This window comes from Microbacterium sp. C23T (assembly GCF_053345975.1).
On record NZ_JBKFBD010000005.1, the window covers coordinates 1 to 56,739 of the forward strand.

Below are 56,739 nucleotides of genomic sequence, written 5' to 3' on the forward strand. Positions count from 1 at the left end.
GGGCCAGCCGCGGGCGGGCCCGCGCCGCGACGGCTCGGAGATGCCCGCGGCGTCGGCCGCGAGAGGGGAGGCCGCGTCCGCACCCGAATGCGACGCGACTGGGGCGGGCGGCGCGGAAGCCATCGGCGCACCCGCCCGGGAGGGCCGGCCGGCCTGAGCCGTCCGGACGATGAAGTACACGGCCGTGCCGATGAGCGCGAGGGCGAGGATCACTCCGATGCCGCCGAACGGCGAGCCGAGGTCCCAGATGCCCGAGCCGTCCCACGCCCACGGCGCGAATCCGGTGAGCGCCCACAGCGGCCACATCAGGATGTTGCGCAGCCACGGCACGACGGGGACGAACCCGACGACGGCCAGGATGAAGACGCCGGTCATCGCGGCGTCGTAGCGGCCCTGGAAGAGCTCGCGCAGGTGGATGCGCCCGCTCCTGTCGGGAAGCAGCGCCCACGCGATCGCGTAGACCAGCAGCGCCGGGAATCCGAAGAGCGCCACCACGACGAAGATGCCGCGCACGATGATCGGGTCGATCCGCAGCCGCGCCGCGAGGCCGCCGCACACTCCGCCGAGCCAGCCGTCAGCCCGCACGATGCCGAGGCCCTCCACCCACGAGAAGAACCGGTCCGTGCCGGTCGGCAGCCCCGGAGGGGCGGTCGGCGGCGGTCCCGGATCGGTGGGGGGAGCGGTGGTCGTGTCGGTCATGGTTCCACCCTGGCGGCCGCCGCGAGAGGCTCGCTATGGGGTGATCCCCTGACGCGTCCCTGATCTCCGCTCGGGATCGTGGCTCGGGGGTCGGGCACGATGATTGGATTGTCGGCATGCCCCCCCCCCCGCCGCCGCCGCCCGCGGCGGGCGGGGCCCCCCCGCCGACCCCGCCGGAGCGGCCGCCGCTGCGTCGTCCGCGGGACTGCGCCGTCTCCGGGGTCTCGGCGGGACTCGCCCGCCACCTGGGCTGGCCGCTGTGGGTCGTGCGCGCCGCGTTCGTCGTGCTGACCGTCGTGTGGGGCGCGGGCGCGCTGCTCTACGCGTGGCTGTGGGTGTTCGTGCCGTGGGACGACCCGCGGACCGATGCTGCCACCCCGGCCGCGTCCGCGCACGACGTGCCGACGCGTCGAGTGCCCGTGGCCTGGCTGCTCACCGGCGCCGCGATCGCTGTCGCGCTGGTGACGATGGCTGCGATCGCCCTGTTCGGGGCGAACGGCATCGTAGGGACGTCGCTGCCCGGATGGGTAGGAGGTGTGGTCCTCGCGACGGCGCTCGCGGTCGCGGCCGGCGCCTGGGCGACGCTCGTCGACCGGCGCGACCCCGCGCGCGGCCCGCGGCACGAGAACGTCGTGCGCATCGTGGTGACGGTGGCCCTGATCCTCCTGCTGCTCACGCAGCTCTCGGCGCTGCGGCAGACCGGCGTCGCAGGGTTCGTGATCGCGCTGGTGCCCATCGCGGGGATCCTGCTCGTGTACTCGTCGATCCTCGTGGACCGCTGGCGCGAGCTCTCCGGGGAGCGCGTGCGGCGCATCCGCGAGGAGCAGCGCGCCGAGATGGCCGCGCACCTGCACGATTCTGTGCTGCAGACCCTCGCCCTGATCCAGAACCGCGCGGGTGCGTCGAGCGAGGTCGCACGCCTGGCCCGCGCCCAGGAGCGCGAGCTGCGCGCCTGGCTCTACGACGGCGACGCCCCCGCCGACAGCGATCTGCCGACCGACCTGCGCGATTACGCCGCGGCCCTCGAGCTCGACTATCCGGTGCGCATCGACGTCGTCTCGGCGGGGCTTCCGGCCGAGCGCGCGAGCGGCGAAGTCGCGGCGGCCTCGCGCGAGGCGATGCTGAACGCGGCCCGCCACGCCGGCGGCGACGTGTCGGTCTACATCGAGGGCAACGCGAACGCCGTCGACGTGTACGTACGCGACCGCGGCCCCGGGTTCGACCTCGACGACATCCCGGACGACAGGCTCGGCATCCGTCAATCCATCCTCGGCCGCATGCGCCGGGCGGGCGGCTCGGCGACCATCCGGCGGGGAGCGGGCGGCGGCACCGAGGTGCACCTGCGGTTCTCCACGACCCCCTCGCCCGACACCGGGCCCGCATATTCCCGGGAGGGGAGCCGTGGCTGAACGCACCGTACGCGTCGTGATCGTCGACGACCACTCGATCTTCCGCTCGGGCCTGCGCGCCGACCTCGACGCGTCGGTCGAGGTGGTCGGTGAGGCGGCCGACGCAGCGTCCGCGGTGGCCGTCATCGAAGCGACGGCCCCCGACGTCGTGCTGCTCGACGTGCACCTGCCCGCCGGGGCAGGCGCGGCATCCGGTCCCGATGCGGCCGGTGGCGAAGCCGTGATCCGCGGGGCGGCTCCGTCCGTGCCCGCCACGCGGTTCCTGGCGCTCAGCGTGTCGGATGCCGCGGAGGACGTCGTACGCGTCATTCGCGCCGGCGCCCGCGGGTACATCACGAAGGGGTCGTCGGGCGCGGAGGTCAGCAGCGCCGTCCACGCGGTCGCCGACGGAGACGCCGTCTTCTCACCGCGCCTCGCGGGCTTCGTGCTCGACGCCTTCGGCGCCGCCGTCGGCGAGACCGCGACGACCAACGACGAGCTCGACCGCCTGTCGTCGCGCGAGCAGGAGGTGATGCGGCTCATCGCCCGCGGCTACGCCTACAAGGAGGTCGCCGCCGAGCTCTTCATCTCGATGAAGACAGTCGAGTCGCACGTCTCCGCGGTGCTGCGCAAGCTGCAGCTCTCGTCGCGGTACGAGCTCACGGCCTGGGCATCGGCGCGCCGACTGCTGTGATCAATCGGATGCTGCGGGCCGCAGCTGGGGCCGCGGGGACCGCTTCCGCTCAGTCCGCCGTGCGAACGGCGTCGACGCCCTGCTGCGCGGCGCAGACGGCCTTCTCGGCGTGCGGCAGAAGGCGACGCCCGTGATCGGTGAGGGCGAATGCGCGACCGCCGCGGTGGATGAGCGTCGTCTCGAGTTCTCTCTCGAGGCGCTGGATCAGAATCGAGATCGCCGGCTGCGTGACCTGTAGTCGTTCAGCAGCTTTGGTGAAGCTCCCGAGGTCGGCCGCCGCGACGAATGCCTGCAGCTGAGCGAAGGAGGTGCCGCCGACGGCCGCCCGAGAGGCGGCACCGTCGACGGCTCGTTCAGGACTCATCGCCGAACATGATCTCGTGGCACAGGCGGCGGCTCGTGTCCACGTGTCGCAGTGCGACATCGGCCGCCGCGTCGGCGTCGCGCTTCGCGAGGGCCTCGACCAGCTCCCGATGCTCGGCGAGGAGGATCTCGGGTGACCGGTTCTGGCGGAGCACCCAGTGGAGCCGGCCCTCGAGCGGCTCGAGGGTCGACGCCAGGATGCGGTTGTGCGCCATGCGCGGGACGGCGTCGTGGAAGGCCTGATTGAGCTCGGCGATAGCGCCGAGGTCGCCCCGCGCGAGCGCCGCATCGGCCGCGTCCGCGATGGCTGCGAGCGCCCGGATCTCGTCGTCGGTCGCCCGCGCGCTGGCCAGGCGCGCGCACTGCACGTCGAGGGCGACGCGCACGTCGAACAGGTCGTCGACGTCCTCCTTCGCCAGCACCGTGACGATGACGCCGCGCCGCGGCACATCCTGAACGAATCCCTCGCCCTTGAGAAGGGTGAGCGCCTCGCGCACCGGGACGCGTGAGACGCCCATCTCCTCGGCGAGCACCCGCTCGACGAGGCGGTCGCCGGGCGCGAAGTCGCCGCGGACGATTCGATCGCGAAGGAGATCCCTCACCCGCTCGCGCAATGGCAGGTGCGTCGCTCCGATCGTGGACGTGGCGTCGATCGCCGTGCGTGTGGCCGGGGTCAGTGGGGTCATTTCTCTCCTCGGGGAGTCGCGCCTCCCTGACTGTTGTATACGGCATACCGCCACAGGTCGAGTCCATCAGAGAGGTATAAACACCGTCGATAGGCAACATAAGCGTCATGCGCTTGGTGGATATGGCGACGTCTTTTCGCTTGCTCGTATGTTGTATACCAACTTGCTCGTCAACGAAGATCGGAGCTGTCGGATGACTCTCATCGACGTCCACCACCACCCCACGCTGCCGGGACTCATCGCCCACCAGGAGCGTCGCGGGCTCCCGGTCTTCCGTGGCGGCCCCGCGTGGAACCCCGAGATCGCTCTCGATCAGATGGCGATCACCGGGACCACGATGTCGGTGCTGTCGGTGCCCGCAGACCTGTCGTGGGCGGGGGCCGATCTCGCCGCCGTGACCGACGACCTCAACGATGAACTCGCCGACATCGTGCGGGACTCGCCCAGCCGTTTCGGCGCTTTCGCCACTCTTCCGCTGCCCGACCCCGACCTCGCGACCGCTCACGCCGTCGCCGCCCTCGACAGCGGCCGGTTCGAGGGCGTCGCGATGCTCACGAGCTACCAGGGCGCCTACCTCGCGCAGCCCGAGTACACGGGCCTTCTTCAGGAGCTCGACGCCCGCGACGCGGTCGTGTTCATGCACCCGATCCTCGTGTTCAACGCGCCCGCCGGCCTGCCGGGTCCCCTGCTGGAGGGGACGTTCGACACCACACGCGCGGTCACCGCGCTGGCCGCGGCGAACGTGTTCGAGCGGTTCCCGCGCATCCGGTTCATCTTCCCGCACACCGGCGGGATGGTGCCGTACATCAAGTGGCGCATCGCGATGCACGCTCTGCAGGGCGGCGACTGGAATGTGCCGGTGACCGCTGACGGCCTCGAGGCCGAGACCCGCAAGCTCGACGGCCTCTATTACGACACCACGCTGAACCTCGGGCCGCTCCTCCAGCTCGAGCGCACCGACCGAATCCTTTTCGGCACCGACGTGCCGTGGGCGAACGACTCCATCCTGGCGCTCGAGCGCGACTATGCGACCCGGGTGCGCGACGGGTGGTCAGCCGAGCAGGTCGCGGCAGTGTCGAGCGGCAACGCCCTCCGCATCCTCCCGCACGCCGGCCGCCGCCTCGGCGCAGGGGTGCCGGCGTGACGCGCATCGGCTCCGACATCAGCCTCGTCCGCGTCGGCGACCTGTGGGGGCACGGCCCGGCGCTGCTCGACACGTTGCACGCGCAGGGGCTCGAGGGCGTCAACATCCGCACGCTCACCGACCTGTCGCCCACCCTGGACAGGGGGGAATTGGATGCCTTCCGGCAGCGCGCCGACGAACTCGGCATGTACGTCGAGATGGGCGTCGGAAAGATCAACCCATACATGACCGCAGAGCTGCCCGAGGTGCGCGCGCTCGGCGACGGCGACTTCATCGCCGGCATGGAGCGCATGTTCGCCGCGTGCGCCGAGATGGGCTGGACCACACTGTGGACGGCGTGCGCGGGCGTCAAGGAGTACGCGGCCCCCTACGACACCGACCGCGCCCGTCGGGAGGCGCCTTGGCCCGACCAGCTGCGGGCCATCGCCGGCCTCGTCGGCAAGCTCCTTCCCGCACTGCATCACTACGACCTCGTTCTCGGCATCGAGACGCACGAGGAGATCACGACGCGTGAGTTGCTGCGCATCGTCGAAGGGGCGGACGATCCGCACGTCGGTATCTGCCTCGATCCCGCGAACCCGATCGCCCGCGGAGAAGACCCGCGCGCGGCGGTGGAGCGCGTCGCTCCGTACGTGGTCAGCACCCAGCTGCGCGACATCCAGGTCTTCCCGACGCCAGACTCCGGCGGGCTGACCCGCTTCCTGCGCCCGTGCGGCGACGGGCAGCTGGACTGGAGCGAGACGCTCGGTGTCCTGCTCGCGGCCAACCCGGCGCTGAATCTCACCATCGAGGGTGTCGGCGGGTGGTCGGGGCGCAGCGACGTTCCGATCGCCGACCCCTTCTGGGTGGCTCTTCACCCCGAGCTGGACGGCGCGGAACTCGACGCGCTCCGTGCCTTGGCCACCTCGTCCGCGCGTGACGCCGCCGACGGCAGCGGCCCGTCGTGCGCCGACCTCGACGTCTTCCTCCCCGACCAGCGCGCCGCGCACGACGGCTTCGTCGCCCGGTCCGCCGCACATCTTCGCTCCGTGCTCGCCGAGCTCGCAGCATCCGTCCCCTCCCGATAGGAGCATCATGTCCTCGACCCTCACGATCCCCCCGATCGAGCAGCTCGCCGACGCCGTCGACTGCGACGTGCTGTACCCCGGCACGGCCGAGTACGACCTCGCTCGCCGCCTCTGGAATGCCGACATCGATCGCCGTCCCGCCGCCATCGTGCGGGTGCGGAACGCCGAGGACGTGTCGGCGGCGCTGCGCTGGACGACGGCCCACGGCTACCCGATCACGGTCCGCAGCGGCGGTCACAACCTCGCCGGCACCGCCGCGATGGACGGAGCGGTGCAGATCGACACCCGCCTCATCAACGACATCGAGATCGACGAGGAGGCCGGCCTCATCCGCGTCGGCGGCGGCTGCAACTGGGGCCAGGTCGACCGCGCGTGCGAGGGCACCGGTCTGGTGGTGCCCGCGGGCGTCGTCTCGCACACCGGCGTCGCGGGGCTCACGCTCGGCGGCGGATTCGGCTACCTCGCCCGCCAGCACGGCGCGACCGTCGACCACCTCGAGTCGATCGAGGTTGTCGTCGCCGACGGCAGCATCCTCGAGGTCAGCGCGACGTCGCACCCCGACCTGTTCCGCGCGATGAAGGGCGCCGGCCACAACTACGGCGTCGCGACGCGGTTCACCTTCCGTCCGCAGCGGCTTGCAGGCCTGGCCACGGTGCGCCTCGCGCTGTTCGCCGCCGACGACCGCCGCGCGATCATGCAGCGCTTCGCCGAGCGCGGGATCGGTATGCCGTCGGAGGTCGGCACGTACCTGCGGCTCTACCGGGCGCCCGAGTTCTGGAGCCAGATCCCTGCAGAGCACCGCGGCCGGCCGATCCTGTCGCTTGCGACCATCCGCTACGGCGACCCGGCTGACGAGCCCGCGGCGACCGCGCCGATCTTCGAGGGCTTCACGCCGATCTATCTCGACGTGCGCACGATGCCCCACGTCACGCTGCAGCACCAGACCGACGACGAGTTCCGCTACGGCCTTCGCCACTACTGGAAGCACACGTTCATCGAGGAGCTCACCGACGACGTGATCGACACGATCATCGAGCAGTCCGACCTCTATCCGGGCCGCGCACTGAACTCCAGCGCCTTCATCTCGCACCAGGTGATGTGCCCGTTCGAGATCATCGCGGGGCCTGGTACGGCACGTGAGGGACGCGACGACGCACTGCCGACGGGTCGCGTCATGAACTACTCCGCCAACATCGGGGCGGACTGGGAGTACCCGTCCGAGAAAGCGCCGCTCGTGGAGTGGGCGCGTGGCTTCTCGGACGCGCTCGCGCCCTCGAAGCGCGGCACGTACATCAACTTCACGTCGGTGCAGGGCGATGACGAAGTGGCCAAGGCGGTCTACGGCGAGAAGTACGAAGACCTCGCCGCGACCAAGCGCCGCCACGACCCCGAGAACGTGTTCCGCCGCGGCCTGGTCGACCTGTCGGACCCCGGCGACGACAAGGGCGCCGACGCATGAGCCGGATCCGGGTCGGCACCGACTCCACGAAGCTGCCCGGCGCGTTCACGCACGACGCTCATTGGGTCATCGAGCGGGTCGCCGAACTGGGGCTGGACGGAGTGTTCTTCCGCGACATCCTCGATCTCAGCCCGACGCTCGACGCCCGGGAGCTGGCCGACGTCGCAGCCGCGGCCGCCGACCGCGGCCTCTACCTCGAGACGGGGGCCGGCAAGGTCAACCCGTTCGCGATGCCGGAGGACGCGACGACACGCGGGCTCGGCGACGGCGACTGGCTCACCGGCATGCGCCGCAAGCTCGAGGCTGCCGCTGCGTGCGGGATCGGGGAGGTGTGGGCCGCGACGACGAACTACCAGTTCCGGCTGCGCGGCCTGCGCGCCTGCGACCGCTTCCGCACGGATGTGTCGTGGCCCGAGCAGCTGGCCGCGACTGCGCGCGTGCTGGGGATGCTGCGCCCCGCGCTGCTCGACCTCGGGCTTCACCTGAACCTCGAGACCCATGAGGAGATCTCGAGCTTCGAGGTCGTGCGCCTCGTCGAGGACGCCGGCCCGGACGCGTTCGGCATCACTTTCGACTCGGCCAACGTGGTGATCCGCGGCGAGGACCCCGTCGCGGCAGCCCGCCGTGTCGCCCCCTACACGCGGCAGACCCATCTGCGCGATGTCGTGGTCGTCCCCAATCAGCACGGCATCGGGCGCCTCATCACGCCCATCGGCGAAGGGGTCATCGACTGGGACGGGATGCTGGATGCCCTGGCGTCCGCGCCGGCGCGGAACTACTCGATCGAGGGGCTCTTCCCCGGCATGCGCGAGGACCCGGGCACCGAGATGTCGCTGTTCGTCGACGACCCGGAGTGGCGCGCCTCGCACATCGACCTGAGCGACGCCGAGCTGGCCTGGGCGCGCGATCATGCGGATGCGTTCGCCACGGCAGGCGACATGCGCGCCACCGAGGCGCGCCTGCGCGCGACGGTGACCGGCGACGCGGCGACGGGCTTCATCGTCGACAGCGCGCGCGTGCTGCGTGGCCGCTTGCCCGACCGTGCGCCGCGCCCGGTCGCGGTCTGACACCCGAACCAACCCGATACACCCGAATGAAAGGCAGAACCATGGCACGCAAGCAGGTCCGACGAAGCACCCTCGTGCTCGCCACCAGCGCCTCGGCGGCGCTCCTTCTCGCCGGCTGCGCCGGCTCGGCCGACGCCGGCGAAGGGCAGGAGCCGCAGACGATCACGTTCGCGTATTCCATCGCAGCCGATGCACAGGACTGGTACGAGCAGCTGGCGCAGAGCTACATGGGCAGCCACCCCGGCGTCACGATCGAGATCCAGAAGTACGGGCTCGACGGCTACCCGTCGCTGCTGAACACGCAGCTGAACGCCGGCAACGGCCCCGACGTGTTCTACACCCTGTCGGGCACCGGCCAGAACCCCTCGGTCGGGCCGCTCGCCGAGGCAGGTCTCGTCCTGCCGCTCGACACCGAGGTCCTCGAAGAGGCGCTGCCCGAGGCCGTGCAGGCGGGCTGGGTGTTCGATGGCACGTTCTACGGGGTGCCCACGTCGGTGCAGGTGAACGGTCTCGTCGTCAACGGACCGCTCGCGGAGGAATCCGGCATCGACTGGACCGCCGAGACCTCGGTCGAGGACCTCGCGGCGCAGTGCGGCGACGCCGCCGACGGCGGCCTCGCGGTGCTCGGCCTCGCCGGTGCGGTCCCCACGGCCCCCGCGATCACGGCGCTCGGCTTCGCGGCCAGCACGGTCTACGGCCCGGAGCCCGAGTGGAACGACCAGCGTGCGGCCGGCGACACCACGTTCGCCGAGTCGGACGGCTGGAAGGACGCTCTGCAGGCCGTCAAGGATCTCTACGACGCCGGCTGCATGCAGCCGGGCGCCGAGGGTGCGGGCTTCGACGCGCTCACCAACGGCGTCGCCGGCGGCACCATGCTCGCGTTCGCGGCGCCGAGCAGCGCGACGGTGACGCTGTCGAACGCGTCGGGCGGCGCGCTGAAGATGGACGTGCTGCCGATGCCCGCACCCGATGGCCTCGACCCGAAGATCCTGCTCACCAGCACCGACGGCATCGCGGGTAACGCCAAGACGAAGAGCCCCGAGCTCGTCAAGGACTTCATCCAGTGGTCGGCCGAGCCCGAGCAGGCGGCCATGATGGCCGAGATCCAGGGCACGCTCCCGCTGGGCGGCGACACGGCCGACCTCCCCGAGGCCTACCAGAGCTCGCAGGCGCTCCTCACCGCCGAGGGCACGCGTCCGTACCCGCCGGTCGATTGGCCGAACGGCGCCGTGTTCGACGCGCTCGGCACCGGCGTGACCGGCATCCTCACCGGACAGCTCACGATCAACCAGGTCCTGGAGTCGATGGACAGCGCCTGGGGCTGATCCACCGGGGGAGAGGGCGCGGAGACGAGTCCTCTCCCTCACCCGTTCCTCTGCACAGCTCACAGAAGGCTTCGACGTGCCACCTGCCCGCATTCCGTTCCCCCGACCGAGCCTGCACGAACGCGACCGCCGATGGGCGCGGGTGCGGGAGCTGATGGACGCCGACGACCTCTCAGGGGTCGTCGCCTTCGGCAGCGCGTTCGATCGCACTGACGTGTACCTGGCAGGCGAGGCCATCCCCGGTGGCATCGTCGCGATTCCGCGCGACGGGGATCCCACGCTCATCTCGGGGGTGGGCGCGGTCGCTCTGCTGAGGTTCGACGACCAGGGCCGGAGGCTCGCGGACGCGCGATGGATCGCGGACCTGCGCACCGGACCCCCGCCCTTCCTGATCGCCGAGGTTGTGCGCACGTGGCGTGCCGGTCGTGCGCGCATCGGGTTGATCGGCCTGGGCGGTGCGTCCCCGTTCGGCGGCGGCATCCCGCACGGAGCCTGGGAGATGATCACGGCGGCGACGCCCGAAGTCGAGTGGGTCGACATCACGCTCGCGTTCGCGCGGGCGCGCTTGGTGAAGAGCCCGGAGGAGCAGGACCTCTTCCGCCACGCGGCCGGCATCGGCGAGCAGGCCAGTCAGGTGTTCCTGGATTCTGCGCGTGTGGGTGCGCGCGAGAGCGACGTGTATGCGGCGGTCGAGGCCGAGATCACCCGCCGGGGCGGCCACAGCGCCGGACCAGGGATGATCCTGCGGAGCGGGAACCCCGGCTTCGGCGGTCCGATCGAGTGGGGATGGGCCGGCGGCGAGCCGCCGATCCTCCGGCCGGGCGACGCGATCGGCGCCGAGATCTTCGCGTGCTTCGCCGGACTCGAATCGCAGCAGCAGATGCACGTGCAGTTCGGCGCAGACGACGTGCACCGCCGCCTCGCCGACGCCGCCCGCGCCGCCTACGAGGCGGGCGTCGCCGCGGCGCGGCCGGGCGTCATGTTCTCGGACGTCTACGCCGCGATGCACGCCGAGATCGTCGCGACCGGCGCCTGGATCCGGCCGCCGGTGATCCAGACCGTCTCACCAGGTACCTACAACAGCCCGATGTTCGTCAACGCTCAGGGGCGTGCCGACCTCGACGGCTATCCGATCCCCGGCGTCGTGCCTGCAGACGGCGACGTCGAACTCCGCGCCGGCATGACGTTCGCGTTCCAGCCCGCCGCACTCATCGGACTCCGCCAGGTGTGCCTGGGCGGCGCGGTCCTCGTGACGGATGACGGATGCGAGGAGCTCAACGTGCTCGCCACGCGCTCGCACATCGTCGAGCCCTAGCCGCGGGCAGGTCGCGGCATCCGTGATCCGGCTCAGACCGGCTGCAGCGTACGGCTGTCGACGATGACCTTGCCGAGGGGCATGAGCGAGATCGGGACGAGCTTGAAGCTCGCGACGCCCAGCGGGATGCCGATGATCGTGATGCACAGCGCGATGCCCGTGATGATGTGGCCGATCGCCAGCCACCAGCCGGCGAGGATCACCCAGACGACGTTGCCGAGGAATGAGCCGACGCCCGACGTCGGCTTGTCGACAATCGTGCGGCCGAAGGGCCAGAGGGCGTAGAGGCCGATGCGGAACGAGGCGATGCCCCACGGGATGGTGAGGATCAGGATGCACAGCACCACTCCCGCCAACATATAGCCGAGGAACATCCAGAAGCCCGACAGCACGAGCCAGATGATGTTGAGGAGGGTGCGCATGGGGTCCATCTTGCCCACTCGCGGCTGAAAGCTCTCCCCGGCCAGCCCCCGAGTCTTACGCTCGGGGGATGCGCAGGTCGCGGAAGAACCCCACCGTCGGGGACGTGCTCGGGGAGATCCTGCGCCGCGCAGCGGCTGGGGTTGAGGAGAGCGCCGCCGCAGCCCTGACCGACGAGCCTGACGGCGTGCATCAGCACCGCGTGCGGGTGCGGCGGCTGCGCAGCGTGCTCGGGGGGTTCCGCGAAGCGCTCGACGCACGGGCTGCCGAGCGCGTGCGGGTCGCCTATGCCGAGTGGGGGCGTGAGCTCGGCGTCGTGCGCGACATCGAGGTGCGCGCCGATGTCGCGGAGCAGCTGCTGGAGCGCGCGGAGATCGACGATCCTGCGGTCGTGCATCGGCTCGTCGAGAGCCAGCGCGAGGCCTACCCCGTCGCCCACGAGCGACTCGTGGAGCTCGCGCGCTCGCCGCGGGCGGAGGAGCGCGCGCGGCTGCTGCGGGAGTTCGTCGACTCGGCGGTCGTCGCCGAGCCGGATCGGTCCGCAGCCGACGTGCTCGCCGCCGTGCTCGCGACGCAGGCGCGGCGCGTCGAGAAGGCCGAGGGTCGCCTCGACGGCTCGGACCAGGCGCACCACGAGCTGCGCAAGGCCGCACGCCGCACCCGGTATGTCGCCGAGGCGATCGCCGACGTGGCACCGGACCTGTTCCCCACGCAGGTCGAAGCCATCGCTGATGCCGGCGACGACCTGCACGACGCGCTGGGCGCGCACCGCGACGCGATGCTCCTTGCGCGCCGGGTGTCCCACGAGGGCGCGCTCGCCGGCCGGGCCGGCGAGCTGTCCGACGCGTACGAGACGATCGCCCGCCTCGCACGCGAGGAGGCCGAGGAGCGACTCGAAGAGGTGCCTTCTGCGCTGCGGAAGCTGAAGGAGGCGGCGTCGCGGCTGCCGTGAGGCGCAGCATCCATCGCTCTCCAACCGCGCGATGCGGACGGCATGGGTGTCGGCGCGCGCGCCTAGACTTGACGGGCAATGACGGACGCCAGCACCCCCATCATCGTCGGCAGAGACATCGGCCCTCAGGCCCCCGGCGCACGCCCCGACGACGACCTGCTCGAAGGGCTCAACCCGCAGCAGCGGGAGGCCGTGACCTACCGCGGGCAGGCACTGCTCATCGTGGCCGGCGCGGGCTCGGGCAAGACCAGCGTGCTGACGCGGCGCATCGCCTCGCTGCTGCGAGGCCGCGAGGCGTGGCCGAGTCAGATCCTGGCCATCACGTTCACCAACAAGGCCGCCGGTGAGATGCGCGAGCGCGTCGAGCACTTGATCGGCGACTCGGCGCGCGGCATGTGGATCTCGACCTTCCACTCCGCGTGCGTGCGCATCCTGCGGCGCGAGGCCGAGCAGTTCGGCTTCACCAAGTCCTTCACGATCTACGACTCGGGCGACTCGCGCGCGCTCATCAAGCGCCTCGTCAAGGAGCACGAGGCCGACGCGTTCGGCCTCACGCCCGCGGCCACGCAGTCGAAGATCTCGCGGCTCAAGAACGAGCTGGCGGATGCCGAGTCCTACGCCCGCACGGCCAACATGAGCGACCCTGCCGAGCGCGTGTTCGTCGAGCTGTTCGGTGCGTATCAGCGCGAGCTGCAGAAGGCGAACGCCTTCGACTTCGACGACCTCATCGGGCAGACGGTGTTCCTCTTCCGCGCGTTCCCGCAGGTCGCCGACGTCTACCGGCGCCGGTTCCGGCACGTGCTGGTCGACGAGTACCAGGACACCAACCACGCGCAGTACGCGCTCATCCACGAGCTGACGCGTCCGCCGGGATCAGATGCCGCACCCCTCGCCGCGTCGGGCGGCATGATGATCTTCGAGCCGGAGCCCGCCGCCGAAGAAGGAGCGTCGCTCACCGTCGTCGGCGACTCCGACCAGTCGATCTACGCGTTCCGCGGCGCCGACATCCGCAACATCAGCGAGTTCGAGAAGGACTACCCGGGCGCCAAGGTCGTGCTGCTCGAGCAGAACTACCGCTCGACGCAGAACATCCTGTCGGCCGCGAACGCCGTCATCAGCCACAACTTCGACCGCAAAGACAAGAAGCTCTGGACCGACGTCGGCGAGGGTGAGCAGATCGTCGGCTTCACGGGCTACTCGCAGCACGACGAGGCGCAGTTCGTCGCCGACGAGATCGAGGCCCTGCGCCGCGCCGGCGTGGACTACTCGCAGGTCGCGGTGTTCTACCGCACCAACTCGCAGTCGCGTGCGCTGGAAGAGATCTTCATCCGCTCCGCGCTGCCCTACAAGATCATGGGCGGCACGAAGTTCTACGAGCGCGCCGAGATCAAGGACGCCCTGGCGTACCTCGTCGCTGTCGCCAACCCGGCCGACGAGATGGCGATGCGCCGCATCATCAACCGCCCGCGCCGTGGCATCGGCGACGTGACGATCGAGACGATCTCGCGGTACGCGGCCGACCAGCAGATCACGTTCCGCGACGCGCTCGCGAACTCGTCGGCGCTGGGCGTCGGGCCCAAGATCCAGGCGGCCATCGCGCATCTCGACGCGGTGCTGGCCGAGGCATCCGAGATCATGCTTCCGGCGTCGGGCGAGCTCGCCCCGCCGACCGCGGTCGCCGAGGGCCTGACGCTGCTGCTGAACAAGAGCGGCTACTACGACGCGCTGCGCGCCAGTAAGGACGCGCAGGACGAGGCGCGCATCGAGAACCTCGACGAGATGGTGGCCGTGGCGCGCGAGTTCGCGCGCAACAACCCCGAAGGCACCTTGCTCGACTTCCTGACCGAAGTGGCCCTCGTGTCGGATGCCGACGACCTCGAGGACGCCTCGGGCTCGGTGTCGCTCATGACGATGCACACGGCGAAGGGTCTCGAGTACGACGCGGTGTTCGTCACCGGTGTCGAAGAGGACCTCATCCCGCACCGCATCTCGGCGGGGGAGCCTGGCGGCCCGCAGGAGGAGCGGCGGCTGTTCTACGTCGGCATCACCCGTGCCCGCAAGCGCCTGTACCTGTCGCTCGCGATGACCCGCGCGCAGTTCGGCGAGGTCACGGTCGCGATGCCGAGCCGGTTCCTGCAGGAGATCCCGGCCGAGCTGCTCCACTGGCGCCAGTCGCCGGGCGACGTGAACTCGCGCGGCGGAACGCAGTCGCGCGCGCTGAACGCCCGCCGAGGATCCGGGTCGGGCTCCGGCTTCGGCGCTTCGGGCGGTCGCCGCTACGGCGATGACCTGGTGCCGCTGGCACGGCGCGAGCCGTCGGGCAACCTCGAGCGGTTCGCGAACAAGATCCCCGCCAAGGTGCGCGACAACGGCGACCTCGAGCTGGCGCCGGGCGACCGCATCCGTCACGACGACTTCGGCGAGGGCCGCGTCGACGCCGTCACCGGCGAGGGCGCGAAGCGCGTCGCCCACGTGCGGTTCGACTCCGCCGGCCCGAAGAAGCTGCTGATCAAGATCGCCCCGATCTCCAAGCTCTGACACGGTGGCTCGGCCTCGGGCGCAACCCGGGGTGGGCTCCTCAGCGATCGCTGCCCTCGACCAGCAGGTGGTGGTGCGCCAGGCGGCGGAGCGCGAGCATCACCGGCTCGTATAGCGCGGTGCCGAGCACCGCGTACGGAACCGCCTCGGCGCGCGGCATGCCGGTCATCGGCGCGAGCTCCTCGGTCGCGACCTGGCGCATCGCGTCGCTGTAGCGGCGGAGAACGGTGGGGGAGGCATCCAACCCCGCCGCATCCAGGGCCTGCAACGCCTCGTCGAGCTGGGGGACCGCGGTGAAGTCGGGGTCATACGTGAGGCCGAGTTCGTCGATGGCCTCCCGTGCTCGCGGATAGTCGTCGCGGTCGGACTCGACGTACGGGGGAAGCGCGCTCACCGCGCGCCCGAGGGTCGCGATGGGGTCGTCCTCCGGGGCGTCGATGAGCGCGAGGATGTCGCGCACGCGTGACAGGGGGAGTCCGCGCACGTCAGCGAGGGCGCTGATGAGCCTCAGGCGAGTCAGGTGCTCCTCCCCGTACTCGGCGCGCGTCGTCGAGAGCGCCTCGCCCCGCGGCAGCATGCCCTCGCGGATGTAGAACTTCACGGTGGCCACGGGAACCCCGCTGCGCTCCGACAGCTCCGAGATCTTCATGAGGCGGCCCCCTACGTCTTGACATTGGATACTATAGCTATCCAATATTGGAGAGCGAAACTATCCAACGGAGGTCACGATGGACCCGATCCTCACGATCGTCGCCGGAGCGACGATCCTCACCGTCATCGGCATCATGTCGGGCGGCACCTTCCTGCTGCGGATCGCGACGCGCGGTCTGCCCTTCAACGGGCTGCAGAAGACCTTCTTCCGCGCCGGGCACGCGCACGCCGGCGTGCTCGTGATCCTGGGGCTCGTGAGCCTCCTCCTGGTGTCGGCGGTCGGCGTCCCCATGCCGTGGCAGTGGGCATCGGTCGGCGTGCTCGCGAGCGCGCTTCTCATCCCCGGCGGATTCTTCCTGTCGGTGCTGGGACGCGATCCGCAGCGCCCCGGTCGCGCGATCGCTCTCCTGTGGGCCGGCGTCGTCGTGCTCGCGGCATCCCTTCTCGCCGTCGGCATCGGGGTGATCGTCGCCGGGGTCTCCGCGCTGAGCTGACCCGTGGAGGTGCCGAGTCGCATCCGATCCGGAGGGACGCGTCGCCGCGGCGGGTTAGGCTCGCACAATGGCCTTGTTCTCGCGCCGTCCGAAGAAGCCCGCCGAGCAGCCGCCGACCTCCCCCGAGCCCGCACAGGCTGAGGACGTCGCGGCCGAGATCGCACCCGATGGAGCGGTCGCTCCCTCCGCATCTGCGGAGGCTCCGGCAACGGATGCGCCCGTTTCCGAGGCGGATCGTGCCGCCTCGACGGCCCAGTCAGGCCCCGTGCCCGGCGCGCCCGCTGATGAGGGGGCGACGGATGCTGCAGCATCCGTGTCCATCTCCGTCTCGTCGTTCGGCGGGCTCGGGGTGCCGCCTGCGGCGTCTCAGCCGGTTCAGCCGGCCCAGCCGCGCGAGCCGCAGGCCGACGAGACCGTCCCGCCGGGACCGCAGCCGCGCATGGGTGTGCGGGAATGGATGCGCACGGCGCCCGAGCAGACCGAGACGGTGCCGGGGCTGCGCGACAACGTGCTGCTGCGTGCCGCGCTCGGGCGGATCGGCGACGCTCCGGCGTCGCAGGCGCTGCTCGACGTCGCGCGGCAGCTGATGCAGGGGCATCTGTTCCTGCGGGTCAAGGGCGACGCCCGGGCGCTCCTCGCCGAAGGCAAGGGGCTTCCGCTCGCGATTGCGAACTCCGGGGAGCGCACGTTCGCCCTGGTCTACTCGAGCGGCGCCGCGCTCCAGGCGAGCGTCAAGGCCGACGGCGACGTCGAGACGTCGGCGATGGGTCAGCCCGTGCTCACGGTGCTGCGGCACGTGTTCGCCAGTTCCTACGACGGGATCATCATCGACCCCGCGTCCGCGCCGTCTCGCGCCGTGCTCCCGAAGGAGCTCCTCGAGCGGGCGGTCGAACAGGCCGATCCGCAGCTGACCGTGAAGACCCGTCTTGCGGCGGAGCGCACCCCCGAGATGAACGGGAAGGTGGCGGAGGCGCTCACCCGTGTGCCGCTGTGGGTCGCGGTGGGGGTTGCCGAGAGCGGCGCGCCCGGCCTGGCGGAGGGGCGCGATGCGGAGGGGCGTCGCTTCCTCGAGGTGTACTCGCACCCGCTCGAGATCGCCGTCATGGGTCGTGGTGACAACGCCGGTCCGATCACCGGGGCACAGCTCGCGAAGGCGCTGCGCAGCGACGACGGGATCACCGGGGTGGTCGTCGACCCCGCGGGGCCCTGGATCCGGCTCAGCCGCGAGGACCTCGCGCCGGTGCTCGCTCTCGCCGACTGAGGCTTCCCGCCGGGCGAGGGGTTGACACGCCCGCATCCGTGCGTACTCTATTCAACATAGGCGTTGATAAAGGGATGCGTTGAGCAATGGACGATGACCGACTCGATCGAGCGTTCGTGGCGCTCGGCGACCCGGTGCGCCGTGCGATCATCGCGCGCCTGAGTCGCGGGCCGGCCACGGTGGGGGAGCTCGCCGAGCCGTTCCCTATCACGATGCAGGCGGTCTCGCGTCACATCCGGGTGCTCGAAGACGCCGGGCTCGTGACGAGGTCGCGCGATGCACAGCGCCGGCCGGTCCACCTCGACGCCGCGGCGCTCGAGCAGCTCACCGCGTGGATCGACCGCTACCGGCTCGACGCCGAGCGCGCGTACCGGCGGCTGGACGCGGCGCTCGCGGCGGCAGCATCCGATCACTCGAAACCCCCTCGCACGACCGACACGAAGGAGAAGGAATCATGAGCAACCCGCTCATCATCGAAGCCGTTCCGGGGACGTCGTATGCCGACATCACGCGGGAGTTCGACGCGCCCGTCGCGGCGCTGTTCCGGGCGCACGCCGATCCGGAGCTGTTCCAGCAGTGGATCGGACCGGGCGAGGAGCGCACCGAGATCACCCACTGGGATTTCCGCACCGGCGGCGGCTACCGCTTCGTGCAGCGCGACAAGGATGGCGAGTACGCGTTCCGCGGCGTCTTCCACACGGTGCGCGAGAACGAGCTGATCATCCAGACGTTCGAGTTCGAGGGCTGGCCCGACGAGGTCAGCGTCGACTGCATCCGCTTCGAGGCGCTCGAGGGCGGCCGGTCGCGGATCGTCGACCACAGCGTGTTCTCGACCGTCGAGGTGCTCGAGAACATGCAGTCCGAGGGCATGGAGCGTGGCATGCGCGAGGGCTACGACAAGCTCGACGAGATCCTCGCCGCGGAGGGTTGAGCCATGGGCAAGGTGGTGACGTCGGCGTCGATGTCGCTGGACGGCTTCGTCGCGCACGACGACAACGATCCGGGGCGCCTGTTCGACTGGTACGAGGCCGGCGACGTCGAAGTGCTCACCGCGAGTGAGCCGGCGGCGTTCCACCTCACCGAGGCCAGCGCCGACTACTGGCGCAGCTTCATCGGGGAGCTCGGATGCCTCGTGGTCGGCCGCCTGCTGTTCGACATCACCGACGGGTGGAGCGGTGTGCACCCGCTCGGCGTGCCGTTCGTCGTGCTCACGCACGAGGCGCCGACCGGCTGGGCCCATGCCCACACGGGGAACGCGCACTTCGTCACCGACGGGATCGAGGCCGCCGTCGCGAAGGCCCGGGAGCTGGCGGGCGACAAGACGGTCGCGGTGGCCGCGGGCACGGTCGCGGGCCAGGCGCTCGCGGCCGGGCTCGTCGACGAGGTCGCGATCGACCTCGTGCCGGTCGTGCTCGGCACCGGCCACGCGTACTTCGCAGAGGTCGATGCCGCCGCCGTGAAGCTCGGAGACCCCACGGTCATCGTGCCGAGCACGCGCGTGACGCACATGGTGTTCCCGGTCGAGCGGTGAGCGGGGTGACGGATGTCGCGGACGCCCGCTAGCGTCTGATCCATGGCGTCCCCGCGGATCACCCTCACCGTGCCCGGCCCCGACGGCGATCGCGAGGTGGGGATCTCGAATCCCGACCGGGTGATCTGGCCGGAGGTCGGCATCACGAAGCGCGAGCTCGCGGAGTACCTCGTCGCGGTGCGGGCGCCCTTCCTCGCCGCCAACGGCGACCGCCCCGTCTCGCTCGAACGGTTCCCCGAGGGCGTCGACGGCGAGCGGTTCTACTCGAAGAACCCGCCGAAGGGGGCGCCGGCCTTCGTCGAAGCCCAGACCGTCACGTACAACAGCGGGCGGCGGCATCCGCAGATCATCCTCACCGAGATCGCCGCGGCCGTCTGGGCCGTGCAGATGAACACGATCGTCTTCCACCCGTGGGCGTCGCTGACGGCGAACACCGACAACCCGGTCGAGCTGCGCATCGACCTCGATCCGCAGCCGGGAACGGATTTCAGGGATGCTGCCGCCGTCGCCCCCGCGATGCGCGACGTGCTCGCCGAGGCGGGTCTGACGGCGTTCCTCAAGACCAGCGGCAATCGCGGCATCCACGTGTTCTGCCCGATCGAGCCGGAGTGGGAGTTCCTCGACGTGCGGCACGCGGTCATCGCCGCCGGCCGCGAGCTCGAGCGGCGCCTCCCCGACAAGGTGACCATGAACTGGTGGAAGGAGGAGCGCGGCGAGCGCATCTTCATCGACTTCAACCAGGCGAACCGCGACCGCACGATGGCCGGCGCCTACAGCCCGCGGGCGCTGCCGAGCGCGACAGTGTCGACGCCGCTCACGTGGGACGAGCTGGAGGCCGGGGTCGACCCGTCCGCGTTCACGGTACGCACGGTTCCGCAGCGCCTGGCCGACGTCGGCGACCCGTGGGCGGACTTGCTCGCCAAGCCGGGGCGCATCGACACGCTGCTGGAGTGGTGGCAGCGCGACCTCGACGACGGGCTCGGCGAACTGCCGTTCCCTCCGGACTTCCCGAAGATGCCCGGCGAGCCGCCGCGCGTGCAGCCGAGCCGAAAGAACGAGGCGAACTGGCCGAAGGACGGGGGCTGAGGGGCACACCCGGTCACGAGGCAGAGCGGTCTGCAGACCTCACCCGGAGTCTTTGGGCAGGTCGGCGAGGAGCAGGGCAGCGAGCCCCACGGCCGTCGAGCTCGCATAGCCGTGATTGCCCCGCGGATCGTCGATCGCGACCTCGGACGCGATCACGGCCACGGCGTCCCTGACGGGATCGACGACCACCGCCGTCCCGCCCTCGCCCTGGGCGTAGAACACGCCGCGCTGCGGGTCGACCCACCACTGGTAGCCGTAGCTGATCGTCCCGTACCCGATCGTGGCGACGACGGGAGTGGTCGCCTGGACCGCCCAGGTCGCCGACACGATCTGCTCATCGCCCCAGACGCCTTCGTCGAGCATGAGCTGGCCGATGCGCACGAGGTCGGTCGGGTGGAGCCGCAGATGCGTGTAACCGAGGTTCACCCCCTGCGGGTCGGCGGGCCAGGCGACGTCCGCCTGCTCGTACTCCTGAAGTAGGACCGCAGGGTCGCTCCCGGGCGAGAACCGCTCCTCCCACAGCGGCGCGACATCGATGTCGAGCGGGTCGAACAGCACCGCCTGTGCGAAGCGGAGGGGTGACATCCCGGTTGCCTGCGCGACGACGGCGGCGAGGATGTGCGTGCCCATGTCGGAGAACAGGAACCGGCCGTCGCCCGGCCCGCGGGCCGCGCGATCCGCCAGGATCGCGGTGACCCAGTCGGGCTGCGCGTACAGGTCGGCGGGGGTGCCGCGGATGTCGCGCTCCTCGGACGTCGGGGCGAAGTTCGCCGTATGGGTGAGCACGGCCTTGAGCTGGATGGCCGCGGTCTCCGGTGTGAGGACGGCCGCGTAGCCGGGCAGCAGCTGACCGAGGGTCGCGTCAACTCCCGAGATGAGTCCCCGATCGATGGCGATTCCGACGAGGGTCGAGGTCACCGCGCGCGTGACGCCGCGCACGTCCCACGTGTCCTCGGCGGTTCCCTGCTGGTACTGCTCGTAGACGAGTTCGCCGTGCTGCTGCACGAGCACCGCCCGGACCGCATCCTCGCCGTAGAGCGTGCCGAAGACCGAGTCGATGTCCTCACGGATCGCGTCGGCCGGCGGCGTCGGCTCGGGGAGTGAGGACGCCGGGGACGAGCATCCCGCCACCAGCAGCGCCACGATCACGACGCACATCGATCCGACTCGCGTGCCGTATCGACCGCGAGAGCGCCGGTGGTCGAGGCGGGCCATGGGATGCCTCCGTCAGCAGTGACCCTGACCGCACGGTACACCCGCGCCGAGCAGGCGAACAGAGCACGGCCCGCGGCATCCGTTCGCCGCCGAAGGCGTCAGACCAGGACGTCGGCCAAGTCGTACGCGGCGACCACCTCGAGCTGCTCGTACGTGCACGAGCGCGGGTCGCGGTCGGGGCGCCAGCGCTCGAACTGCACGGTGTGGCGGAAGCGCCAGCCTTCGAGCTGGTCGTAGCGCACCTCGAGCACGCGCTCGGGGCGCAGCCGCACGAACGACGAGTCGGCACGACCCGCCTGGAAGCGCGACTTCTCACCCTCGCCGCGGAGCGCCTCGCCGTCGGCGTCGCGCTCGACGAGGGGGGCGAGCTCGTCGATGAGCTCGAGCCGGCGGGCGTTGCTCCACGCGGCCACGCCGCCGACGGGATAGAGCGTGCCGTCCTCGCCGTACAGGCCGACGAGCAGCGAGCCGACGCCCTCGCCGGACTTGTGGATGCGATAGCCCAGCGCCACGACATCGGCCGTGCGCGCGTGCTTGATCTTGAACATCGTGCGCTTGCCCGGGGCATAGGGCTGATCGAGCGGCTTCGCGACCACGCCGTCGAGCCCGGCGCCTTCGAACTCGGCGAGCCAGCGGCGGGCGAGGTCTGGGTCGTCGGTCGTGCGCGTGACGTGCACGGGGTCGGGCACATCGCGCAACAGGTCGACGAGCGTCTGCCGCCGCGTCTCGAACGGCTCGTTCTGGAGGTCGCGGTCGCCGACGGCCAGCAGGTCGAACGCGATGAACATCGCCGGCGTCGTCTCGGCGAGCATGTTGACCCGGGATGCCGCGGGGTGGATGCGCTGCGACAGCGACTCCCAGTCGAGCCGGCGTCGCCCGTCGCGGTCGATCGGCACGACGATCTCGCCGTCGAGAAGACACGGCTCGGGCAGGAGCCGTGCGAACGCCTCGACGAGCTCGGGGAAGTACCGCGTCAGCGGCTTCGCGCCGCGCGACCCGATCTCGACGTTCTCGCCGTCCCAGGAGACGAGGGCGCGGAACCCGTCCCACTTCGGCTCGTAGCTCAGCCCGCCCGCCGCCTTCGCCGGATCGGGAACGTCGGGAACGGACTTCGCGAGCATCGGCGCTGGGATCTCGTACGGCATGCGTCTCATCCTGCCGTTCCCCGCCGACACCCGACACCCCGCGCCGGCTTCTTGCCGAGTCGCCACAACACGCCCGAACGGCACGGGCCCACCCGGCGCGTTGTGGCGACTCGAGGGTAATGAGTGCAGGCGGGGACGGATGCTGCGGACCCGGGGCAGAGCCCGGGTCAGCCCGACGTCGGGGCCGACGTCGAGGCCGACGCGGACGTCGGGGCCGACGCCGACGCGGACGCGGCGTAGAGCGCGGCGGCCTCGGCGCGGTTGGCGGCGCCGATCTTCGCGAGGATCGCCGACACGTGCACCGACGCGGTCTTCGGGCTGATGAACAGGCGCTGCCCGATCTGCGGGTTGGTGAGGCCTTCGGCGATGAGCTCGAGCACCTGCAGCTCGCGCGGCGTGAGAGTCGTGATGACGCCGCCCTCGCTCACCTCGTCGGCCGCGGTGGGCGTGAGGCGGGCGTGTGCGGCGAGCTCCGCCGCCCATCGGCCCACGCGAGCCACCCCCTCGGAGGGCGCCGTCGCGACGATCTCCGTGAGCAGTTCCGCGGCCGCGTCGCGGTCCCCGGCGTCGAGAAGGGCGAGGGCCAGGCGGCAGCGTGCGAGCTGCCGGTGCCACACGGCCAGGAGGTCGTCGGCCGGCGCGCCGATGAGCGAGCGCCACACGGCGACCCTGTGCTCGGGGGTGCCGTCGGCATCGGCGAGAAGTGCCCTGACGAGGTCGGCGTGCGCCTCGGCCGCCGCGTGGTCGGGCCACGTCTCGACCTTCGCGGCCAGCCGGTCGCGGAGCTCCCGGTCGGCCGGGCGGCCCGGGACGAGGGTGAGAAGCGCCGCTGTCACCACCGCGTGGCGGCGCACCGCCGCCGCGCCGGTCTCGGCGTCGGCGATGTCGAAGACGTCGGCGAGGACCCCGGCGAGCACATCCGGCGATGCGTCTGCGCTCGCCCCGCGCAGGGTGAGCAGCGCCTCTGCGCGCTCGACCGCCCACCACCCGCGCTTGTCGGGGAACCGTCGCCGCGAGTCCTCGATCGTGGCGCGGTCGGCCAGGAGGAGCTCTGCCCGCTCGGCGTCGCGATCGTCCCACGTCAGGTGCGAGGCCAGCAGCCGGACGATGGACGCGCCGTGGAGCGGGTTCTTCATCAGCCGTCGAGCCCGCAGCGCGTAGCGCCGTGCTCCCTCGGGGCGTCCGGTCGCGAACAGCGCGACGGCGAGTGAGTACGCGAGCCCCGAGCCCGACCCCCGTTCGATGCCCGCTCGGGTGACGTCCTCGTAATGCTGGGTGCCGACGACGACGGCCTCGTCGAATCGCCCGACGCGCGCCAGCATGTCGGTGAGGGCCGCACCCGCGTACGCCCGCATCGGCGGGTCGATCGACAGCGTCACCGCGCGCTGCAGCGGCGCCAATGCCCTCGGCTCATCGTCCTCGTCGCCGGCGATGCGCCACGCCTCGACGGTCAGCGCGACCGAGAGCGCGGCGTCGTCCCCGGCTTCCTCGGCCAGTGCGATCGCGCGCGCCGCATGGGCGGCGGCATCCGTTCCATGCTCCTCGAGGGCGATGTTGGTGAGCACGCGTGACAGCAGGATGCGCGCGCGGGGGTCGTCGAGGCCCTCCAGCAACGAGACGGCCTTCTCGAGATCCTCGGCACGCCCTCGGTGCTCGGCGTTGTACGTCTGCACGAATCGCTGCCGCAGCAGCGCCGCGCGCGTGAGCGGGTCGTCAGGACACACCGCGAGACCCTCGTTCGCCGATCGCAGCGAACGCTCGGCGTCACCCAGATCGTGCCAGGCTTGCGCGGCATCGAGGTGCAGCTCGGGGAGCGTCGTGCCGGCGCGGGTCTCGGCATCCGGAACCTGGTCCCAGAGCTCCGTGAGGCGCTCGGCGAGCTTCGCCGACGTCGCCGGCGAGAATCGCGATCTGGACCGTTCCAGCGCGGCGACGGTGGCATCGAAGGCTGCGGGGAGGTCGCGCGCCGCGAGCCAGTGCTCGGCGACCGCCGACGCGTCGTCGGGGGAGTCGCCGCGATGGTCGCGCAGGTGCTCGGCGTAACGGCGATGAACCCGCACGCGCTCGCTCGGGAGCATCTCTGCTTCGACCGCTTCGCGCGTGAGTGCGTGCCGGAAGGAGTAGCCGGGACCGTCGGCGACGATGACCCGGGTGTCGATGGCCTCGCGCACGGCATGATCGAGCGCGTTCTCGTCGAGCGCGGTCACCGCCGCGAGCACGTCGTCGTCGACGTGCACGCCGCCCGCGGCCATCGTGCGCACGGCCTGCTGCGCCTCGTCGCCGAGCCGGGCGTAGCGCGCGAGCACCAGCTCGCGCAGCGTGTCGGGCAAGGCGCGGTCGCCGAGATCGACGAGCTCCTCGACGAGGAACGGGATGCCGCCGCTGCGCTCCGCGAGCGCCTCGACGACGCGCGGGTCGAGGCCGCTCGCCAGCTGCGCGACCTGCTCGGCGACCTCGTCGGGCGTGAGCGGCGTCACCTCGACGCGCACGACGGAACGGGTGCGGTCGAGCTCGGCCAGCACGGGCCGCAGCGGGTGGAACCGGTCGATGTCGTCGGAGCGGTACGTCGCGACGATGGTCAGCCTGCGGCCCCGGAGCGTACTGGCCAGGGTCTTGAGCAGGGCCATGGTGGCAGCATCCGCCCACTGCAGGTCTTCGAGCACGACGACCACGTGGCGGCGCTGCGACAGGCGCTCGAGCAGCACCTCGATGGCCTCAGCGAACTCGCCGGCCGGCTCATCGCCCTCGGGAGACTCGTCGGCGATGCCGGGCACCAGCGCGGCGAGGCTCGCGATCGCGGCTGCCGAGCCCGCGGCGTCCCGCAGCGCCTCGGTGCCGACCGCGGCGTGCAGATCGCGCAGCACGCGACGCACCGGGCCGAACGCCGCGCCGATGGGGCCGAGGTCGACGCACTGCCCGAACGCGATGACGGGTGCGTCGTCGGGGCGCGCGCCGAGTGGATCGGCGGTCACGAGCGCGAGGAACTCCTGCACCAGTCGCGTCTTGCCGACCCCCGCCTCACCGCGCACGACGACGGTGCGCGGGACTCCGCCCACGCCGGCGTCGTACGCCTCGAGCAGGGCGGCGAGCTCGGTGTGCCGGCCGACCATGCGCGGGCTCGAGGGGAGAGCGGGCATGGTCATATCGTGGCACCTTCGCCGCGTCGGCGGACCCTCATCGCGTGGCGACGGGCGTCGCGCGCCGGGCGGAGCGGTGCGGCCACCAGGAGTGGTGATGAGTGGATGCCGCCGACGCGCGTCGTGTGGCCGGCGCCGAGGGGGTCTCGGCGTCGTGCTCCGCGTGCTGCGCGAGCAGGGCCACCTCTCGACGCAGGTCCTCCGCGCGATGCGCGTTGAGCACCGAGGCGAGGTACGTGGTGTCGTTCATGTGCGTCTCCTGTCGAGCGACCGCTGCTGCGGGCTTCTTACAGGTACGACTGTCCTCGCTAAGGGGTCGGCCGCTCATCGGGCGGATGCCCTATTCGCGGCATCCACGTCCTCAGATCGGGTTCGGGGGCGCATCAGGGGCCCGTGCGTCAGAAGAAGGCGAAGCCGGTACCGGCTTCGCCCTCTTCGTGCGCACTCGCGTGGACGGTTCGGGGTGTGCGCCCCCCGGTCTGTGGAATCGCGGTCAGTGACCCGCGATGGCCGTGGCACCCGCACCGTGGTGCAGAACCCCGCGGAACCAGGCCGCCAGCGACTGCCCGGCAGGCCGAGCCGGCGACTGCCCGCGCTCGCGGTGGGCGCGCATCATCTCGTTCTGGCGGACGAGGTCTTCGGCGCGGTGCTGGTCGAGGATGTAGCCGGTGAAAGTCGTGTCGTTCATGGGTCTCTCCTGTCTGCGGCGGAACTCGGATCGGTTCCGGTTGTGCTGACAGGTACGACTTTCCTCGCTAAGGCGGGTGCCCCTCATCGGGCGATCGCCTTGTCTTGACGGCCGCAGGTACCTTAGTCCGGCCACCCAGCGTCTTAAGCCGGCGTCGAACGCCTCAGGCGAAGGCGCTCATGCCCGTGATGTCGCGGCCGATGAGCAGCGCCTGGATGCTCTCGGTGCCCTCGTACGTGTGGATCGCCTCGATGTCGGCGAGGTGCTGCATGACGCCGTTCTCGAGCAGGATGCCGTTGCCGCCGAGCATGTCGCGGGCGGTCGACGCGATCCGGCGCGCGGCGCGGGTGTTGTGGTACTTCGCGAGCGAGGCCTGCGTCGGACGCAGCTCGCCGCGCTCCTCGAGATCGGCCATCCAGCGGCAGTACAGCTGCATCGCCGTGAGCTCCTCGAGCATGTTCGCGAGGCGCTCCTGCACCATCTGGAACTTCGCGAGGGGCTTGCCGAACTGGATGCGCTGCTGCGAGTACGCGAGCGCCGCCTCGTAGCAGGCGGTCGCGTGGCCCAGCGCCGACCACGCGACACCCGAGCGGGTCGAGTACAGCACGGTCGAGGCATCCTTGAAGCTCTTCGTGCCCGGCAGCACCGCATCGGACGCCACGCGCACGCCGTCGAGACTGATATGCGCCTGATGGATGCCGCGCAGCGACGCCTTGCCGGCGATCACGGTGCCCGTGTACCCCGGGGTGTCCTGCTCGACGACGAAGCAGCGCACCGCACCGTGGAACTCGTCGTCGTCGGCCTCGACGCGCGCCCACACGAACGTGATGCCGCCCGAGGCGCCGTTGCCGATCCACTTCTTCGCGCCGTCGATCACCCACTCCTGCGTTGCGGCGTCCCACCGGGCCACCGTCTCGAGAGACACGGAGTCCGATCCGTGGTCGGGTTCGGTGAGGGCGAAGGATGCCGCGACCTCGCCTCTGGCGACCGGCACCAGCCAGCGCGCCTGCTGCTCGTCGCTGCCGAACAGCGCGAGCGTGCGGAGGGCGAGACCGCCCTGGACGGCGAGCACCGTGCCGAGCGAGCCGTCGCCGCGGGAGATCTCCATGTTCACCAGGCCCGCCGCCAGCGGCGAGAAGCGGGTGAGCACCGGATGCACGATGCCGTCGTTGAACAGGTCCAGCTCGCCGCCGCGCATCGCGATGTCGAGCGGGTACTCGCCGGCGTCCCAGGCGTCCTGCATGCGCGTGCCCACCTCGTCGACGTAGGCCTGCGCGCGCTCCCACACCTCGCGATCGGCGGCGGGGATGTCGGCGAACACGGCGTAGTAGTCGGTGCCGCGCCGGCGGGTGACGTCGTAGCCCTCGACGCGCTGGCCGGGGCGGGGCTGGAAGTCGGTCACGATCGGACTCCTGGCGTGTGGGTGTGCGGTGGTGCGGTATCCGATTCTCGTGGAACTGAATCCCACGATCAATAGTACTCAGTGTCATGTGCCGCGCCCGGAATGTCTGCGTGCGCACCGCCCGCCCCCGCTGCTAGCTTCTCGAGCATGGAACTGGTCCGGTTCTCGGCGCCCGCACACCTCGACGATGCGGGGCCGGGGTCGGACTTCCCCGATCGGTGGCACGACCTCGTGAGCGGGCTGATCGCCGCGTCGACCGAGGTGAGCGGGCGCGGCGCGTACGTGAACCCGGTGCTGCGTCCCGGGAGACGCGATCGCGAGCGGGCGATCACCTGGACGGGGCTCTCGAGGCCGCTGCTCATGGAGCATCGCGACGATCGTCGTGCCGCGTACGCGGCGGCGGAATCGCGCGAGGTGCAGATCGAGTACCTCGAGTGGCACGTCGAGAAGGTGGACGGCAGGATCGCGCGCGTCACCTTCACCACCGAGACGCCGGAGTATTGGATGCTGCTCGCCGAGGTGCACCCCGACACCGTGCTCGCGCTCTACCGGCGACTCGTCTCGCCGGCTGTCGCGGCGCAGGACCTCTTCCCCGACGGCGGCGAGTACGACCCCCGGAACCGGTGGAACACGACCGACGGCATCGTGCACTACGTCATGCCCATCAACTCGATGGGCGACCTGCTCGGCGTCTCGCAGGAGAGCGAGCCGTCGCAGCACGCCGTCGACGGCTACGACGCCCTGCCGTACTCGCGGGCGACCGGGGCCGACGCCCGCATCAACTTCGACGTCTGGGCGATGTCGCGGCAGGGGCTGTCGGTCGCCACGGCGGATCCGCCTGGGCTCTACATGATCGGCTGGGACGACTCGGGCTGGACGAAGCCCGACGGGACGCCGGTCGGCGACTACTGGACGATCGAGCGCGGCGCGCAGGGCGCGGCGCTCCGGGTTGCCTACGAAGTGCCGGCAGGCGAGGGGTTCCTGGTGGGCGACATCCGCATCGGCGGGCGGCCGATCGAGTTCGGCGGCCAGATCGCCGAGCACATCACCATGTCGGCGCACGTCGTGAGCGGGGGAGCGGCATGAGCGGCGAGGGAGCGCACGCGCTCGCGGGGCTCATGGCGGGCGGCGTCCCGCGGCTTTCGGGCATCGAGCTGCCCGCGCCGGAGCCCGGGCCCGTCGCACGCGCGCTCGCGGCGGACGCGTTCCCGGAGGGAGAGCCGCGGTTCGATCCGGCGACGACCGCCGACATCCAGGGCAACGTCATCCCCGGGTTCAACAAGGACCACCAGCGGTTCCTGTTCCTGCGGATCGAAGACGTCGAACGCTCCCGCGGCTGGCTCACATGGCTCGCGCCGCGCCTCAGCAGCATGCAGGAGGTGCTGGACTTCCGTCGCGAGTTCCGGCGGGAGCGACTGCGGACGGGCGTCACCGTGCCCGCGACACCCGCCACCTGGGTCGCCTTCGCGCTCTCGGGACCGGCCGTCGCGAAGCTCCTGGGCGACGAGGCGCGGGACGCGATGAGCGATGAGGCGTTCCGGCAGGGACTCGCCGCGCGCTCGACCTACCTCGGAGATCCGGCGGACTCCGCGGAGCCCGGACACCGGGCCGGCTGGCGCGTCGGAGGCGAGGAATCGGAGGCCGACTTCCTCGTCACGGTCGCCGCCGATTCCGCCGCGGATGCCGACGCCGAGGCATCCGTGATCCTCGAAGAGGGTGCGCGGAACGGGGTGTCGGTGCTCTTCGCTCAGGCGGGCGAGAACTTGCCGGGCAACCTCGGCGGACACGAGCACTTCGGCTTCAAGGACGGCGTCTCGCAGCCCGGTGTGCGGGGCGCGTCGGCCGACGGCGAACTGCTCGCCCCGCGCTACCTCGCCCCGCGCGACCCGCACGCGCGCCTGTTCGGTAAGGCGGGTCAGCCGCTCGTCTGGCCGGGTCAGTTCGTGCTCGGGATGCCTCGGCAGAACCCCGCCGACCCGCTCGTGCCTGCCGGTGAGGAGGGGGTGTTCCCCGACTGGGCGCGTCTCGGCTCGTACCTCGTCTGCCGGCGCCTAGCCCAGGACGTCCCCGCGTTCTGGGACTTCGCGGCCGCCGCGAGCGCCGAGTTCGGCACGGACCCGGTGCACTTCGCCGCGCTGATGGTCGGCCGCTGGCCCAGCGGCGCACCGGTCTCCCGAACCCCGGAGAGCGACGACCTCGACCTCGCCGGCGACGAGTTCGCGAACAACCACTTCCAGTTCGACGACGACACGAAGATGTGGACGCCGGAGGCCGGCCTCCTGGACGGGGGCTACGGCGGCGACGGGCACCCGAAGGCACGGGCCGACGTCTTCGGCGACGTGTGCCCGATGGCGGGGCACATCCGCAAAGTGAACCCGCGCGACAGCGGCACCGACTTCGGCGCGCCCGCCGACACGATGCTGCGGCTGATGCTGCGGCGCGGCATCCCGTACGGACCTGTGCTCGCGGGTGTCGCCGATCCGTCACCGGAGCTGGTCGCCGCCGAGCGCGGACTCATGTTCGTCGCGCACATGGCGTCGATCGAGGACCAGTTCGAGTTCGTCACACGGCGGTGGGCGAACTCCGCACTCCAGCCCAACGCCGGCGGCCACGACCCGATCATCGGCCAGGCGGACGTCCACGGCGCTCGCGACCGCTCGTTCGAGATGCGCACGCCGTCGGGCGAGGCGAAGAGGTTCGTCCTCGACCGCGAGTGGGTGACGCCGACCGGTGGCGGCTACTTCTTCGCCCCGGCCATCTCGGCCGTGGGTGGGCACCTCGCCACGGGCGCGGAGGGACGAGGGCCGGTCCGGGCGCCCGGATAATGAGGAGGTGGAGCCGTGGGAGATGCGCGAGTGGTACGCCGACTTCCTCGATGCGTGCAACCGCCACGACCTCGATGCGATCCGTTCGTTCCTCGATCCCTCGGTGCGCCGAGCCCACCTGCCGGCGGGCGCGGACGCCTGGATCGACGACCTGGCGGACCTGTTCGACGCGTTCCCGGACTGGCGGTGGCGGCGCATCCAGCTCGTCGCCGAAGACGACCGCCTCGCCGCCCACGTGCGCGGCAGCGGCACCCAGGTGGGGGCGTTCCGCGGCGTCGCGCCGACCCGCCGGCACGTCAACGTGGCCGAGTTCTCGATGTACCGGGTGGTCAGCGGGCGCATCACCGAGTACTCCGGCTCGGATGCGCGATTCGAGCTTCTGGACCAGCTGAGCGGATCGCCGGCCGGCCGCTGACAGCCTCTGGTCCCGTGTCGGCCTCGGCCGCCATAATGGCGGCGTGAGCGAGATCAAGACCCAGGCGACGGACGCGGATGTGTCGGCGTTCCTCGAGGCGGCGACGCCGCAGCGACGGCGCGACGACGGACTGGCCCTGGCGGAGATCTTCCGCGAGGTGACCGGGGCGGAGCCCGTGATGTGGGGTCCGTCGATGGTCGGGTACGGCAGTTACCGGTACGTGTCTCCGTCCGACCCCAAGCGGCAGGGCCAGTGGCCGAAGACCGCGTTCTCGCCGCGCAAGGCGCAGCTCTCGCTCTACGGGCTGAAGGACCTGCCCGAGGGAGCCGAGCTGCTGCCGGAGCTCGGAAAGTACACCGAGGGTGCGGGCTGCGTGTACGTCAAGAAGCTCGACGACATCGATCTCGGCGTCCTGCGGCGGCTGATCGCCATCGCGTGGGGGCGCGGCGACGACCCGCTGCCCTAACCCGCCTGCTCGTCGAACTCGCGTCGCAGATACTTCGGCGCCTGCACGCGCCACGCCTCGGTGACCAGCTCGGCGAGGTGGTCACCGTCGATGCCGGCCATGCGGAACGCGATCTTCGGTTCGCCCCAGGGCGTCGTCGTGCGGAGGAACACGTCGGGTTCCATCTCGACCAGGGCCAGGGCGTCGATCGGGTCGGCGACCTTGACCCCGACGACGAGCTCGGACGCGATGATGGCCCGCACGTCGTCGGGGATGCTCGGCCACGGATGGCACTCCCAGGCGTACAGCTTGTTGCGCACGAACCAGGCGGCGCCGCCCGTCGTCGCGCGCTCCTCGCTCCCGGGGAGCCCGGCCGCGGTGCCGCGCAGATCGTCGAGGGTGGCCACGCCCCGAGCCTACGGCGCACCTCCGACGCGCCCCTGGCCCCTGCGCCGTTCGGTCAGAACGTGATCAGCTGGCGCAGCTCGCCGCCTGCGGCGAGCCGGTCCATGGCAGCGTCGAGGTCGTCGAGGCCGATGCGGGACGAGACGAGCCGCTCGAGTGGGAGGCGTCCGGCCCGCCACAGCTCGACGTAGCGGGGGATGTCGCGGCTCGGCACGGCGGAGCCGAGATAGCTGCCGATGACGGTCCGGGCCTCGGCGGTGAGCAGCAGCGGGGACACGCTCGCGCGCGCGTCGGGCGCCGGCAGCCCGACCGTGACCGTGGTGCCGCCCGGCGCGGTCAGGGCGAGGGCGGTCTCGAACGCGCGCGCGGCGCCGGCCGCCTCCACGACGACGGGGGCACGGATGCCGCGGTCCACGGCTTCCGCGGGAGTCAGCGCCCCGCTCGCCCCGCACTCCAGGGCCGCGGCGAGCTTGGAAGGCACCGTGTCGACCCCGATGACCTCGTGCCCGAGTGCGACGGCGACGAGGAGCGACGCCATGCCGACGCCGCCGAGCCCGACCACGACGACCCGGTCGCCGGGTGCCGGGCGACCGGCGTTGACCACCGCGCCGCCGCCGGTGAGCACCGCGCACCCGAGCAGTGCGGCGATCTCGGCCGGCACGTCGGGGTCGACGCGCACGACCGATGCGCGACTCACCACGGCGTAGGTGGCGAAGGCCGAGACACCGAGGTGGTGGTGCACGTCCTGCTGCTCGCCCTCGCGACCGCGGTGGAGACGGATGCCGCCACCGAGCAGCGTGCCCGCGGCATTGGCCGCCGAACCCGGCATGCACGGCAGGCGCCCGTCGGTGAGGCATCCGTCGCACTCGCCGCAGCGGGGAAGGAACGTCATGACCACGCGATCGCTGACGGCGAGATCGTCGACATCGTCGCCGAGCTGCTCGACGGTGCCGGCGGCCTCGTGGCCCAGCAGCATCGGCACCGGTCGCACGCGGTTGCCGTCGACGACACTGAGGTCGGAGTGGCACACCCCCGCGGCTTCGATCCGCACGAGCAGTTCGCCGGGTCCGGGTGGGTCCAGCTCGAGCTCGCCCACCGTGAACGGGCGCGTCCCGGCGAACGGCGGCTCGGCGCCCGAGACCTCGAGCACTGCTCCGGTGATCCTCATGCGACCTCCTCGTCGTGCGACCGTACCCCGAACGGAGAACGCGCGCCCCCATTCGGGTGGCGCGCGTCCTCTGCGTCGGTGTCAGGCCTGCGCGGCGCGGCGACGGAGCCGCGCGCGGCGGATCCACTTCTCGAGCTCGATCAGCACCGGGACGAGCAGGGCGAGGCCGAGGGCGGTGAGCCATTCGTTGCCCGAGAGGCTCACCGTCCCGACGAGGCGCTGCATGAACGGCACCTCGACCGCGACGACCGTGAGGGCCAGCGGGATCGACAGCCACTTCACCGCGTCGATGATCGGTGCGGCAAGGCCCGACTCGGGGTCGCGGCGCATGACGAGTCCGCCGAAGATCGAGCCGAGCGCGCAGACCACGAACGCCATCGTGACCGGCACGTTGGGCACGGTCGAGCTGAGCAGGTCGGGGTACAGGAGCAGCGGGACGAGCGTCGTGACGAAGATCAGGCCGCCGTAGACGAACCAGAGCGTCACCGCCGCCGGGTTGGCGATCGTCTTCTTCGGGTCGCGCGGCGGCTTCAGCATGATGCCGTCGGGCACCGGATCGAGGAGGATCACGATGACCGGGAAGATGGCGATGAAGAAGTTCAGGAACAGCACCATGATCGGCGTGAGCGGCACGCCGTTGTTGATGTCGAAGATGCTCGCGACGAGGAACAGCAGCACGAGCGAGAACAGCTGCGACATCTGGAACCGGACGTAGCTGACGATCTTCTCGTAGATCGAGCGACCCAGGCGCACCGCCGTCACGAGGGTGCCGAAGTTGTCGTCGACGAGGATCATCTTCCCCGCCTGCTTCGTGACGTCGCTGCCGGAGCCCATCGCGACGCCGATGTCGGCCTGCTTGAGGGCGGCGGCGTCGTTCACGGCGTCGCCGGTCATCGCGACGACCGCGCCCTCCTCCTGCATGAGGCGCGCGAGACGCAGCTTGTCCTCGGGGGTGACGCGGCCGAACATGTGCAGGTGCGGGAGCGCCTTCTTCAGCTCGTCGTCGCTCATCGCCTGGATCTCGGCACCGCTCGCCGCGCCGTCGCCGAGCCCGAGCTTCGCGCCGATCGCGGCGGCCGTGATCGCGTGGTCGCCGGTGATCATGCGGACCTCGATACCCGCCTCGCGCGCGATGCGCACGGCCTCCTTCGAGGACGGCCGCAGCGGGTCGATGATGCCGACGAGACCGACGAAGGTGAGGTCGGAGACAGCGGCCATGGGATCGTCGACCACCGGCGCGTCCGGCGCGAAGCGGCGGAAGGCGAACGCGAGGACGCGCAGGCCCTGCTCGGAGAGCGAGCGGTTCGCCTCGAGGATCGCGTCACGGCGGTCGGCGATGGGTACGACGCCCTCCATCGTCGCGACAGAGCTGCAGCGGTCGAGCACGACGTCGGGTCCGCCCTTGACGTAGCCGACGAGCGTCTCGACGCCTTCCACCGGGATCTCGTGGAACGTGCCCATGAACTTGTAGGCAGAGTCGAACGGCACCTCGGCGACGCGCGGGAACTTCGCCCGCGTGAGCTCCGCATCGGCGCCGAGCTTCGCGGCGAGCACGACGAGCGCGGCCTCCGTGGGGTCGCCGATCACGGCACCGTCGTCGGACACGGTCGCGTCGCTGCAGAGCGTGAGTCCGAGCGCGAGCTGGTTGAACTGGGGGACCGGCAGGCCCGCGACGTGGCGCACCTCGCCCGACTTCTCGTAGCCGGAGCCCGCGACGGTGAACCACTCGCCGCGGTAGTACAGCGACTCGACCGTCATCTCGTTCATCGTGAGCGTGCCGGTCTTGTCGGAGTTGATGGCGCTCGTCGCGCCGAGCGTCTCGACGTCCGTCAGGTTCTTGACGACGGCCTTGTGCTCGGCGAGCTGGCGCGAGCCGTACGAGAGCATGGCCTGCACGAACGAGGGCATGCCGGTCGGGATCGCCGAGATCGCCATCGAGATGCCGAGGAGGATCACCGAGGCGATCTCCTGGCCGCGCAGCAGGCCGGTGATGATGATGATCGCGACAGCGCCCCACGCGATCCAGCCGAGCACGCCCGTGAGTGAGTCGAGCTCGCGCTGCAGCGGCGACTTGGCGGGCTTGACGGCCGAGAGCATCGATGCGATCTGACCCATCTGGGTCTGCATGCCGGTGTCGGTGATGACCACCGACGCCGTGCCGCGCGTCACCTGGGTGTTCTGGAACACCATGTTCGTGCGGTCGCCCAGCGTGGTCTCGGCGTCGGCGAGGGTGCCGGCATCCTTCGGGATCGGCGCGCTCTCGCCGGTGAGCGCCGCCTCCTGCGTCTCGAGCGTCGCCGAGCGCACGATGCGTCCGTCGGCGGGCACGATGTCACCGGCTTCGAGGGCGACGATGTCGCCGGGCACCAGGGTCGTGGCGTCGACCTGCACCAGCGATCCGTCGCGGACGACCTTCGCCTGCGGGATCTGCATCTTGGCGAGGGCGTCGACGGATGCCTTCGCCTTCATCTCCTGACGCGTGCCGAGCACGATGTTCAGCACGACGAGCGCGCCCACGAGGATGCCGACGCTGACCTGGTTGATGAAGAGGCTGATGATCGCGACGGCGACCAGCATGACGTTCATCGGATCCGCGAGCTGCTGCAGCGCGACCTGCCACGTCGACGGCGGCTTCTCGGCCGCGATCGAGTTGGGTCCGTGCTCGGCGAGCCGCTGGGCGGCGTCGGCGGCGGTCAGGCCGCGGTCGCGGTCGCTGCGCAGGGCGGCGACCACGGCATCGGGATCCTGTGTGTACCAGGGGGCTTTTCCTGCCGTGTCCGGCGAGGTGTCCACGGTGCTCATGGCATGAACATACCGCCGCACCGAGACCGTGCGACGACGAATTTCAGCGACGCGCCGCGGCGGTCAGTCGTCCAGCCGCTCGCGCAGTCGGCGGGCCACTTCGGCGGTCGGCATGGACCGCGGGAACACCGCGACGACCACCTGGTCGGCGGCCGGATCCGCCTCGCCGTCCGGAAGCACGCCGAAACGACGGCGGGCGTCGTCGAGCGCCGTGCGCAGCACCGAGACCGGCACCTTCTTCGGACCGCGGATGAGCCGGCGCAGCACGTGGTTGTGGATCGCCGTGATGAGCGCCGAGAATCCGACGGCGTCCAGCGGGTCGAGGCCCGGCAGCGACGCGCGCAGGTACTCGTCGAAGAGCCGCTCGTACCGGAACACCGTCACGATCTCGCGATCGCGCAGCGCCGGCACGCCGCGCACGACCGCATAGCGTCGCCGCGCGAGCTCGGGGTCGGCCGCGAAGTGCGCGTACACGAAGACGGATGCCTCGCACACGGCCGCCCACGGATCGCGATGCGGCTGCGCCAGGAACTCGCGCAGGCGCTCGAGGAGCAGCTCGTGGTCGGTGAAGACGACGTCGTCCTTGCCGCCGAACTGCCGGAAGAAGGTGGAGCGCGACACCCCGGCGGCCTGCGCGATCTGCTCGACCGAGGTCTGGTCGAACCCCTGCTCGGCGAAGAGCTCGAGCGCGGCGGCGACCACGGCCGCGCGGGAGGCGGCCTGGGCGGCGGAAGCGGCAGCGGTGTCGGACATCTCGGGGGAGAGCCTAGTCCGCACGCCCGCGCGACCGCGGCATGCCGTCGCGCGCCACGCCCCGGTTCCCCCTCTGCGACTGTCAACGGGGTCGACACAGGCGCGCTCGAGGGCTTCACTGGGCTCCATGACGCCGATGACGCCGATCTGGAAGCAGGATGCCGAGAGCGTCGCGGGCACGCCGTTCGAGCCCGGCCGCAGGCGCGATGTCGTGGTCGTGGGCGCCGGCCTCACCGGCCTGTCGACCGCGCTGCTGCTGACGCGTCAGGGACTGGACGTCGCCGTCGTCGAGGCGGACGAGGTGGGCGGCCTCGCCTCGGGCGCGAACACCGGCAAGCTGACGCTGCTGCAGGGATCGGTGCTGTCGGCGCTGCGCCGCCACCACCCGGCGCGCCTCGTGCGCGCCTACGTCGAGTCGAACATCGACGGCGCGCGCTGGCTCACGGGCATCGCCGATGAGCTCGGTGTGTCGTATTCGCACCGCACGGCCTACTCGTACGCGCAGACGCCCGCAGGCGTCGCGGCCATCGAGGCCGAGCTGCACGCCGCGACCGAGGCGGGATTGCCGGTGCGGCGCGTCGAGCCCGACCTGCTCGCCCAGACGCCGTTCGACATGGTCGACGCCGTGGCGCTCGATCGGCAGGTCGCGATCGATCCGCAACGCCTGCTCGTGGCACTCACACACGCGCTGCTGCGCGAGGGCGGGACGCTGCACACCGGCGTGCGTGTGACCCGGGTGCACACCGTGCCGCGCGCGGGCGTCGAGACCGAGGCGGGGTACGTCGCCGCGGACTATGTCGTGCTGGCGACCGCGACACCCATCACCGACCGGGGGCTGTACTTCGCCAAAGTGCGGGGACTGCGCTCGTCGGGCGTCGCCTTCGCGACCGAAGGGCCCCTCCTCGAGGGGCTCTACCTGGCCGTCGACGGGGAGACGAAGTCGGTGCGGTCGATCACCGCGAACGACGGTCCGGCGCATGCGGCGCAGCTCGTCGTCGGCGGCAACGGCTTCGCGGTCGGGCGATCGCCCTCTCCGCTGGCCGAGGTGAACGGGCTCGTGGCGTGGACGCAGCATCACTTCCCCGGCGCGGAGCCGGTGGCGTCCTGGTCGGCGCAGGACTACGAGTCGCACGACCTCATGCCCTTCGTCGGCGCGATGCCGCGGGGGCTCGGCCGCATCCGCTTCGCGACCGGCTATGCGAAGTGGGGTCTCTCGAACGCGCCGGCCGCCGCGTTGCGGCTGACGGCGGAGATCACGCGGGTGCCGCGCCGCGAACGCCCGGACTGGATGAATGTCATCTCGACGCGCTTCACCGTGCCCGCCGACCTCGCCCGCGGCGGCGTGCAGAACCTGCGCATCGGGTGGGAAGCCGCAGCGGGGTGGATCGGCGCGCAGGCCGCACCGACGCCGGTGCGCCGTCCCGTGGAGGGTGAGGGGGTCGTGGCGAGCCGGGCCGGGCAGCCGGTGGGGATCTCCACGGTCGAGGGGCACACGTGCGCCGTGAGCGCGGTGTGCACGCACCTGGGCGGCGTGCTGCGGTGGAACGATGCCGAGCTCACGTGGGACTGCCCGCTGCACTCGTCACGGTTCACCGCGGACGGACGCCGCATCGAGGGACCCGCGCTTCGTGACCTCGCGCGCCTGCCCCGAGTGCCCGGCGAAGAAGTCGAAGAGGCGGACGAGCCCGGCGCGTCGCTGCGGTCAGAACCGGACATCGACCGGTAGTAGGCTGGGGGACTGGTCGATATCTCGACGTCGAGACGCTTTTGAGCGTCGTCCCCACCCCCATTCGCCACCTGCGAAGGAAATCACTGTGGATCTGTACGAGTACCAGGCACGAGACCTTTTCGAGAAGTACGAGGTGCCGGTGCTCGCCGGCATCGTCGCGGACACGCCGGAGGAGGTGCGTGCCGCAGCCGAGAAGATCGGCGGTGTCGTCGTCGTCAAGGCCCAGGTCAAGACCGGCGGTCGCGGCAAGGCCGGCGGCGTGAAGGTCGCGAAGACGCCCGACGAGGCCTACGAGGCCGCGAAGGCCATCCTCGGCCTCGACATCAAGGGTCACGTCGTCAAGCGCGTCATGGTCGCGCAGGGTGCCCGCATCGACAAGGAGTACTACTTCTCGGTGCTGCTGGACCGCGCCAACCGCTCGTACCTGTCGCTCGCGAGCGTCGAGGGCGGCATGGAGATCGAGGAGCTCGCGGTCGAGCGCCCCGAGGCGCTCGCGCGCATCGACGTCAACCCGGGATCGGGCATCGACAAGGCGAAGGCCGTCGAGATCGCCGAGGCCGCCGGCTTCTCCGCCGACCTGGTCGACAAGGTGAGCGACGTCTTCGTCAAGCTCTACAACGTCTACAAGGGTGAGGACGCGACGCTCGTCGAGGTCAACCCGCTCGTCCTCACCGAAGAGGGCGACGTCATCGCCCTCGACGGCAAGGTCTCGCTCGACGAGAACGCCGACTTCCGTCACGCCGGGCACGCGCTGCTCGAAGACAAGGACGCCGCAGACCCGCTCGAGGCGAAGGCCAAGGCCAACGACCTCAACTACGTCAAGCTCGACGGCGAGGTCGGCGTGATCGGCAACGGCGCGGGCCTCGTGATGTCGACGCTCGACGTCGTCGCCTACGCCGGTGAGAACCACGGCGGCGTGAAGCCCGCCAACTTCCTCGACATCGGCGGCGGCGCCTCGGCCGAGGTCATGGCCGCGGGCTTGGACGTCATCCTGGGCGACCCGCAGGTGAAGTCGGTGTTCGTCAACGTGTTCGGCGGCATCACCGCGTGCGACGCGGTCGCCAAGGGCATCGTCGGCGCACTCGCCGAGCTCGGCTCGTCCGCCTCGAAGCCGCTGGTCGTGCGCCTGGACGGCAACAAGGTCGAGGAGGGCCGCGCGATCCTGCGCGACGCCAACCACCCGCTCGTGACCCTGGCCGAGACGATGGACGAGGGCGCCGACAAGGCCGCCGAGCTCGCCAACGCCTGAACCGCAGACATCCGGAACTAGGAAAGAACCAGACATGTCGATCTTCCTCAACAAGGACTCCAAGGTCATCGTCCAGGGCATCACCGGCGGCGAGGGCACCAAGCACACCGCGCTCATGCTCAAGGCCGGCACTCAGGTCGTCGGCGGCGTGAACGCCCGCAAGGCCGGCACCACCGTGCTGCACACCGACGCCGACGGCAACCCCGTCGAGCTCCCCGTCTTCGCGTCCGTCGAAGAGGCCATCGCGGCCACCGGCGCCGACGTCTCGATCGCCTTCGTGCCGCCCGCGTTCACCAAGAGCGCCATGGTCGAGGCCATCGACGCCGAGATCCCCCTCCTCGTCGTGATCACCGAGGGCGTGCCCGTCGGCGACACCGCCGAGGCGTGGGCGTACGCGCAGTCGAAGGGCAACAAGACCCGCATCATCGGCCCGAACTGCCCCGGCATCATCACGCCCGGTGAGTCGCTGGTCGGCATCACGCCCGCCAACATCACCGGCAAGGGCCCGATCGGCCTCGTGTCGAAGTCGGGCACCCTGACCTACCAGATGATGTACGAGCTGCGTGAGATCGGCTTCTCGACGGCCATCGGCATCGGCGGCGACCCGATCATCGGCACGACGCACATCGACGCGCTCGCCGCGTTCGAGGCCGACCCCGAGACCAAGGCGATCGTCATGATCGGCGAGATCGGCGGCGACGCCGAGGAGCGCGCGGCCGACTTCATCAAGGCCAACGTGACCAAGCCGGTCGTCGGCTACGTCGCGGGCTTCACCGCCCCCGAGGGCAAGACCATGGGCCACGCCGGCGCCATCGTGTCGGGCTCGGCGGGCACCGCGCAGGCGAAGAAGGAGGCCCTCGAGGCCGCCGGCGTCAAGGTCGGCAAGACGCCGTCCGAGACCGCAGCCCTGATGCGCGAGATCATCGAGAGCCTGTAAGGCCTTCAACGAGGGACGGATGCCGCAGCCCCGGGCTGCAGCATCCGTCCCTCGTCGTTTCAGTCGGCGACGGAACCGCCGAAGCGGGCGACCTGGCCCGCGCGGTCGGAGTCCTCGCTGGCGAGCACGCCGCCGTTCGCGACGAAATCGGCGGCGACCTCTTCGAACATGATGCGGACGTCCTGACGGCGGGCGCCGAGCGCATCGACGGCGGCCTGCGTGACCTCCTCGGCGAAGCGGCGGCGCTGGTCGACGGTGCGTCCGGGGAGGAGTTCGACTCTGATGTTGGGCATGCACCGACGCTAGCCCGTCGGCCGCCGTGCGCGCGTCACGTGCGGCGTCGCCCGACCACGGCCGGGGCCGTCGTACGCTGAGGGGATGCCGCTGACCGGAAAGTACAAGCCGTCCACGTCCGAGTGGGCCCGCACGCAGGCCGAGGCGTTCGAAGCGTCGAACGGCGAGAAGGCGAACACCCTGCGGGGCGTGCCGATCATCGTGCTGACCACGGTCGGCGCAAAGTCCGGTGCCCTGCGCAAGACCGCGCTCATGCGCGTCGAGCACGACGGCCGCTACGCCGTCGTCGCGTCCAAGGGCGGCGCCCCGGACGAGCCCAAGTGGGCCGAGAACATGCGCCGGCAGTCCCATGTCGAGCTGCAGGACGCCGACGCGAAGCAGGACTACACCGCCCGGGAGCTGGCCGGCGACGAGCGTGTCGAATGGTGGGCGCGTGCCGCGGCGGTCTGGCCCGACTACGACAACTACCAGAAGCGCACCGACCGGCAGATCGCGATCTTCGTGCTCGAGCCGCACGACGACTGATCTCGGGAAACTGAGGCGTTCCTGAGCGATCCGGACGCGGAGCGCTCCTAGACTCGGCCCCGTCAGGGGGGTGGCCGTGACAGAGGACGCACGCGTCGGATCCGCCGCGCGCCGGTGGGAGGTCGCGCTCGCCTGCGCGGCCGCCGCCCTCGTGCTGGCGGCTGTCGCCGTCGCCGCCCTGGTGGCCGTCCCGCCGACGATCGCGAACCTCTCGAGCGAGGTCTCCGACGGGAGCGACCCGACCGACCTCGGCGACGCCTCGGTCGTCGTCCCCGCCGACTGGGTCGTCACGCGCGACTCGGAGGACGCGATCACGGTGCGCACGCCCGACGGCGCGCTGCGCGCGAGCCTCGAGTCGGTCGACGAGAAGCCCGGCGACGTCGTCGCCGCCGCGGCGGGCACCCCTCGTTCGGAGCTGCTCGCCTCCGGTCTCACCGCGGTGCACGTCGACCTCGACGACGGCGGTGTCGTCGCGGGGGTGGGTGAACCGGATGCTGCCCCCAGCGTGCGCGTCACGGTGCAGGTCGCGCCGGCCGAGGGCGATGAGCCGGCCGCGTACCGGTCCGCCATCGGCGATCTGCTGGAAGGCATCCGGCGATGAGGGCGCGGTGGATGGTGGCCGCCCTCGCCGCGGCGGTCCTCGCGCTGTCGGCGTGCGCGCCGGCGTCGCGCGGGGGCTGGGAGCCTCCGGCGTGGGCGCCCGAGGTCGTTCACGCGACGGATCCGGTCCCCGAGATCTCCGCCGCCGCGGTCGGACCGCTGGGCGCGGGCATCGTCCCCTTGCGCGTGCGCAACGACGCTGTCGGCCTCCAGGCCCGCGTCGCCCTCCTGCCGGCCGGCGCCACCACCGACGCGTTCAACGCCCAGGTGGAGCAGTTCGTCCGCGGCGCGATCGCGGACCGCGTGGTCGCGTCGGGGACCGCGTTCGTGCCGACGCCTTCGTCCGTCGGATCCGGCCTCGGGGATCGGCGCTGCGCCTTCGAGACCACGCTGCGCCCGGCCGCAGAGCTGCTCGCCGATCCCGCGTTCGGGCCGGTGGGCGGGGCGGGGACCGCCGTCGTGTGCGGCATCGTCGCCGCCGGCGCGACGATCGTGGGAGAGCGCGTCCGGGTGCTCAGCGGCGACGCGGGCGGCGTGCACTCCGACACGGCGACGACGCTGTACACCGACGTCGCGACCGGTGAGACGGCGACGGCCGACGGGCTGTGGGCCGAGGGTGCGGCCGCCGCACTCGGCGCGCACATCGTCGAGGCGCTCCGGCGCGACGCGGGCGCGCTCAGCCACCGGCCGGTCGTGGTCGGCGATGAGACCCAGATCGCGGCGATCCAGGCCGCACTGGGCACGACCGTGCCGTCCGACGAAGGCCTGGTGATCACCCTCGCACCAGGCTTCACCGCACCCGACCTGGCCGGGCTCGGCGCGCCGCCGACGACCGAGCCCGTCGAGTTCGCCATTCCGGCCGAGGTCGCGGCCGACCTGGTCACGCCGCTCGGCGCGCGCGTGCTGGCCTCCTCCGGGCAGCCTTACACCGGACCCGTCGCGGCGCCCGCAGGAACCCGCGCCGTCGACTGCGACCTCGTGCCCTGCGTCGCGCTCACCTATGACGACGGTCCGTCGTCATACACGCCCGGCATCCTCGACGAACTGGCGGCTCGCGACGCCGCGGCGACGTTCTTCGCGATGGGCCAGAATGCGCAGGGCTACGCGGACACGCTCGCCCGCATGACGAGGGAGGGGCACGAGGTCGAGGGTCACACGTGGAACCACCCGCATCTGCCCCAGCTGACGGACGCGCAGGTCACCGCCCAGGTCGTCGACTCCACGCGCGCGCTCGAGGCGGTGTCCGGCCAGGACATCACCGTGTTCCGTCCGCCGTACGGCGAGTTCACGCCGCGGGTGCTCGCCGCAGCGGGTATGCCGGCGATCCTCTGGGACATCGACACCAACGACTGGCAGGGCCCGGCTGACGATGTGCTGATCGCGCGCGCCGTCGAACAGCCGCGCGCGGGGTCGATCGTCCTGCTGCACGACGTCCACGCGGTCACGGCGCGTACCGCGGGCGCCGTCCTGGACGGGCTCCTCGACCGGGGGTTCCAGCTCGTCACCGTGCGGCAGCTGTTCGGCGGGGAGCTGCCCGCTTCGGGCTCCTGGCGTCGCGCCCCCTGAGCGCCCCGCCCCCACCGCCGCGTGGGATACTTCCGCGGTGACCGACATCGAACTCGCCCGCATCGCCGGCGGAACGGTCACCCTGCACGACGCCCGCCGCAAGGCGCGCTGGAGCGTCGAGCTCGAGCCCTACGAGATCGGGGTGTACGCCGTGACGCAGGAGCAGCTCGCGGAGCTGCTCGGCGAGCCGGCGTCGCACCCGCGCCGCCCCGCGACCGACGTCAGCTGGTTGCGTGCGATCCGGTTCTGCAACGCGGCGTCGGAGTGGGAAGGGCTCGATCCCGCGTACTCGTTCGACGGCGAGGACGTCACGTGGCACGTCGACGCCGACGGATTCCGACTTCCCACCGAGGCCGAGTGGGAGCACGCCTGCCGCGCCGGCTCTACGGGCCCGCACTACGGCCCTCTCGCCGAAGTTGCGTGGACGAGCGCCGACGGCGTCAACGCTCCGCAGAACGTCGGCGGCAGGCTGCCCAATCTCAACGGCCTGTTCGACACCCTCGGCAACGTGTGGGAGTGGACCTGGGACCTGCTCGACCCCGCCCGCTACGCCGACTACCGCGTGTTCCGGGGCGGCGGGTTCGCCGACGACGCGTGGAGCGTGCGCGCCTCGACCCGCCGGGGCGGCGCTCCGCGCATGCACCACGACGACGTCGGCTTCCGCGTCGCACGAGGCGGCTTCGACGGGACAGATGCCGCGCAGGGCTGGTCGGCCCGGGCCGACGCCGAGCGCGCCGCCTACGACGGCCCGACACCGCCCGGCTGGACCCCGCTGCGCTGAAAGACGGACGCGGATGCCTCGGGCCGAGGCATCCGCATCCGTCTGTGAGTCCGACGGTCAGCCGAGCAGGGTCTCCAGCGGTCCGCGTGCGAAGTAGAGCACGAAGCCTGCGGCGACGATCCACAGCAGCGGGCTGATCTCGCGAGCCTTGCCCGAGAGCGACCGGACGACGACCCAGGAGATGAAGCCCGCGCCGATGCCGTTCGCGATCGAGTACGTGAGCGGCATGACGGTGACCGCGAGGAACACCGGGAGCAGGATCGAGAAGTCCGAGAAGTCGATGAAGCGGATCTGCGACATCATCAGCGCACCGACGATGACCAGGGCCGATGCCGCGACCTCGGTCGGTACGATCGACACGAGCGGCGTGAAGAACATGGCGACGAGGAAGAGGCCACCGGTCACGACGTTCGCGAGGCCCGTGCGAGCGCCCTCGCCGATGCCCGCGCCCGACTCGATGAACACCGTGTTCGACGAGCTGGACGTGAAACCACCCGCGACGGCGCCGACACCCTCGACGATGAGCGCCGACTTGATGCGCGGGAAGTCGCCCTTCTCGTTCGCGAGGCCGGCCTCCTTGGACAGACCGGTCATGGTGCCCATGGCGTCGAAGAAGTTCGTGAAGACGAGCGTGAAGACGAGCATCAGCGCGGCGAGCACGCCGATGCGCTCGAACGAGCCGAACGACACCTGGCCGACGAGCGACAGGTCGGGCACGCTCACGAGCGACGACGGGAGCTCGGGGACCGACAGGCCCCATCCGCCGGGGTTGACGTCATCGCCGGAGAACTTCGGGCCGATGTTCCAGATCGCCTCGACGATCACGGCGACGACCGTTCCGGTCACGAGACCGATGAGGATGCCGCCCTTGACCTTGCGGGCGACCAGGATGCCGGTCAGCAGGAGCGTGAAGACGAAGATCAGCGTCGGCACCGTCGCGACCGAGCCGTTGACGCCCAGTCCCACCGGGGGAGAGGACGCGCCGGTCGCCGTGACGAAGCCGGCGTCGACGAAGCCGATGAACGCGATGAAGAGGCCGATACCCACCGTGATGGCGAGCTTCAGCTGGATCGGCACGGCGTCGAAGATCATGCGCCGGAGGCCCGTCGCCGCGAGGAGCACGATGATCAGACCGTTGATGACGACGAGCCCCATGGCCTCGGGCCACGTCACCTGCCCGACGACCGAGACGGCGAGGAACGAGTTGATGCCCAGGCCGGCTGCGAACGCGAACGGCAGGCGGGTCACCAGGCCGAACAGCAGCGTCATCACACCGGCGGTGAGCGCGGTGGTCGCGGCGACCTGCGTGAACCCGAGGGTGTCGCCGGCGACATCGGTGCCGCTCGACAGGATGATCGGGTTCAGGATGACGATGTAGGCCATCGTCACGAACGTGACGACACCGCCGCGGATCTCGGCGGGGATCGTCGATCCGCGCTTGGTGATCTCGAAGAACCTGTCGAAGCCGTTCTTCGGCTCCGGGGTCTCGGTGTTCTCGGTCTCGTCGGGGGCGTTGGGCGCCGTGGACTCGGCTGTGCTCATGTGGGGGGACCTCCGAGGTGAAACGTTAGTCGCTCCTGCCCCAACCTGAGGATTCGCTGGACGGATGCCTCGGCCCCGCGCGCGGGCGCCTCGGCCGGGGCGGTGCGCCGAAGTAGGGTCGATGGCGCATGCATCGCCTCATCGTCGCCCTTCTCGCCTCCGTCGACGCCGTCATCGCGGCGGCCGTCGGCCTTGCCGTGACCCTCGCTCCCCTCACCCTGCTGTGGGTGTTCGGATTCGGCGGCGGCGCGGACTGGGGGGTGCTGTGGCCGTCGGCGGTGTCGGTGTGGCAGCTCGGCAACCTCGTGCCGCTCAGCATCACGCTGCCGCCCGACTACCTCGCCGCGACGGGGATCGATGCGGGCGCGGCATCCTTCGTCCTCTCGCTCGCCCCGCTGGCCTTCGCAGGATTCACGGCCATCTTCGCCGCCCGCTCCGGTGCCCGCGCCTCGCACGCCGACGCGTGGCTCACCGGCGTGCTCACCTCGAGCGCCGTGTTCGCGCTCTTGACCACCGGCGCCGCGCTGACCGGCGCGAATGACGTCGCGCGCGCCGAGACGTGGCAGGCGATCCTCGTGCCGACGCTCGTGTTCGCCCTGCCCGCGCTGGTCGCGGCGGTCGTGACGGAGTGGTCCGAGGCGGGGTCCGGCGCGATCGCGCGTCTGCGCGACCGCGTCGAGGCGGCGCCGCACGGCTGGGGAGAGGTGCCCGCGCTCGTCGCGCGCGGGACCGCCGTCGTGGTGGTCGGGCTCGTCGGCATCGGCGCCGCGGTTGCTGCCGTCGCGTTGTTCGCCCGCGCGGGGCAGATCGTCGCGCTGTTCCAGGCGGGCGACGTCGACCCCATCGGCGCCACCGTCATCACCCTCGTCCAACTCGCCTACGTGCCGACGCTCGCGGTGTGGGGGATGAGCTTCGTCGCCGGCCCCGGCTTCGCCGTCGGCACGGGCACGGCGGTCTCGCCCGCCGGAACCCAGGTCGGCGTCATCCCGGGTCTCCCGGCGCTCGGTGCCGTCCCCGAATCGACGACGTCGTGGCTGCTGCTGCTCGCCCTGCTGCCGATCGCGCTCGGCGCGCTGGCCGGGTGGATCGCGCGGTCGCGGCTCCTGCACGCCCGTGGATCTTTCCGCGAGCGGATGCTGCAGCCCGCACCCGCGGCCGGCCCGGCGTCGTCACGGTTCGATGCGGGCAAGACCGCGGCGCTCAGCGGACTGCTGTCGGGCGCCCCCTCGGAGGAGCCCGGCGCCGAGGCGCACGTCGACGAGCACGTCGAGGCGCCGGAGGATCCGATCGCGGCACGTCTCGTCGTCACCGCAGGCATCGCGCTGCTCTCGGGCGGGGCCGCCGCGCTGCTGGCCTGGGCGGCGTCGGGATCCCTCGGACCGGGGCGACTGGCAGAGTTCGGACCGGATGCCGGGCCCGTCGCGCTGGCGGTCGGCCTCGAAGTGCTGCTCGGCGCGGCGATCCTGCTGCTGTCGCCGCGGTCGGCGGGGGGCGGGAGCTCGGCCGCGCAGGACTCCGCGCCCGCGACGGCCGGGGTCGAACCTGCGGCGGACGACGAGCCGCACCCCGAACCGCCGGAGGCTGCGGCCTTCGCCGCGGTCGCGGCGTTCACGGCCCGGCGATCTGGCGCGGTGCCCGCCGAGGACGCGGAGGAGCGGCATCCGTCCCCTCCCGTGCGCGGAGCGCGGCCGACACCGCTGCCGGACGCCGGCGGTGGCGTCACATCAGAAGCGACGACCGAGCCGATCGAACTCCCGCGGCTAGACTGATGCGGTGCTGACGGTCGCTGTTCTCATCTCGGGCACAGGCTCCAACCTGCGCGCACTGCTCGACGCAGCGGCCGATCCCGAGTTCCCCGCCCGCATCGTCGTCGTCGGCGCCGACCGCGAGGCCGACGGGTTCGCGCACGCCGAGGAGTACGGCATCCCCACGTTCATGGTGCCGTTCGCGCAGTTCGCGAGCCGCGAGGAGTGGGGCGCCGAGCTCGCCACCCAGCTCGACGTCTGGCAGCCCGACCTCGTCGTCTTGAGCGGCCTCATGCGCCTGCTGCCCGCCGACCTCGTCGACGCGTGGTCGCCGCGCATCATCAACACCCACCCCGCGTACCTGCCGGAGTTCCCCGGTGCGCACGGCGTGCGCGACGCGCTCGCCGCCGACGTCGCGCAGACCGGGGCCAGCGTCATCATCGTCGACAACGGGGTCGACTCGGGGCCGATCCTCGCCCAGGAGCGCGTGCCCGTGCTCCCCGGCGACGACGAGCACGCCCTGCACGAGCGCATCAAGCCCGTCGAACGCCGCCTCCTGATCGACGTGGTGCGCCGCGTCGCGACCGGCGACCTCGACCTCGCGGCGGTGTCCGCGAGCGCCCAGCTCTGACCCCCACCCCACCGAGGAGACCCGCATGGCCGGACCGAGCCACGACCCCGCCCTGTACCGCCCCCGCGACGTCGTCCCGGTGCGCCGCGCACTCGTGTCGGTGAGCGACAAGACCGACCTGCTGGCGCTCGGCGAGGCGCTGGCGGCGGCCGGTGTCGAGATCGTGTCGACGGGCGGTTCCGCCACGCTGCTGCGCGAGGCCGGCTACACCGTGACCGACGTGTCGAGCGTGACGGGCTTCCCCGAGTCCCTCGACGGCCGCGTGAAGACGCTCCACCCGGGCGTGCACGCCGGCCTCCTCGCCGACCTCCGCCTCGAGGACCACGAGCGTCAGCTCGCCGAGCTCGACATCGCACCCTTCGAGCTCGTCGTGGTGAACCTCTACCCGTTCGTCGAGACCGTGCGCTCGGGCGCACAGGGCGACGACGTCGTCGAGCAGATCGACATCGGCGGCCCCGCCATGGTGCGCGCGTCGGCGAAGAACTACGCAAACGTCGCGATCGTCGTCTCGCCGTCGTCGTACCCGGCGGTCATCGACGCCGTCCGCGCGGGCGGCACGACGCTGGTGCAGCGCCGTGAGCTCGCGGCCCGTGCCTTCGCGCACACGGCCGAGTACGACCGCGCGGTCGCGACCTGGTTCACCGAGGGCACGCTCCTCGAAGAGGCCCTGCCGGCGCACCTCACGATCAAGGCCGAGCGCCTCGCGACCCTCCGCTACGGCGAGAACTCGCACCAGCGTGCGGCGATCTACACCCGCAACGGCGGCCACGGTATCGCCCAGGCGATCCAGCTCCAGGGCAAGGAGATGTCGTACAACAACTACGTCGACGCCGACGCCGCCCTCCGCGCCGCCTTCGACATGGTCAAGCCCGCCGTCGCGATCATCAAGCACGCGAACCCGTGCGGGATCGCGGTGACGGCGCCCAACGCCCTCGACCCCATCGCGAGCGCGCACCTGCGCGCCCACGAGTGCGACCCCGTGTCGGCGTACGGCGGCGTGATCGCCGCCAACGGCACCGTGACCCTCAAGATGGCCGAGAACCTCAAGGACATCTTCACCGAGGTCATCGTGGCGCCGTCGTTCGAGCCGGCCGCCCTCGAGGTCTTCAAGGCGAAGAAGAACCTGCGTCTGCTGCAGCTGCCCGCCGACTGGCAGCAGGAGCGGATGGACGTGCGCCTGGTCTCGGGCGGTCTGCTGCTGCAGGACGCCGACCGCTTCCCCGACGACATCGAGTCCGTCGCGAAGGACTGGCAGCTGGTGTCGGGCGAGCGTCCGGCCGACGAGGAGATGACCAACCTCATCTTCGCGTGGAAGGCCTGCCGCGCGGTCAAGTCGAACGCCATCGTCCTCGCCAAGAACTCGGCGACGGTCGGCATCGGCATGGGCCAGGTCAACCGCGTCGACTCGTGCCGCCTCGCGGTCGAGCGCGCCGGCGACCGCGCCGCCGGGTCGGTCGCCGCGTCGGATGCGTTCTTCCCCTTCGCCGACGGCCCGCAGATCCTGCTCGACGCGGGCATCGCGGCCATCGTCCAGCCGGGCGGCTCGGTCCGCGACGACGAGGTCATCGCCGCCGCGAAGGCCGCGAACGTGACGATGTTCTTCACGAACGAGCGCCACTTCTTCCACTGACGCTGGTCTCCCGGAGGCGCCGTCCGGCGGATCGACCAGGACATGGGGCTCTTTCCCCATGTCCTGGATCTCGTCGGGAGAGGCACGATCGTCCGGATAGGGTCGATGCGGAGCGTTCGCCAGGAGGACCCGTGATTTGGGAGATCGACGACTCGACGCGTGCCGTCGAGGGGCTCGATGGGCGTGGCCGGCCGAAGCCGGAGTACGCCGCGACACTCGGGCTGCGCAGGGCGCCGTTCGGGCGGCGCGTGCTCTCCACCTCGATCGAGCTCGGCATCCTGCTGGTGCTTCAGCTCCCGTTCCTCCTCGTCACCCTTCCCGCGCTCCTGAGCGCGACGGCATCGCCGGACGCCCCGGCGGCGCTCGCGGACGCCGGCCGGCTCGGCCTGGTCATCGCGTGCGGGGCGGCATCGGCGGCGCTGACGACCGCGTTCGTCGTGGTGCAGCTCGTGCTGCACGGGCGCAAGGGCGTCACCGTCGGCAAGGCGATGACCGGGATCCGATCGGTCAACGTTCGCACGCTCGAGCGCCCGGGCTTCTGGCGGGGCGCGGTGGTGCGCTATCTCGTGCTGTACGGCAGCCTCCTGGTGCCGCTGGTGGGTCCGGTGCTCGTCATCGCATGCTCGCCGCTGTTCGACCCCGAACGACGGGGCCGCGGCTGGGCAGACCTCGCTGGGGCGACGTGGTTCGTCGACGCGCGTGACGGGCTCAACCCCTACGACGTCAAGCGCATGCGCATCGCCCGCAAGACCGCCGCCACCGATCTCGCGGACGAGCGCAGCGAGCTGCGCTCCCTCGCCACCTCGGCGACCGCCCCCGGCGCGGGCGCCTACATCCCGGTCACCCGCAGCAGCGGGGGGGTCGTGGGCGCGCCGCGTACCGACGCGTACGCGTCGACCGCCGAGGCGAGGGGAACGGATGCCGCGTCCCCCGCGTCCGGTTCGGCACCCGCGCTCGCACCTGCCATCGTGGCACCGGCCGGCGTCGCGCCGTCCGCCGTCGTGCCCACGGCGCCCTCCTCCGGCCCGGGGATCCCGTGGACGCCGCCCCGGCTGCTGCCGGACGCGAGCCCCGCACCCGCGCCGGCCCCGGTGGGCCCGCCGGCCGGGCAGGGAACCCCGGCGCGACGGTCGTCGTCGCCGGCCGACCCTGCGACGCCGGGCGTCGTCCTCGAGTTCGACAACGGCGCCCGCATCGCGCTCGCGGGGTCCGGTATTCTGATCGGCCGCGATCCGGCGGCCGGGCCGGGGGACGCCGGTCTCGCGCTCGTTCCCCTGGACGACCCGTCGAAATCCATCTCGAAGACCCACCTGGCGCTCCTGCGCACGGGCGGCAGCATCATCGCGATCGACCGTGCGTCGACCAACGGGAGCGCGGTGATCCGCGACGGCGTCGAGCACGCCCTTCCGCCCGGCCAGGGCATCGCGGTCCGCTCCGGAGACACCCTGCTGCTCGGCGAACGGCGCGCCCGCGTCCGCATCGGCTGAGGCAGCACAGCGAGGAACCCATGAGACTCAGACTCACCCTGCAGCGCCGGAACGCCCAGCACATCGACATCGTGGTCACGGCCGACACGACGGCGACCGTGCAGGACGTCGCGAGGCACATCGTCGAGACGGATCCGGCGCGCGAGACCGTCGCGTCCCCGCGTGACGTGCTGACGCTCAAGGTGGCGCCTCCGACGTCGTCGACGTTCGCGATGCTCTCGCCGGAGACGCTCATCAGCGACGCCGCCGTGGGCTCGGGCTTCGTCGCGTCGATCGTCAATCTCGGTGAGGACTACGTCTCGACGCGGACGAACGGGGGCCCGCCTGCCGCCATCCTCTCGATCGTCGCCGGTCCGCGGGTCGGCCGCGAGTTCCCGCTGCCGCGCGGTCAGTTCACCATCGGCCGGGTCGCGGGCAACGACATCGTCCTCGCGGACCCCCTCGTCTCCAAGTCGCACGCACGCATCGAGGTCGGCACGTCCGTCGAACTGGTCGACCTGAACTCGGCGAACGGCATCGTCGTGGACGGCGGCCTCGTGCAGCGCCTTCGCGTCATCCCCGGCCAGCGGTTCTCACTCGGCGACACGGACGTCGTCGTCCGCATGGTGCAGGACTTCGCGCCGGTGGAACAGGATCCCGTCCTCGAGCGGGGCGGCTCGCTCCTGTTCAACCGCAGCCCGCGCGTGGAGCCGCGGTACGTGGGCGAGGAGCTGCCCGAGCCGCGGATGCCGAAGGACCCGGTCTCGCGGCTGTTCCCGTGGCCGATGCTGGTCGCCCCGATCATTCTGGGACTGGCCCTCTTCGCGATGCAGGGCAACCCCCGCGCGCTGCTGGTCGTCGTGCTCTCGCCGCTCATGCTCCTCGGCAACTTCATCTCCCAGCGCACGCAGGTCGGCCAGCGCGCCCGCAAAGAGACCGAGATCTTCGAGCGCACGTTCGAGGAGCTCGAAGAAAGCCTCTACCGCGAGCGGCCGCGCGAGCGCGAGATCCGCAACGCCGAGGTGCCGCCGGTGGCCGTCGTCTTCGACGAGGCGATGCGGCTCGGCCCGATGCTCTGGACCAGACGACCCGAGCACTGGAACTTCCTGTCTGTGCGACTGGGCACCGCCGAGGCCCCCTCGCGCACGACGGTGAAGCGATCCGAGTCGCCCGAGGCGCTGCAGGAGTTCGTCGACCGCGTCGACCGGCTGCGGGACCGCTACCGCACGATCGACGGCGTGCCGGTGCTCGAGTCGCTGCAGAGCGTCGGGGTGATCGGCGTCGCCGGAGGCGAGCGGGAAGCCGCCGACGCCCTGCGGGGCCTCTGCGTCCAGCTGTTCGGCCTCCACTCGCCCAACGAACTGGTCGCGATCGCACTCACCGAGCCGCGATGGGCGACGCAGCTCGAGTGGCTCAAGTGGCTTCCGCACACCTCCAGCGAGCGCAGTCCCTTCCGCGAGATGCCGCTGTCGGATTCGGCGTCGACCGGCGCCGCTCTGCTGTCGGGCCTGGAGGAGCTCGTCATGCAGCGCTCCAAGGCCGCCTCGTCGCCGCGCCTGCCGTTGGATGACGAGTGGGACCCGATGCGCTACGGCACCGACGTGCGACGGGCCGCGGAGGAGGCCACGTTCCCCGGCCAGACGGCGGTGCTCGTCATCGTCACCGCCGACGCCCCGGTGGATCGCGCACGCCTCACGCAGGTGCTCGAGCGCGGCGCCGACGTCGGCGTCTACGGTCTGTTCGTGGCACCCGTCGTCGAGGCGCTCCCCGCCGTCTGCCGCAGCTTCGTCGACGTGTCCCGGGGTCTCGAGCACGCCCGCGCGGGCACGGTCCGAAGTGGCGTGGACTATCCGGAGACCGCGGTCGAGGGAGTGTCGAACGACCTCATGACGGTGCTGGCCAAGCGGCTCGCCCCGGTCGTGGACTCGAGCACGGTCGTGGAGGATTCGTCCGACATCCCGAACTCGGTGATGTTCCTCTCGCTCGTCGGCGGCGAGCTCGCCGCGGATGCCGGCTCCGCTGTGGAGCGCTGGCGCGAGAACAACACGATCATCGACCGCTCGGGCGCGGTCCTGCCGCGCCTCAAGAAGGCCGGAACGCTCCGCGCGATCGTCGGCCAGGGAGCCACGGACGCGATGGCCCTCGATCTGCGGACGCAGGGACCGCACGCCCTCGTCGGCGGCACCACGGGCGCCGGCAAGTCCGAGTTCCTTCAGGCGTGGGTGCTCGGCATGGCCGCCGCCCACAGCCCCGACCGCGTCACGTTCCTGTTCGTCGACTACAAGGGCGGGTCCGCGTTCGCCGACTGCGTCGAACTTCCGCACACGGTCGGCCTCGTCACCGACCTGAGCCCGCACCTCGTACGGCGCGCGCTCACCAGCCTGCGCGCCGAGCTGCACCACCGCGAGCACCTCTTCAACCGCAAGAAGGCGAAGGACCTGCTCGAGCTGGAGAAGCGGCGCGACCCCGACACGCCGCCCGCCCTCGTGCTCGTCATCGACGAGTTCGCGGCGCTCGCGGGGGAGGTGCCCGAGTTCGTGGACGGTGTCGTCGACATCGCGCAGCGCGGCCGCTCCCTGGGGATCCACCTGATCATGGCCACGCAGCGGCCGGCCGGCGTCATCAAAGACAACCTGCGTGCCAACACCAACCTCCGGGTCGCGCTGCGCATGGCCGACGAGTCGGACTCGAAGGACGTCGTCGACGACCCCGTGGCGGCGCGCTTCGACCCGGGCATCCCCGGCCGCGGCATCGCCAAGACCGGCCCGGGCCGGCTCGTGCCGTTCCAGTCCGCCTATGCGGGCGGCTGGAGCACCGACGAGGCGCCTGCCGCCGATGTCGGCGTCGCGCAGCTGCGGTTCGGCTCGGTGCAGCGCTGGGAGCTGCCGGACTCGGGCGAATCCGAATCCCACGATGTCGATCCCGGGCCCAACGACCAGAAGCGCATCGTCGCGACCCTGGTCGCCGCCGCCGCGGCGGCCCGGATCCCCGCACCCCGGCGCCCGTGGCTCGACGACCTCGAGGCCACCGTCGACCTCCGCGGGCTGCGGGCAGGACGACCCGGCTTCATCCTGCTCGGCAAGCGCGACGTGCCCGAGCGGCAGCTGCAGGAGCCGGTGTACTTCGAGCCCGACCGCGACGGCTCGCTCCTTGTGTACGGCACCAGCGGCTCGGGCAAGTCCACCGTGCTGCGCACGGTCGCGATCGCCGCGGCGATGGGGCGCCGCGCCGAGAACGTCGCCGTGTACGGCCTGGACTTCGGCGCCGGCGCGCTCAAGAGCCTCGAGGTGCTGCCGCACGTCGGATCGATCATCCCCGGCGACGACGCCGAGCGCGTGCAGCGCATCATGCGCTCGCTGGGCGGCATCCTGGACGACCGCGCCAAGCGGTTCAGCGCGGCCAACGCCTCGAGCATCGCGGAGTACCGCGAGCTGACGGGGCGCGACGAGTCGCGCATCATCGTCCTCCTGGACGGCCTCCCGCAGTTCCGCGCCGAGTGGGAGTCCACGACCGCGCGGATGCCGTTCTATCAGGCGTTCATGCGCATCCTGGGCGAAGGCCGCCCGCTCGGCGTGCACGTCGTCGCGACCGCCGACCGTTCCGGGTCGGTGCCCACCGCCATCAGCTCGAACGTGTCGCGGCGTGTGGTGCTGCGTCTGTCGGATGAGAACGCCTATGCGCTGCTGAACGCCCCCAAAGACGTGCTCGACGAGCGGTCCGCGCCGGGCCGGGCCATCGTCGACGGCTTCGAGACCCAGATCGCGGTGCTCGGCGGCACGCCGAACGTGGCCGAGCAGACGAAGCTCCTGGGCCAGTGGGCCGAGGAGCTGCGCGCGACCGGCGCGCGCGAGGTGGACGAGATCGGCTCGCTGCCGACCCGGCTCGCCTGGCAGGCGCTGCCGGACCGCATCGGCGAGTTCCCGGTGCTCGGCATCGCCGAAGACACGCTCGCGGCCCGCGAGTTCGACCCGGTGGGCACTTTCGTCGTCGCGGGGCCGCCCTCGGCGGGCAAGACCAACGCGATGAAGGCCCTCGTCACGTCGATGGTGCGCTTCGATCCGGCCGTGCGGCTGTTCCACTTCGGCGGACGACGCTCGCAGCTCAAGGAGTTCGCCCCGTGGATGCGCAGCGCCACGACGCCCGACGAGGCGAAGGACCTGGCGACCGAGCTCGCCGAGCTCGTCGCCGACGAGTCGATCGACGCGCGGCTGATGATCGTGATCGAAGACGTGCCGCAGTTCGCCGACTCGCCCGCTGAGCGCCCGCTCAAGGCGCTGTTCCAGGCCGTCAACCGCAGCGAGCACCTGCTCATCGGCGACGCGGACGTCACGCAGGTCACCAGTGGCTTCGGCCTGGTGGGCGACTTCAAGGGCGGCCGGAAGGGCATCATCATCAAGCCCGACGCGTTCGACGGCGACGCGGTGTTCAAGGTGCCGTTCCCGAAGGTCAAGCGGTCCGACTTCCCCGATGGCCGCGGCATCTTCGTGCAGGCGGGGCGCCAGGTCACGGTCCAGCTGCCGCTGGTCGAGGCATCCGTCCTCCCCGTTCCGCAGGCGGCGCCGCAGCATTGACGCGGGCCGCGGCGCCCGACGCGAGGACATGGGGAATGATCCCCATCGCGTGCCGTCGGCGCGCTCCGTTAGGTTGCTGAGTGTCCCGCCCGACGGGGGTCGGGAATCTGAGTGAGGGAGTTGACGATGGCCGATTTCGGTGCTTCGTATGCGGAGATGGAGCAGGTGGCGTCGTCGCTGTCGCAGGCTCGTGATGACATCCAGGGTCAGTTGGACGCGCTGAAGAGCCAGGTGGACACGCTGCTGGGTGAGGACTTCAAGACGCAGCACGCGTCGGGGAAGTTCGGTGAGGGGTACACCGAGCTGACGACGGGTCTGAAGGGTGCTGTGGACGGCATCAACGACATGTCGGAGTCGCTGCTGGGCATGATGCGTGCCATTCAGGACCTCGACCAGCAGCTCGCCGGCGGCTGAACCGGATCATCGGGGTCGGGAGCGGTGCAGGCCGCTCCCGACCGGTGACCGGAGAGGGCGGACGAGTCGGATCGGGAATGAGGAGACCCAGTGAGCGTCAAAGTCAGCTATGACGACCTCGGTGCACTGAGCACGCAGCTGAAGAGCATCATCGACGAGTTCGAGCATGCGGGCAGCCGCCGCCGCGACCTCGAGGGTGCCGTCGACCGCCCGTACGAGCTGGGTGATCTGAAGGACGCGGCGCACGACTTCGAGGGCCGCTGGGACGATCGCCGGAAGCGCCTGATGGACAGCTGCAAGGGACTCGCGGAGCATGTCGACGGCGTGATCGAGGGTTTCCAGGACTTCGACGAGGAAGCCGGCAACCGAACCGGCGAGAGATGAGCCGACGATGACGACAGTGCTTCCGTACATGCCCTCGCAGACGCCGAGGGGAGGAAACCTCATCGAGCACCTGCGCGGCGATGCGGGCGACGTCCAGACGCGTGGTCAGCAGATCGTCGACCTCGGTGCCGACAT

52 protein-coding genes (1 of these 52 only partly in view) are annotated in these 56,739 nt (G+C 71.4%); 35 read left to right on the plus strand and 17 right to left on the minus strand.

Annotation, left to right across the window (positions count from 1 at the left end; genetic code table 11):
- A partial coding sequence (locus tag ACLBXX_RS03905; protein WP_447656911.1) for a PspC domain-containing protein occupies nt 1–699 on the minus strand: 699 nt, incomplete at its 3' end.
- 116 nt (nt 700–815) lie between these two features.
- On the opposite strand from ACLBXX_RS03905, the gene ACLBXX_RS03910 reads away from it, so the two are divergent.
- Together ACLBXX_RS03910 and ACLBXX_RS03915 are read left to right on the plus strand one after the other, a co-directional pair.
- Nucleotides 816–2,108, plus strand: a complete 1,293-nt coding sequence (locus tag ACLBXX_RS03910; protein ID WP_447656912.1) for an ATP-binding protein — start codon at nt 816–818, stop codon at nt 2,106–2,108.
- Nucleotides 2,101–2,781 (plus strand): LuxR C-terminal-related transcriptional regulator, encoded by a 681-nt coding sequence (locus ACLBXX_RS03915; protein ID WP_447656913.1) that lies wholly within the window; start codon nt 2,101–2,103, stop codon nt 2,779–2,781. The genes ACLBXX_RS03910 and ACLBXX_RS03915 overlap by 8 nt, the downstream gene beginning before the upstream one ends.
- A gap of 49 nt (nt 2,782–2,830) precedes the next feature.
- Here the strand turns inward: ACLBXX_RS03915 and ACLBXX_RS03920 are convergent, their stop codons facing one another.
- Both ACLBXX_RS03920 and ACLBXX_RS03925 read right to left on the minus strand, forming a co-directional pair.
- Nucleotides 2,831–3,145 (minus strand): LysR family transcriptional regulator, encoded by a 315-nt coding sequence (locus tag ACLBXX_RS03920; protein ID WP_447656914.1) that lies wholly within the window; start codon nt 3,143–3,145, stop codon nt 2,831–2,833.
- The gene (locus ACLBXX_RS03925; protein WP_447656915.1) at nt 3,135–3,830 is read right to left on the minus strand and encodes a GntR family transcriptional regulator; all 696 of its coding nucleotides are present in this window, start codon (nt 3,828–3,830) and stop codon (nt 3,135–3,137) included. Before ACLBXX_RS03925 ends, ACLBXX_RS03920 begins: the two co-directional genes overlap by 11 nt.
- Nucleotides 3,831–4,023: 193 nt before the next feature.
- Here ACLBXX_RS03925 and ACLBXX_RS03930 point away from each other — a divergent pair, with 193 nt between their 5' ends.
- The 6 genes from ACLBXX_RS03930 to ACLBXX_RS03955 all read left to right on the plus strand — a co-directional run bounded on the left by ACLBXX_RS03930 (nt 4,024) and on the right by ACLBXX_RS03955 (nt 11,207).
- Nucleotides 4,024–4,974 carry an amidohydrolase family protein gene (locus ACLBXX_RS03930; protein WP_447656916.1) on the plus strand — a complete coding sequence of 317 codons (951 nt, stop codon included), beginning with the start codon at nt 4,024–4,026 and terminating at the stop codon, nt 4,972–4,974.
- Nucleotides 4,971–6,041 (plus strand): sugar phosphate isomerase/epimerase family protein, encoded by a 1,071-nt coding sequence (locus ACLBXX_RS03935; protein ID WP_447656917.1) that lies wholly within the window; start codon nt 4,971–4,973, stop codon nt 6,039–6,041. The genes ACLBXX_RS03930 and ACLBXX_RS03935 overlap by 4 nt, the downstream gene beginning before the upstream one ends.
- A 7-nt stretch (nt 6,042–6,048) precedes the next feature.
- On the plus strand, nt 6,049–7,500 hold the full coding sequence (locus ACLBXX_RS03940; protein ID WP_447656918.1) for an FAD-binding oxidoreductase: 1,452 nt from the start codon (nt 6,049–6,051) through the stop codon (nt 7,498–7,500).
- Entirely contained in the window at nt 7,497–8,567 is a 1,071-nt protein-coding gene (locus ACLBXX_RS03945; RefSeq protein WP_447656919.1) for a sugar phosphate isomerase/epimerase family protein, read from the plus strand. The genes ACLBXX_RS03940 and ACLBXX_RS03945 overlap by 4 nt, the downstream gene beginning before the upstream one ends.
- Before the next feature lie 41 nt (nt 8,568–8,608).
- The gene (locus ACLBXX_RS03950) at nt 8,609–9,892 is read left to right on the plus strand and encodes an ABC transporter substrate-binding protein (protein ID WP_447656920.1); all 1,284 of its coding nucleotides are present in this window, start codon (nt 8,609–8,611) and stop codon (nt 9,890–9,892) included.
- 76 nt (nt 9,893–9,968) lie between these two features.
- Nucleotides 9,969–11,207, plus strand: a complete 1,239-nt coding sequence (locus tag ACLBXX_RS03955) for a M24 family metallopeptidase (RefSeq protein WP_447656921.1) — start codon at nt 9,969–9,971, stop codon at nt 11,205–11,207.
- Nucleotides 11,208–11,239: 32 nt separating this feature from the next.
- Here the strand turns inward: ACLBXX_RS03955 and ACLBXX_RS03960 are convergent, their stop codons facing one another.
- Complete coding sequence (locus ACLBXX_RS03960; protein ID WP_447656922.1) at nt 11,240–11,629, minus strand: YccF domain-containing protein; 390 nt, start codon at nt 11,627–11,629, stop codon at nt 11,240–11,242.
- Between the two features lie 68 nt (nt 11,630–11,697).
- Here ACLBXX_RS03960 and ACLBXX_RS03965 point away from each other — a divergent pair, with 68 nt between their 5' ends.
- Complete coding sequence (locus ACLBXX_RS03965) at nt 11,698–12,579, plus strand: CHAD domain-containing protein (RefSeq protein ID WP_447656923.1); 882 nt, start codon at nt 11,698–11,700, stop codon at nt 12,577–12,579.
- A gap of 78 nt (nt 12,580–12,657) precedes the next feature.
- Nucleotides 12,658–15,117, plus strand: coding sequence for an ATP-dependent helicase (locus tag ACLBXX_RS03970; RefSeq protein WP_447656924.1), 2,460 nt, complete (start codon nt 12,658–12,660; stop codon nt 15,115–15,117).
- A 40-nt stretch (nt 15,118–15,157) separates the two neighbouring features.
- On the opposite strand, the gene ACLBXX_RS03975 is transcribed toward ACLBXX_RS03970, so the two are convergent.
- Nucleotides 15,158–15,766, minus strand: a complete 609-nt coding sequence (locus ACLBXX_RS03975) for a MerR family transcriptional regulator (RefSeq protein WP_447656925.1) — start codon at nt 15,764–15,766, stop codon at nt 15,158–15,160.
- A gap of 79 nt (nt 15,767–15,845) precedes the next feature.
- Here ACLBXX_RS03975 and ACLBXX_RS03980 point away from each other — a divergent pair, with 79 nt between their 5' ends.
- From ACLBXX_RS03980 to ligD, 6 genes are all read left to right on the plus strand, one after another.
- Nucleotides 15,846–16,262, plus strand: a complete 417-nt coding sequence (locus ACLBXX_RS03980; protein ID WP_447656926.1) for a hypothetical protein — start codon at nt 15,846–15,848, stop codon at nt 16,260–16,262.
- A 67-nt stretch (nt 16,263–16,329) separates the two neighbouring features.
- Nucleotides 16,330–17,523 (plus strand): SseB family protein, encoded by a 1,194-nt coding sequence (locus ACLBXX_RS03985; protein WP_447656927.1) that lies wholly within the window; start codon nt 16,330–16,332, stop codon nt 17,521–17,523.
- An 86-nt stretch (nt 17,524–17,609) separates the two neighbouring features.
- A complete protein-coding gene (locus tag ACLBXX_RS03990) occupies nt 17,610–17,981 on the plus strand; it encodes an ArsR/SmtB family transcription factor (RefSeq protein ID WP_447656928.1) in 372 nt (123 codons plus the stop codon).
- Entirely contained in the window at nt 17,978–18,454 is a 477-nt protein-coding gene (locus ACLBXX_RS03995) for an SRPBCC family protein (RefSeq protein ID WP_387143897.1), read from the plus strand. Before ACLBXX_RS03990 ends, ACLBXX_RS03995 begins: the two co-directional genes overlap by 4 nt.
- Before the next feature lie 3 nt (nt 18,455–18,457).
- Complete coding sequence (locus ACLBXX_RS04000) at nt 18,458–19,054, plus strand: dihydrofolate reductase family protein (protein WP_447656929.1); 597 nt, start codon at nt 18,458–18,460, stop codon at nt 19,052–19,054.
- Nucleotides 19,055–19,096: 42 nt separating this feature from the next.
- Nucleotides 19,097–20,140, plus strand: coding sequence for a non-homologous end-joining DNA ligase (gene ligD, locus ACLBXX_RS04005; protein WP_447656930.1), 1,044 nt, complete (start codon nt 19,097–19,099; stop codon nt 20,138–20,140).
- Nucleotides 20,141–20,179: 39 nt separating this feature from the next.
- On the opposite strand, the gene ACLBXX_RS04010 is transcribed toward ligD, so the two are convergent.
- From ACLBXX_RS04010 to ACLBXX_RS04035, 6 genes are all read right to left on the minus strand, one after another.
- Nucleotides 20,180–21,355, minus strand: coding sequence for a serine hydrolase domain-containing protein (locus ACLBXX_RS04010; protein ID WP_447656931.1), 1,176 nt, complete (start codon nt 21,353–21,355; stop codon nt 20,180–20,182).
- Nucleotides 21,356–21,453: 98 nt separating this feature from the next.
- Nucleotides 21,454–22,500, minus strand: coding sequence for an ATP-dependent DNA ligase (locus ACLBXX_RS04015; protein ID WP_447656932.1), 1,047 nt, complete (start codon nt 22,498–22,500; stop codon nt 21,454–21,456).
- A 167-nt stretch (nt 22,501–22,667) separates the two neighbouring features.
- Nucleotides 22,668–25,637 (minus strand): helix-turn-helix transcriptional regulator, encoded by a 2,970-nt coding sequence (locus ACLBXX_RS04020; protein WP_447656933.1) that lies wholly within the window; start codon nt 25,635–25,637, stop codon nt 22,668–22,670.
- Between the two features lie 37 nt (nt 25,638–25,674).
- Complete coding sequence (locus tag ACLBXX_RS04025) at nt 25,675–25,887, minus strand: hypothetical protein (protein ID WP_447656934.1); 213 nt, start codon at nt 25,885–25,887, stop codon at nt 25,675–25,677.
- A 243-nt stretch (nt 25,888–26,130) separates the two neighbouring features.
- The gene (locus tag ACLBXX_RS04030) at nt 26,131–26,325 is read right to left on the minus strand and encodes a hypothetical protein (RefSeq protein ID WP_387143875.1); all 195 of its coding nucleotides are present in this window, start codon (nt 26,323–26,325) and stop codon (nt 26,131–26,133) included.
- A gap of 163 nt (nt 26,326–26,488) precedes the next feature.
- Nucleotides 26,489–27,727 (minus strand): acyl-CoA dehydrogenase family protein, encoded by a 1,239-nt coding sequence (locus ACLBXX_RS04035; protein WP_447656935.1) that lies wholly within the window; start codon nt 27,725–27,727, stop codon nt 26,489–26,491.
- A 147-nt stretch (nt 27,728–27,874) separates the two neighbouring features.
- Here ACLBXX_RS04035 and ACLBXX_RS04040 point away from each other — a divergent pair, with 147 nt between their 5' ends.
- From ACLBXX_RS04040 to ACLBXX_RS04055, 4 genes are read left to right on the plus strand one after another with little or no spacing between them, the layout of a single operon-like run.
- Entirely contained in the window at nt 27,875–28,813 is a 939-nt protein-coding gene (locus ACLBXX_RS04040) for a hypothetical protein (RefSeq protein ID WP_447656936.1), read from the plus strand.
- Nucleotides 28,810–30,552 carry a Dyp-type peroxidase gene (locus ACLBXX_RS04045; RefSeq protein WP_447656937.1) on the plus strand — a complete coding sequence of 581 codons (1,743 nt, stop codon included), beginning with the start codon at nt 28,810–28,812 and terminating at the stop codon, nt 30,550–30,552. The genes ACLBXX_RS04040 and ACLBXX_RS04045 overlap by 4 nt, the downstream gene beginning before the upstream one ends.
- Nucleotides 30,553–30,559: 7 nt before the next feature.
- Entirely contained in the window at nt 30,560–30,967 is a 408-nt protein-coding gene (locus ACLBXX_RS04050; RefSeq protein WP_387143863.1) for an ester cyclase, read from the plus strand.
- 43 nt (nt 30,968–31,010) lie between these two features.
- On the plus strand, nt 31,011–31,433 hold the full coding sequence (locus ACLBXX_RS04055) for a DUF1801 domain-containing protein (protein ID WP_447656938.1): 423 nt from the start codon (nt 31,011–31,013) through the stop codon (nt 31,431–31,433).
- On the opposite strand, the gene ACLBXX_RS04060 is transcribed toward ACLBXX_RS04055, so the two are convergent.
- The 4 genes from ACLBXX_RS04060 to ACLBXX_RS04075 form a co-directional block, all read right to left on the minus strand.
- On the minus strand, nt 31,430–31,819 hold the full coding sequence (locus ACLBXX_RS04060) for an MmcQ/YjbR family DNA-binding protein (protein ID WP_387143857.1): 390 nt from the start codon (nt 31,817–31,819) through the stop codon (nt 31,430–31,432). The two genes, ACLBXX_RS04055 and ACLBXX_RS04060, sit on opposite strands and share 4 nt — an antisense overlap.
- A 53-nt stretch (nt 31,820–31,872) precedes the next feature.
- Nucleotides 31,873–32,985 (minus strand): alcohol dehydrogenase catalytic domain-containing protein, encoded by a 1,113-nt coding sequence (locus ACLBXX_RS04065; RefSeq protein WP_447656939.1) that lies wholly within the window; start codon nt 32,983–32,985, stop codon nt 31,873–31,875.
- 81 nt (nt 32,986–33,066) lie between these two features.
- Complete coding sequence (locus ACLBXX_RS04070) at nt 33,067–35,787, minus strand: cation-translocating P-type ATPase (protein ID WP_447656940.1); 2,721 nt, start codon at nt 35,785–35,787, stop codon at nt 33,067–33,069.
- A 63-nt stretch (nt 35,788–35,850) separates the two neighbouring features.
- Nucleotides 35,851–36,540: a TetR family transcriptional regulator gene (locus ACLBXX_RS04075; RefSeq protein WP_311292706.1), complete on the minus strand. Its 690-nt coding sequence runs from the start codon at nt 36,538–36,540 to the stop codon at nt 35,851–35,853.
- Between the two features lie 127 nt (nt 36,541–36,667).
- On the opposite strand from ACLBXX_RS04075, the gene ACLBXX_RS04080 reads away from it, so the two are divergent.
- The 3 genes from ACLBXX_RS04080 to sucD all read left to right on the plus strand — a co-directional run bounded on the left by ACLBXX_RS04080 (nt 36,668) and on the right by sucD (nt 40,455).
- Nucleotides 36,668–38,266 (plus strand): FAD-dependent oxidoreductase, encoded by a 1,599-nt coding sequence (locus tag ACLBXX_RS04080; protein WP_447656941.1) that lies wholly within the window; start codon nt 36,668–36,670, stop codon nt 38,264–38,266.
- Nucleotides 38,267–38,354: 88 nt separating this feature from the next.
- On the plus strand, nt 38,355–39,518 hold the full coding sequence (sucC, locus tag ACLBXX_RS04085; protein ID WP_376009514.1) for an ADP-forming succinate--CoA ligase subunit beta: 1,164 nt from the start codon (nt 38,355–38,357) through the stop codon (nt 39,516–39,518).
- A 34-nt stretch (nt 39,519–39,552) separates the two neighbouring features.
- On the plus strand, nt 39,553–40,455 hold the full coding sequence (gene sucD / locus ACLBXX_RS04090) for a succinate--CoA ligase subunit alpha (protein ID WP_387143844.1): 903 nt from the start codon (nt 39,553–39,555) through the stop codon (nt 40,453–40,455).
- A 59-nt stretch (nt 40,456–40,514) separates the two neighbouring features.
- Here the strand turns inward: sucD and ACLBXX_RS04095 are convergent, their stop codons facing one another.
- Entirely contained in the window at nt 40,515–40,748 is a 234-nt protein-coding gene (locus ACLBXX_RS04095) for a tautomerase family protein (protein WP_387143841.1), read from the minus strand.
- 85 nt (nt 40,749–40,833) lie between these two features.
- Here ACLBXX_RS04095 and ACLBXX_RS04100 point away from each other — a divergent pair, with 85 nt between their 5' ends.
- From ACLBXX_RS04100 to ACLBXX_RS04115, 4 genes are all read left to right on the plus strand, one after another.
- Complete coding sequence (locus ACLBXX_RS04100) at nt 40,834–41,274, plus strand: nitroreductase family deazaflavin-dependent oxidoreductase (protein WP_447656942.1); 441 nt, start codon at nt 40,834–40,836, stop codon at nt 41,272–41,274.
- 76 nt (nt 41,275–41,350) lie between these two features.
- Complete coding sequence (locus ACLBXX_RS04105; protein WP_447656943.1) at nt 41,351–41,875, plus strand: hypothetical protein; 525 nt, start codon at nt 41,351–41,353, stop codon at nt 41,873–41,875.
- The gene (locus ACLBXX_RS04110; RefSeq protein ID WP_447656944.1) at nt 41,872–43,440 is read left to right on the plus strand and encodes a polysaccharide deacetylase family protein; all 1,569 of its coding nucleotides are present in this window, start codon (nt 41,872–41,874) and stop codon (nt 43,438–43,440) included. The genes ACLBXX_RS04105 and ACLBXX_RS04110 overlap by 4 nt, the downstream gene beginning before the upstream one ends.
- Nucleotides 43,441–43,477: 37 nt before the next feature.
- Complete coding sequence (locus ACLBXX_RS04115) at nt 43,478–44,221, plus strand: formylglycine-generating enzyme family protein (RefSeq protein WP_447656945.1); 744 nt, start codon at nt 43,478–43,480, stop codon at nt 44,219–44,221.
- Between the two features lie 57 nt (nt 44,222–44,278).
- Here ACLBXX_RS04115 and ACLBXX_RS04120 read toward each other — a convergent pair whose 3' ends face one another.
- Complete coding sequence (locus ACLBXX_RS04120) at nt 44,279–45,763, minus strand: NCS2 family permease (protein ID WP_387143826.1); 1,485 nt, start codon at nt 45,761–45,763, stop codon at nt 44,279–44,281.
- Nucleotides 45,764–45,891: 128 nt separating this feature from the next.
- Between ACLBXX_RS04120 and ACLBXX_RS04125 the strand changes: the two genes are divergently transcribed.
- From ACLBXX_RS04125 to ACLBXX_RS04160, 8 genes are all read left to right on the plus strand, one after another.
- Entirely contained in the window at nt 45,892–47,532 is a 1,641-nt protein-coding gene (locus tag ACLBXX_RS04125; RefSeq protein WP_447656946.1) for a cell division protein PerM, read from the plus strand.
- Between the two features lie 4 nt (nt 47,533–47,536).
- Nucleotides 47,537–48,139, plus strand: a complete 603-nt coding sequence (purN, locus tag ACLBXX_RS04130; protein ID WP_310288985.1) for a phosphoribosylglycinamide formyltransferase — start codon at nt 47,537–47,539, stop codon at nt 48,137–48,139.
- Nucleotides 48,140–48,164: 25 nt separating this feature from the next.
- Nucleotides 48,165–49,769 (plus strand): bifunctional phosphoribosylaminoimidazolecarboxamide formyltransferase/IMP cyclohydrolase, encoded by a 1,605-nt coding sequence (gene purH / locus ACLBXX_RS04135; RefSeq protein ID WP_447656947.1) that lies wholly within the window; start codon nt 48,165–48,167, stop codon nt 49,767–49,769.
- 131 nt (nt 49,770–49,900) lie between these two features.
- Nucleotides 49,901–51,256, plus strand: a complete 1,356-nt coding sequence (locus ACLBXX_RS04140; protein WP_447656948.1) for an RDD family protein — start codon at nt 49,901–49,903, stop codon at nt 51,254–51,256.
- A gap of 20 nt (nt 51,257–51,276) precedes the next feature.
- Nucleotides 51,277–55,806, plus strand: a complete 4,530-nt coding sequence (locus ACLBXX_RS04145) for an FtsK/SpoIIIE domain-containing protein (RefSeq protein WP_447656949.1) — start codon at nt 51,277–51,279, stop codon at nt 55,804–55,806.
- A 126-nt stretch (nt 55,807–55,932) separates the two neighbouring features.
- Complete coding sequence (locus tag ACLBXX_RS04150) at nt 55,933–56,220, plus strand: WXG100 family type VII secretion target (RefSeq protein ID WP_116194191.1); 288 nt, start codon at nt 55,933–55,935, stop codon at nt 56,218–56,220.
- 90 nt (nt 56,221–56,310) lie between these two features.
- The gene (locus ACLBXX_RS04155; RefSeq protein ID WP_387143810.1) at nt 56,311–56,604 is read left to right on the plus strand and encodes a hypothetical protein; all 294 of its coding nucleotides are present in this window, start codon (nt 56,311–56,313) and stop codon (nt 56,602–56,604) included.
- A gap of 7 nt (nt 56,605–56,611) precedes the next feature.
- A protein-coding gene (locus ACLBXX_RS04160) for a hypothetical protein (protein ID WP_447656950.1) crosses the window boundary here: on the plus strand, nt 56,612–56,739 show its 5' end (the start). Its footprint extends 1,096 nt past the window's final position; the window shows 128 of its 1,224 coding nt (coding positions 1–128); its start codon is at nt 56,612–56,614; its stop codon lies beyond the right edge, outside the window.

What these genes read in the sequence shown, in the direction of transcription:
- ACLBXX_RS03910 (WP_447656912.1), top strand. Translation starts at nt 816, where the DNA reads ATGCCCCCCCCCCCGCCGCCGCCGCCCGCGGCGGGCGGGGCCCCCCCG.
- ACLBXX_RS03920 (WP_447656914.1), bottom strand. Translation starts at nt 3,145, where the DNA reads ATGAGTCCTGAACGAGCCGTCGACGGTGCCGCCTCTCGGGCGGCCGTC.
- ACLBXX_RS03925 (WP_447656915.1), bottom strand. Translation starts at nt 3,830, where the DNA reads ATGACCCCACTGACCCCGGCCACACGCACGGCGATCGACGCCACGTCC.
- ACLBXX_RS03930 (WP_447656916.1), top strand. Translation starts at nt 4,024, where the DNA reads ATGACTCTCATCGACGTCCACCACCACCCCACGCTGCCGGGACTCATC.
- ACLBXX_RS03940 (WP_447656918.1), top strand. Translation starts at nt 6,049, where the DNA reads ATGTCCTCGACCCTCACGATCCCCCCGATCGAGCAGCTCGCCGACGCC.
- ACLBXX_RS03945 (WP_447656919.1), top strand. Translation starts at nt 7,497, where the DNA reads ATGAGCCGGATCCGGGTCGGCACCGACTCCACGAAGCTGCCCGGCGCG.
- ACLBXX_RS03950 (WP_447656920.1), top strand. Translation starts at nt 8,609, where the DNA reads ATGGCACGCAAGCAGGTCCGACGAAGCACCCTCGTGCTCGCCACCAGC.
- ACLBXX_RS03960 (WP_447656922.1), bottom strand. Translation starts at nt 11,629, where the DNA reads ATGCGCACCCTCCTCAACATCATCTGGCTCGTGCTGTCGGGCTTCTGG.
- ACLBXX_RS03965 (WP_447656923.1), top strand. Translation starts at nt 11,698, where the DNA reads ATGCGCAGGTCGCGGAAGAACCCCACCGTCGGGGACGTGCTCGGGGAG.
- ACLBXX_RS03970 (WP_447656924.1), top strand. Translation starts at nt 12,658, where the DNA reads ATGACGGACGCCAGCACCCCCATCATCGTCGGCAGAGACATCGGCCCT.
- ACLBXX_RS03975 (WP_447656925.1), bottom strand. Translation starts at nt 15,766, where the DNA reads ATGAAGATCTCGGAGCTGTCGGAGCGCAGCGGGGTTCCCGTGGCCACC.
- ACLBXX_RS03980 (WP_447656926.1), top strand. Translation starts at nt 15,846, where the DNA reads ATGGACCCGATCCTCACGATCGTCGCCGGAGCGACGATCCTCACCGTC.
- ACLBXX_RS03985 (WP_447656927.1), top strand. Translation starts at nt 16,330, where the DNA reads ATGGCCTTGTTCTCGCGCCGTCCGAAGAAGCCCGCCGAGCAGCCGCCG.
- ACLBXX_RS03990 (WP_447656928.1), top strand. Translation starts at nt 17,610, where the DNA reads ATGGACGATGACCGACTCGATCGAGCGTTCGTGGCGCTCGGCGACCCG.
- ACLBXX_RS03995 (WP_387143897.1), top strand. Translation starts at nt 17,978, where the DNA reads ATGAGCAACCCGCTCATCATCGAAGCCGTTCCGGGGACGTCGTATGCC.
- ACLBXX_RS04000 (WP_447656929.1), top strand. Translation starts at nt 18,458, where the DNA reads ATGGGCAAGGTGGTGACGTCGGCGTCGATGTCGCTGGACGGCTTCGTC.
- ligD (WP_447656930.1), top strand. Translation starts at nt 19,097, where the DNA reads ATGGCGTCCCCGCGGATCACCCTCACCGTGCCCGGCCCCGACGGCGAT.
- ACLBXX_RS04010 (WP_447656931.1), bottom strand. Translation starts at nt 21,355, where the DNA reads ATGGCCCGCCTCGACCACCGGCGCTCTCGCGGTCGATACGGCACGCGA.
- ACLBXX_RS04015 (WP_447656932.1), bottom strand. Translation starts at nt 22,500, where the DNA reads ATGCCGTACGAGATCCCAGCGCCGATGCTCGCGAAGTCCGTTCCCGAC.
- ACLBXX_RS04020 (WP_447656933.1), bottom strand. Translation starts at nt 25,637, where the DNA reads ATGCCCGCTCTCCCCTCGAGCCCGCGCATGGTCGGCCGGCACACCGAG.
- ACLBXX_RS04025 (WP_447656934.1), bottom strand. Translation starts at nt 25,887, where the DNA reads ATGAACGACACCACGTACCTCGCCTCGGTGCTCAACGCGCATCGCGCG.
- ACLBXX_RS04030 (WP_387143875.1), bottom strand. Translation starts at nt 26,325, where the DNA reads ATGAACGACACGACTTTCACCGGCTACATCCTCGACCAGCACCGCGCC.
- ACLBXX_RS04040 (WP_447656936.1), top strand. Translation starts at nt 27,875, where the DNA reads ATGGAACTGGTCCGGTTCTCGGCGCCCGCACACCTCGACGATGCGGGG.
- ACLBXX_RS04045 (WP_447656937.1), top strand. Translation starts at nt 28,810, where the DNA reads ATGAGCGGCGAGGGAGCGCACGCGCTCGCGGGGCTCATGGCGGGCGGC.
- ACLBXX_RS04065 (WP_447656939.1), bottom strand. Translation starts at nt 32,985, where the DNA reads ATGAGGATCACCGGAGCAGTGCTCGAGGTCTCGGGCGCCGAGCCGCCG.
- ACLBXX_RS04070 (WP_447656940.1), bottom strand. Translation starts at nt 35,787, where the DNA reads ATGAGCACCGTGGACACCTCGCCGGACACGGCAGGAAAAGCCCCCTGG.
- ACLBXX_RS04075 (WP_311292706.1), bottom strand. Translation starts at nt 36,540, where the DNA reads ATGTCCGACACCGCTGCCGCTTCCGCCGCCCAGGCCGCCTCCCGCGCG.
- ACLBXX_RS04080 (WP_447656941.1), top strand. Translation starts at nt 36,668, where the DNA reads ATGACGCCGATGACGCCGATCTGGAAGCAGGATGCCGAGAGCGTCGCG.
- sucD (WP_387143844.1), top strand. Translation starts at nt 39,553, where the DNA reads ATGTCGATCTTCCTCAACAAGGACTCCAAGGTCATCGTCCAGGGCATC.
- ACLBXX_RS04095 (WP_387143841.1), bottom strand. Translation starts at nt 40,748, where the DNA reads ATGCCCAACATCAGAGTCGAACTCCTCCCCGGACGCACCGTCGACCAG.
- ACLBXX_RS04100 (WP_447656942.1), top strand. Translation starts at nt 40,834, where the DNA reads ATGCCGCTGACCGGAAAGTACAAGCCGTCCACGTCCGAGTGGGCCCGC.
- ACLBXX_RS04110 (WP_447656944.1), top strand. Translation starts at nt 41,872, where the DNA reads ATGAGGGCGCGGTGGATGGTGGCCGCCCTCGCCGCGGCGGTCCTCGCG.
- ACLBXX_RS04120 (WP_387143826.1), bottom strand. Translation starts at nt 45,763, where the DNA reads ATGAGCACAGCCGAGTCCACGGCGCCCAACGCCCCCGACGAGACCGAG.
- ACLBXX_RS04125 (WP_447656946.1), top strand. Translation starts at nt 45,892, where the DNA reads ATGCATCGCCTCATCGTCGCCCTTCTCGCCTCCGTCGACGCCGTCATC.
- purH (WP_447656947.1), top strand. Translation starts at nt 48,165, where the DNA reads ATGGCCGGACCGAGCCACGACCCCGCCCTGTACCGCCCCCGCGACGTC.
- ACLBXX_RS04145 (WP_447656949.1), top strand. Translation starts at nt 51,277, where the DNA reads ATGAGACTCAGACTCACCCTGCAGCGCCGGAACGCCCAGCACATCGAC.
- ACLBXX_RS04150 (WP_116194191.1), top strand. Translation starts at nt 55,933, where the DNA reads ATGGCCGATTTCGGTGCTTCGTATGCGGAGATGGAGCAGGTGGCGTCG.